At 68.5% G+C, this 55592-nt stretch carries 56 protein-coding genes and 1 tRNA gene (1 of these 57 cut by a window edge); 29 read left to right on the top strand and 28 right to left on the bottom strand.

What is annotated here, in order from left to right:
- Positions 1-79: 79 nt before the first annotated feature.
- Genes BUB57_RS08330 through BUB57_RS08315 form a run of 4 tightly spaced genes read right to left on the bottom strand, consistent with a single transcriptional unit; the run spans position 80 to position 3170 of the window.
- On the bottom strand, positions 80-970 hold the full coding sequence (locus BUB57_RS08330; RefSeq protein WP_073065142.1) for a YihY/virulence factor BrkB family protein: 891 nt from the start codon (positions 968-970) through the stop codon (positions 80-82).
- Between the two features lie 13 nt (positions 971-983).
- A complete protein-coding gene (gene dnaQ / locus BUB57_RS08325; RefSeq protein WP_073065139.1) occupies positions 984-1700 on the bottom strand; it encodes a DNA polymerase III subunit epsilon in 717 nt (238 codons plus the stop codon).
- Complete coding sequence (gene coaE, locus BUB57_RS08320) at positions 1693-2307, bottom strand: dephospho-CoA kinase (RefSeq protein WP_073065137.1); 615 nt, start codon at positions 2305-2307, stop codon at positions 1693-1695. The genes dnaQ and coaE overlap by 8 nt, the downstream gene beginning before the upstream one ends.
- The gene (locus tag BUB57_RS08315; RefSeq protein WP_073065135.1) at positions 2304-3170 is read right to left on the bottom strand and encodes a shikimate dehydrogenase; all 867 of its coding nucleotides are present in this window, start codon (positions 3168-3170) and stop codon (positions 2304-2306) included. The genes coaE and BUB57_RS08315 overlap by 4 nt, the downstream gene beginning before the upstream one ends.
- 439 nt (positions 3171-3609) lie before the next feature.
- Here BUB57_RS08315 and hemJ point away from each other — a divergent pair, with 439 nt between their 5' ends.
- From hemJ to BUB57_RS08280, 7 genes are all read left to right on the top strand, one after another.
- Positions 3610-4059 (top strand): protoporphyrinogen oxidase HemJ, encoded by a 450-nt coding sequence (gene hemJ / locus BUB57_RS08310; RefSeq protein WP_200796432.1) that lies wholly within the window; start codon positions 3610-3612, stop codon positions 4057-4059.
- A 122-nt stretch (positions 4060-4181) separates the two neighbouring features.
- The gene (gene rho, locus BUB57_RS08305; protein ID WP_073065578.1) at positions 4182-5453 is read left to right on the top strand and encodes a transcription termination factor Rho; all 1272 of its coding nucleotides are present in this window, start codon (positions 4182-4184) and stop codon (positions 5451-5453) included.
- Positions 5454-5460: 7 nt separating this feature from the next.
- Positions 5461-6711: a tRNA uridine-5-carboxymethylaminomethyl(34) synthesis GTPase MnmE gene (gene mnmE / locus BUB57_RS08300; protein ID WP_073065132.1), complete on the top strand. Its 1251-nt coding sequence runs from the start codon at positions 5461-5463 to the stop codon at positions 6709-6711.
- A 9-nt stretch (positions 6712-6720) separates the two neighbouring features.
- A complete protein-coding gene (gene mnmG / locus BUB57_RS08295) occupies positions 6721-8580 on the top strand; it encodes a tRNA uridine-5-carboxymethylaminomethyl(34) synthesis enzyme MnmG (protein ID WP_073065574.1) in 1860 nt (619 codons plus the stop codon).
- A 23-nt stretch (positions 8581-8603) separates the two neighbouring features.
- Positions 8604-9155: a 16S rRNA (guanine(527)-N(7))-methyltransferase RsmG gene (gene rsmG / locus BUB57_RS08290; protein ID WP_327082962.1), complete on the top strand. Its 552-nt coding sequence runs from the start codon at positions 8604-8606 to the stop codon at positions 9153-9155.
- The gene (locus BUB57_RS08285; RefSeq protein WP_073065126.1) at positions 9148-9939 is read left to right on the top strand and encodes a ParA family protein; all 792 of its coding nucleotides are present in this window, start codon (positions 9148-9150) and stop codon (positions 9937-9939) included. The genes rsmG and BUB57_RS08285 overlap by 8 nt, the downstream gene beginning before the upstream one ends.
- Positions 9932-10807, top strand: coding sequence for a ParB/RepB/Spo0J family partition protein (locus tag BUB57_RS08280; protein WP_073065123.1), 876 nt, complete (start codon positions 9932-9934; stop codon positions 10805-10807). Before BUB57_RS08285 ends, BUB57_RS08280 begins: the two co-directional genes overlap by 8 nt.
- Positions 10808-10810: 3 nt before the next feature.
- On the opposite strand, the gene hemW is transcribed toward BUB57_RS08280, so the two are convergent.
- Genes hemW through rph form a run of 4 tightly spaced genes read right to left on the bottom strand, consistent with a single transcriptional unit; the run spans position 10811 to position 13689 of the window.
- Positions 10811-11998 carry a radical SAM family heme chaperone HemW gene (gene hemW / locus BUB57_RS08275; RefSeq protein WP_073065120.1) on the bottom strand — a complete coding sequence of 396 codons (1188 nt, stop codon included), beginning with the start codon at positions 11996-11998 and terminating at the stop codon, positions 10811-10813.
- An 8-nt stretch (positions 11999-12006) separates the two neighbouring features.
- Complete coding sequence (locus BUB57_RS08270; RefSeq protein WP_073065117.1) at positions 12007-12381, bottom strand: RidA family protein; 375 nt, start codon at positions 12379-12381, stop codon at positions 12007-12009.
- Positions 12374-12979: an RdgB/HAM1 family non-canonical purine NTP pyrophosphatase gene (rdgB, locus tag BUB57_RS08265; RefSeq protein ID WP_073065114.1), complete on the bottom strand. Its 606-nt coding sequence runs from the start codon at positions 12977-12979 to the stop codon at positions 12374-12376. The genes BUB57_RS08270 and rdgB overlap by 8 nt, the downstream gene beginning before the upstream one ends.
- Positions 12976-13689 (bottom strand): ribonuclease PH, encoded by a 714-nt coding sequence (gene rph / locus BUB57_RS08260; RefSeq protein ID WP_073065111.1) that lies wholly within the window; start codon positions 13687-13689, stop codon positions 12976-12978. The genes rdgB and rph overlap by 4 nt, the downstream gene beginning before the upstream one ends.
- 82 nt (positions 13690-13771) lie before the next feature.
- On the opposite strand from rph, the gene hrcA reads away from it, so the two are divergent.
- The 18 genes from hrcA to BUB57_RS16545 all read left to right on the top strand — a co-directional run bounded on the left by hrcA (position 13772) and on the right by BUB57_RS16545 (position 29370).
- Positions 13772-14824, top strand: a complete 1053-nt coding sequence (gene hrcA, locus BUB57_RS08255) for a heat-inducible transcriptional repressor HrcA (protein WP_073065108.1) — start codon at positions 13772-13774, stop codon at positions 14822-14824.
- Between the two features lie 3 nt (positions 14825-14827).
- Complete coding sequence (locus tag BUB57_RS08250; RefSeq protein ID WP_073065105.1) at positions 14828-15391, top strand: nucleotide exchange factor GrpE; 564 nt, start codon at positions 14828-14830, stop codon at positions 15389-15391.
- 127 nt (positions 15392-15518) lie between these two features.
- Positions 15519-16118: an S-(hydroxymethyl)glutathione synthase gene (gfa, locus tag BUB57_RS08245; protein ID WP_073065102.1), complete on the top strand. Its 600-nt coding sequence runs from the start codon at positions 15519-15521 to the stop codon at positions 16116-16118.
- A gap of 96 nt (positions 16119-16214) precedes the next feature.
- Positions 16215-17345, top strand: coding sequence for an S-(hydroxymethyl)glutathione dehydrogenase/class III alcohol dehydrogenase (locus BUB57_RS08240; protein ID WP_073065100.1), 1131 nt, complete (start codon positions 16215-16217; stop codon positions 17343-17345).
- Positions 17346-17421: 76 nt separating this feature from the next.
- Entirely contained in the window at positions 17422-18075 is a 654-nt protein-coding gene (locus BUB57_RS08235) for an ATP-dependent Clp protease proteolytic subunit (RefSeq protein ID WP_073065097.1), read from the top strand.
- The gene (locus BUB57_RS08230; protein ID WP_073065094.1) at positions 18072-18608 is read left to right on the top strand and encodes a GNAT family N-acetyltransferase; all 537 of its coding nucleotides are present in this window, start codon (positions 18072-18074) and stop codon (positions 18606-18608) included. The genes BUB57_RS08235 and BUB57_RS08230 overlap by 4 nt, the downstream gene beginning before the upstream one ends.
- 3 nt (positions 18609-18611) lie before the next feature.
- A complete protein-coding gene (fghA, locus tag BUB57_RS08225) occupies positions 18612-19445 on the top strand; it encodes an S-formylglutathione hydrolase (RefSeq protein ID WP_073065091.1) in 834 nt (277 codons plus the stop codon).
- Positions 19446-19646: 201 nt separating this feature from the next.
- Positions 19647-21449 (top strand): methanol/ethanol family PQQ-dependent dehydrogenase, encoded by a 1803-nt coding sequence (locus BUB57_RS08220; protein ID WP_073065571.1) that lies wholly within the window; start codon positions 19647-19649, stop codon positions 21447-21449.
- Positions 21450-21560: 111 nt separating this feature from the next.
- Entirely contained in the window at positions 21561-22097 is a 537-nt protein-coding gene (locus BUB57_RS08215) for a c-type cytochrome, methanol metabolism-related (RefSeq protein WP_084732046.1), read from the top strand.
- Positions 22098-22137: 40 nt separating this feature from the next.
- Entirely contained in the window at positions 22138-22914 is a 777-nt protein-coding gene (locus BUB57_RS08210) for a substrate-binding domain-containing protein (RefSeq protein WP_143159677.1), read from the top strand.
- On the top strand, positions 22911-23459 hold the full coding sequence (locus tag BUB57_RS08205; protein ID WP_073065084.1) for a rhodanese-like domain-containing protein: 549 nt from the start codon (positions 22911-22913) through the stop codon (positions 23457-23459). Before BUB57_RS08210 ends, BUB57_RS08205 begins: the two co-directional genes overlap by 4 nt.
- A 161-nt stretch (positions 23460-23620) precedes the next feature.
- A complete protein-coding gene (locus tag BUB57_RS08200) occupies positions 23621-24829 on the top strand; it encodes an ABC transporter substrate-binding protein (protein ID WP_073065081.1) in 1209 nt (402 codons plus the stop codon).
- A 6-nt stretch (positions 24830-24835) separates the two neighbouring features.
- Positions 24836-25798, top strand: a complete 963-nt coding sequence (locus tag BUB57_RS08195; RefSeq protein WP_073065078.1) for a YVTN family beta-propeller repeat protein — start codon at positions 24836-24838, stop codon at positions 25796-25798.
- A 54-nt stretch (positions 25799-25852) separates the two neighbouring features.
- On the top strand, positions 25853-26413 hold the full coding sequence (locus BUB57_RS08190; protein ID WP_073065076.1) for a cupredoxin domain-containing protein: 561 nt from the start codon (positions 25853-25855) through the stop codon (positions 26411-26413).
- Between the two features lie 41 nt (positions 26414-26454).
- A complete protein-coding gene (locus BUB57_RS08185) occupies positions 26455-27180 on the top strand; it encodes an ABC transporter ATP-binding protein (protein ID WP_073065073.1) in 726 nt (241 codons plus the stop codon).
- Positions 27177-27989 (top strand): ABC transporter permease, encoded by an 813-nt coding sequence (locus BUB57_RS08180; RefSeq protein WP_073065070.1) that lies wholly within the window; start codon positions 27177-27179, stop codon positions 27987-27989. The genes BUB57_RS08185 and BUB57_RS08180 overlap by 4 nt, the downstream gene beginning before the upstream one ends.
- Positions 27989-28570: a hypothetical protein gene (locus tag BUB57_RS08175; RefSeq protein ID WP_084732045.1), complete on the top strand. Its 582-nt coding sequence runs from the start codon at positions 27989-27991 to the stop codon at positions 28568-28570. Before BUB57_RS08180 ends, BUB57_RS08175 begins: the two co-directional genes overlap by 1 nt.
- Before the next feature lie 89 nt (positions 28571-28659).
- Entirely contained in the window at positions 28660-29370 is a 711-nt protein-coding gene (locus BUB57_RS16545; RefSeq protein WP_143159665.1) for a hypothetical protein, read from the top strand.
- Between the two features lie 69 nt (positions 29371-29439).
- On the opposite strand, the gene BUB57_RS08165 is transcribed toward BUB57_RS16545, so the two are convergent.
- The 7 genes from BUB57_RS08165 to fdnG all read right to left on the bottom strand — a co-directional run bounded on the left by BUB57_RS08165 (position 29440) and on the right by fdnG (position 38604).
- Positions 29440-29535: transfer RNA gene (locus tag BUB57_RS08165), tRNA-Sec, on the bottom strand.
- Positions 29536-29543: 8 nt separating this feature from the next.
- On the bottom strand, positions 29544-31472 hold the full coding sequence (selB, locus tag BUB57_RS08160) for a selenocysteine-specific translation elongation factor (protein ID WP_073065063.1): 1929 nt from the start codon (positions 31470-31472) through the stop codon (positions 29544-29546).
- Positions 31469-32839, bottom strand: a complete 1371-nt coding sequence (gene selA / locus BUB57_RS08155) for an L-seryl-tRNA(Sec) selenium transferase (protein WP_073065060.1) — start codon at positions 32837-32839, stop codon at positions 31469-31471. The genes selB and selA overlap by 4 nt, the downstream gene beginning before the upstream one ends.
- A 10-nt stretch (positions 32840-32849) precedes the next feature.
- Positions 32850-33803 carry a formate dehydrogenase accessory protein FdhE gene (fdhE, locus tag BUB57_RS08150; protein ID WP_234952021.1) on the bottom strand — a complete coding sequence of 318 codons (954 nt, stop codon included), beginning with the start codon at positions 33801-33803 and terminating at the stop codon, positions 32850-32852.
- A gap of 39 nt (positions 33804-33842) precedes the next feature.
- The gene (locus BUB57_RS08145; RefSeq protein WP_073065053.1) at positions 33843-34529 is read right to left on the bottom strand and encodes a formate dehydrogenase subunit gamma; all 687 of its coding nucleotides are present in this window, start codon (positions 34527-34529) and stop codon (positions 33843-33845) included.
- Complete coding sequence (fdxH, locus tag BUB57_RS08140) at positions 34529-35530, bottom strand: formate dehydrogenase subunit beta (RefSeq protein WP_073065050.1); 1002 nt, start codon at positions 35528-35530, stop codon at positions 34529-34531. The genes BUB57_RS08145 and fdxH overlap by 1 nt, the downstream gene beginning before the upstream one ends.
- Entirely contained in the window at positions 35527-38604 is a 3078-nt protein-coding gene (gene fdnG / locus BUB57_RS08135) for a formate dehydrogenase-N subunit alpha (protein WP_143159664.1), read from the bottom strand. The genes fdxH and fdnG overlap by 4 nt, the downstream gene beginning before the upstream one ends.
- Positions 38605-38805: 201 nt before the next feature.
- On the opposite strand from fdnG, the gene selD reads away from it, so the two are divergent.
- A complete protein-coding gene (gene selD / locus BUB57_RS08125) occupies positions 38806-39849 on the top strand; it encodes a selenide, water dikinase SelD (RefSeq protein ID WP_073065041.1) in 1044 nt (347 codons plus the stop codon).
- Positions 39850-40006: 157 nt separating this feature from the next.
- Here the strand turns inward: selD and efp are convergent, their stop codons facing one another.
- Complete coding sequence (gene efp, locus BUB57_RS08120) at positions 40007-40573, bottom strand: elongation factor P (protein WP_073065038.1); 567 nt, start codon at positions 40571-40573, stop codon at positions 40007-40009.
- 77 nt (positions 40574-40650) lie between these two features.
- On the opposite strand from efp, the gene epmA reads away from it, so the two are divergent.
- Both epmA and panC read left to right on the top strand, forming a co-directional pair.
- Complete coding sequence (gene epmA / locus BUB57_RS08115; RefSeq protein WP_073065034.1) at positions 40651-41688, top strand: EF-P lysine aminoacylase EpmA; 1038 nt, start codon at positions 40651-40653, stop codon at positions 41686-41688.
- An 87-nt stretch (positions 41689-41775) separates the two neighbouring features.
- Entirely contained in the window at positions 41776-42612 is an 837-nt protein-coding gene (panC, locus tag BUB57_RS08110; RefSeq protein WP_073065031.1) for a pantoate--beta-alanine ligase, read from the top strand.
- Positions 42613-42615: 3 nt separating this feature from the next.
- On the opposite strand, the gene BUB57_RS08105 is transcribed toward panC, so the two are convergent.
- The 12 genes from BUB57_RS08105 to BUB57_RS08050 all read right to left on the bottom strand — a co-directional run bounded on the left by BUB57_RS08105 (position 42616) and on the right by BUB57_RS08050 (position 54622).
- Positions 42616-43272: a response regulator transcription factor gene (locus tag BUB57_RS08105; RefSeq protein WP_084732042.1), complete on the bottom strand. Its 657-nt coding sequence runs from the start codon at positions 43270-43272 to the stop codon at positions 42616-42618.
- Positions 43269-44579, bottom strand: coding sequence for a histidine kinase (locus BUB57_RS08100; protein ID WP_073065028.1), 1311 nt, complete (start codon positions 44577-44579; stop codon positions 43269-43271). The genes BUB57_RS08105 and BUB57_RS08100 overlap by 4 nt, the downstream gene beginning before the upstream one ends.
- 125 nt (positions 44580-44704) lie before the next feature.
- Positions 44705-45379 (bottom strand): phosphoglycolate phosphatase, encoded by a 675-nt coding sequence (gph, locus tag BUB57_RS08095; RefSeq protein ID WP_073065026.1) that lies wholly within the window; start codon positions 45377-45379, stop codon positions 44705-44707.
- On the bottom strand, positions 45376-46074 hold the full coding sequence (locus tag BUB57_RS08090; RefSeq protein ID WP_073065023.1) for an HAD-IA family hydrolase: 699 nt from the start codon (positions 46072-46074) through the stop codon (positions 45376-45378). Before BUB57_RS08090 ends, gph begins: the two co-directional genes overlap by 4 nt.
- Positions 46071-46760, bottom strand: a complete 690-nt coding sequence (gene rpe, locus BUB57_RS08085; RefSeq protein ID WP_073065020.1) for a ribulose-phosphate 3-epimerase — start codon at positions 46758-46760, stop codon at positions 46071-46073. Before rpe ends, BUB57_RS08090 begins: the two co-directional genes overlap by 4 nt.
- Positions 46750-47694, bottom strand: coding sequence for a CbbX protein (cbbX, locus tag BUB57_RS08080; protein WP_234952027.1), 945 nt, complete (start codon positions 47692-47694; stop codon positions 46750-46752). The genes rpe and cbbX overlap by 11 nt, the downstream gene beginning before the upstream one ends.
- A 57-nt stretch (positions 47695-47751) precedes the next feature.
- Complete coding sequence (locus tag BUB57_RS08075; RefSeq protein ID WP_073065017.1) at positions 47752-48141, bottom strand: ribulose bisphosphate carboxylase small subunit; 390 nt, start codon at positions 48139-48141, stop codon at positions 47752-47754.
- Between the two features lie 10 nt (positions 48142-48151).
- Positions 48152-49615 (bottom strand): form I ribulose bisphosphate carboxylase large subunit, encoded by a 1464-nt coding sequence (locus BUB57_RS08070; protein ID WP_073065014.1) that lies wholly within the window; start codon positions 49613-49615, stop codon positions 48152-48154.
- Between the two features lie 48 nt (positions 49616-49663).
- Positions 49664-50743, bottom strand: a complete 1080-nt coding sequence (gene fba / locus BUB57_RS08065) for a class II fructose-bisphosphate aldolase (RefSeq protein WP_073065010.1) — start codon at positions 50741-50743, stop codon at positions 49664-49666.
- 3 nt (positions 50744-50746) lie between these two features.
- Positions 50747-52735, bottom strand: a complete 1989-nt coding sequence (gene tkt, locus BUB57_RS08060; RefSeq protein ID WP_073065007.1) for a transketolase — start codon at positions 52733-52735, stop codon at positions 50747-50749.
- Between the two features lie 3 nt (positions 52736-52738).
- Entirely contained in the window at positions 52739-53611 is an 873-nt protein-coding gene (locus tag BUB57_RS08055) for a phosphoribulokinase (protein WP_073065004.1), read from the bottom strand.
- A 6-nt stretch (positions 53612-53617) separates the two neighbouring features.
- Positions 53618-54622: a class 1 fructose-bisphosphatase gene (locus BUB57_RS08050; RefSeq protein WP_073065001.1), complete on the bottom strand. Its 1005-nt coding sequence runs from the start codon at positions 54620-54622 to the stop codon at positions 53618-53620.
- 112 nt (positions 54623-54734) lie between these two features.
- Here BUB57_RS08050 and BUB57_RS08045 point away from each other — a divergent pair, with 112 nt between their 5' ends.
- A protein-coding gene (locus BUB57_RS08045) for a LysR family transcriptional regulator (RefSeq protein ID WP_084732040.1) crosses the window boundary here: on the top strand, positions 54735-55592 show its 5' portion. It continues 57 nt past the right edge of the window; 858 of the gene's 915 nt are visible here — the first part of the coding sequence; it begins with the start codon at positions 54735-54737; the stop codon falls past the right edge of the window.

Raw genomic sequence — 55592 nt, 5'->3', positions numbered from 1 at the left:
GAACGGGCCTGCGGGTTTCTTCCTTGCTTAAAGATCCCGGGAGCTGGGGGCAGCGCCCCCGGCCGGGCCTGCGCGGCAGTCAGGGATTGCGGCCGGGGGCCATCTTGCGGGCGAGGGCGCGGGCCTTGCGGGCCTTGACCAGGCGGCGGTGGCGATCCAGCTCGACGTTGATCAGCGCGCCCATCATCACCGAGAACCCGGCGATGTAGAACCACATCAGCAGCGCCACCACCGCCCCGATCGAGCCGTAGATGCGGTTGTAGCTGTTGAAGCTGGTCAGATAGGCCGAAAACGCCACCGAGGCCGCCGCCCAGGCCAGCGCCGCGAACAGCGCTCCCCAGGTGAAGAACGGCGTGCGCGGGGATTTCACGTTGGGGCCGTAGCGGTAAAGCACCCCGATCGCGATCAGCACGATTGCAAACATCGCCGCCCAGGGGATCGTGCTCAGCAGCCAGCTGCGCAGCGGGCCGGGGTCCAGGAAATTGAACGCCAGCGGCACCATGACGATGGTCGCGAGCCCCAGCACCACGATGCCGACGATGGCCAGCGTCAGCACATAGGCCAGCACCCAGCCGAAGATCGTCGAATGTGACCGCACCCCGTGGGCGGCGTTCAGCCCGCGCACCAGCGCATTCACCCCGGCGCGCGCCGCGATGGTGGCGATCAGGAAGGAGATCCCCGAGGTCCAGCCCAGCTGCGTGCGGCCGCCGGAAATCAGCGCATCGATCTGCGTGTGCAGGATCTGCGCGGCCTCGGGCGGGACGAACTCGTCCACAAGCTGGTCGTAATCCTGCAGCAGCACCGGGTCGAACCACAGCCCCCACAGCGCGATCAGCGCCGCCAGCCCGGGGAACACCGCGAACATGGCGTAGAACGCCACCCCGGCGGCGATCAGCCCCATGTGGATCTTGTCCATCCGCTCGAACAGCGATTGCACGAAGCCGATGGATTCGCGCAGATAGCCGAACATCACGCGCCCCTGGTCATGGCGTGGTGGTGGCGGCAAAGCGCAGCCAGAGCGATTTCTCGCCCATGCGGGCGACGAACTCGGCATGGGCGTGGCGCTCGCCCTCGGTCAGGCGCGGCGGCAGCGGGCGGGGGCGGGGCGCGCGCGGGCGGATCGGCCCCGAGGCGCCGGCGCCGGGGTCGGCCGCCGCGGTCTCGGTCACCAGCACCAGGTCGGGCTGGCGGCCGCCGATCAGCTCCAGATAGACCTCGGCCAGAAGCTCGCTGTCCAGCAGCGCGCCGTGCAGGGTCCGGCCCGAGTTGTCGATGCCCCAGCGCCGGCACAGCGCATCCAGCGACACCGGGGCGCCGGGGAATTTGTTGCGTGCCATCGTAACCGTATCCAGCGCGCGATCCATCGCGATGGGCGGATGGCCGCAGCGGCGCAGCTCGGCATTGAGGAACTTCATGTCGAAAGGGGCATTATGGATCACCAGCCGGGAATCCTCGGCGATGAACTCGATGAACTCGGCGGCGATCTCGGCGAATTTGGGCTTGGTGGACAGGAACTCGCTGGTCAGCCCGTGGACGGCCAGCGCCTCGGCCGGCATGTCGCGTTCGGGGTTGATGTAGACGTGGAAATGCCGGCCGGTGGGCAGGTGGTTTAGCAGCTCGATGGCGCCGATTTCCACGATGCGGTCGCCGGTGTCAGGGTCGAAGCCGGTGGTTTCGGTGTCGAGGACGATCTCACGCATCGGGCAGGCTTTCGGCTTTGGTTTCGGCAGCGATTTCGGCAAGGATGGCGTCGACGGTGGCCTGCGCGCGGTCCAGCGTGTCGGTCGGGATCACCCAGCGGGCGCGGGCGCGGCGGTCGGCGTCGGTCATCTGCCGCGACAGGATCAGGTCCAGCGTGGTGTCGTCCATGCCGGGGCGGGCGAGGACGCGGGCGCGCTGCACCTCGGCCGGGGCCGAGACCACGGCAACGCCGTCCATCTGCGCCTGCGCCCCGGTCTCGAACAGCAGCGGAATGTCGAGCAGCACCACCGGCGCCGCGGCATTGGCGGCGATGAAATCGGCGCGGTCGGCGGCGACCAGCGGGTGGACGATGGCTTCCAGTTCCGCCAGCCGCACGGGCGTATCGGCCAGCACGCGCTTGAGCGCGGCGCGGTCGATGCCGCCATCCTCGGCCAGCGCCTGCGGAAAACCGGCGGCAACCGGGGCCACCGCGGCGCCGCCGGGGGCGTAGAGCCGATGCACTGCGGCGTCGGCGTCCCAGACCGGCACGCCGCGGGCGGCGAACATGGCGGCGGTGGTGGATTTGCCCATGCCGATGCCGCCGGTCAGGCCCAGACGGAAGCTCATGCCAGCACCGCCCGGCGCAGGTCCTCGTCCACCTGCGGGTGGATACCGAACCAGCGTTCGAACCCCGGCGCGGCCTGATGCAGCAGCATCCCCAGCCCGTCGACGGTGGTGCAGCCGCGCGCCCGCGCATCGCGCAGGAAATGCGTGTCGAGCGGGGTGTAGACCAGATCGGTGACCAGAGCGTCGGGCGACATCGCATCCAGCGGCAGCCGCAGAGGCTGCGCGCCCTCCATCCCCATCGAGGTGCAGTTGACGATGGTGGCGGCGCCTTCCAGCATGTTGCCGACCTGCGCCCAGTCGTAGACCACGACGCGGGCGCCGAAATCGGCCTTGAGCTGGTCGGCGCGGATGCGGGTGCGGTTGGCGATGCGCAGTTCCGGCACGCCGCATTCCAGCAGCGCCGCGACCACGGCGCGGGCGGCACCGCCGGCGCCGATCACCGCCGCGGGGCCGGAGTCCGGCAGCCATTCGGGGGCCTGCTGGCGCAGGTTGGTGACGAAACCGTAGCCATCGGTGTTGTCGGCGTGGATGCGGCCATCCTCGCGGAAGATCAGCGTGTTGGCGGCACCGATCAGCGCCGCGCGGTCGGTGACGATATCGGCCAGCGCCAGCACCGATTCCTTGTGCGGGATGGTGATATTAGCACCGACGAAGCCGGCGCGGGGCAGCGCGCGCAGCACCTGCGCCAGATGCTCGGGCGCCACCGCCAGCGGCACGTAATGGCCCTTGATGCCGTAGCGGGCCAGCCAGTGGCCATGCAGCCGGGGCGAGCGCGAATGTGCGACCGGCCAGCCGATCACCCCGGAGAGCGGCACCGCCGCCGCAGGCGGGGCGTCAGCAGCGCTTTCGGGGGCCTGTGTCATCCGCATCCTCGTTCCATGTCGCCCCATCTCTAGCGCGCGGCGGATTCGAGGGGAAGCCGGCAGCACCTGTGGACAGTCTGGTGGGAAACCCTGTGACCGCCATGTGCGCGGATCGGGGTCCGCGGAACCGCGTGGATGAAGCCGCGGGACTTAACGGGAACGCCGGGGATCCATCCACAGGCGCATAACTGCACCGGAATTGTCCACAGGCTGCGGACAGGCGGGTTTTCCACAGCGGGGATGGAACCGTTTAAAACACTGATTATTATGATATTACTGGTTTGGTATACCAGTTCCTCCACCGATTTGTCCACTGCGGCAAAGCGTGGATTGAATCCCGCGGCGCATGATGGTTCAGATACCCACTGCGCCTACTGACCACATCAATCTTTCTGAATCTTTTCTTTATGAAGAAGAGAGACGGCGAAGGAGACCGCCCATGCTGACCGACTGGCTTTCGGACGCCTATCTCTGGATCAAGGCCTTCCATGTGATGTCGGTGATTTCCTGGATGGCGGGGCTGTTTTATCTGCCGCGGCTGTTCGTCTATCACGCCGAACGCGCGCAGGGCGGGGGCGAGCCCGCCGCCAGCTTCGAGATCATGGAGCACAAGCTTTTGCGCTATATCATGGGGCCGGCCTCGATCGCGACCTGGTTGGCGGGGCTGGCGCTGGTGTTCACGCCGGGGATCGTGGACTGGTCGCTGCTCTGGCCCTGGACCAAGGCGGCGGCGGTGCTGGGGATGACGGTGTTCCACCACTGGCTGATGATCCACCGCCGCAAGCTGATGCGGGGCGAGGGCGCCAGCGGCCGTACCTATCGGATCGCCAACGAGATCCCGACCCTGTTCATGGTGGTGATCGTGCTGTCGGTGATCCTCAAGTTCTGAAGTTTGACTTTGCGGGCGATCTGCATTATGTGGCGAGGCGCGCCCCGTCCGGGGTGATCTCTTCCGACACAGGATCTGTTGCCGCGCCCGTTCCGGGGCCGCTGCGCCGTATGGATGACATGATGAGCCAGGAACGTCTGAACCTCGCCGACCTCAAGGCCAAGAGCCCGGCCGATCTGCTGGCCATCGCCGAGGAATGGGAGATCGAGAACGCCTCGACCATGCGCAAGGGCGAGATGATGTTCTCGCTGCTCAAGGAACATGCCGAGGAGGGGTTCGAGATCGGCGGCGACGGCGTGCTGGAGGTGGTGCAGGACGGGTTCGGGTTCCTGCGCTCGCCCGAGGCCAACTATCTGCCCGGCCCCGACGACATCTATGTCAGCCCCGACATGATCCGGCAGTTCAGCCTGCGCACCGGCGACACGGTCGAGGGGGTGATCCGGGCACCCGGCGAAAACGAACGTTATTTCGCGCTGATCAGCGTCGAGAAGATCAATTTCGAAAGCCCCGAAAAGGCCCGGCACAAGGTCGCGTTTGACAACCTGACCCCGCTTTACCCCAATGAGCGGCTGAAGATGGAGCTGGACGATCCGACGGCGAAGGATCGCTCCGCCCGGATCATCGACCTGGTGGCGCCGATCGGCAAGGGGCAGCGGTCGCTGATCGTGGCGCCGCCGCGCACCGGCAAGACGGTGCTTTTGCAGAACATCGCGAATTCTATCGAGAAAAATCACCCGGAATGCTATCTGATCGTGCTGCTGATCGACGAGCGACCCGAGGAAGTGACCGACATGCAGCGTTCCGTCAAGGGTGAGGTGGTGTCCTCGACCTTCGACGAGCCGGCCTCGCGTCACGTCGCGGTCAGCGAGATGGTGATTGAGAAGGCCAAGCGGCTGGTCGAGCACAAGCGTGATGTTGTCATCCTGCTCGATTCGATCACCCGGCTGGGGCGTGCGTTCAACACGGTGGTGCCGTCCTCGGGGAAGGTGCTGACCGGGGGCGTGGACGCGAATGCCCTGCAGCGGCCGAAGCGGTTCTTTGGCGCGGCGCGGAACATCGAGGAAGGCGGCTCGCTGACCATCATCGCCACGGCGCTGATCGACACCGGCAGCCGCATGGACGAGGTGATCTTTGAGGAGTTCAAGGGCACCGGCAACTCGGAAATCGTGCTGGACCGCAAGGTGGCCGACAAGCGGGTGTTCCCGGCGATGGATATCCTGAAGTCCGGCACCCGCAAGGAAGAGCTGCTGGTCGACCAGAAGGATCTGCAGAAGACCTATCTGCTGCGGCGGATCCTGAACCCGATGGGCACGACGGATGCCATCGAGTTCCTGATTTCCAAGCTGAAACAGACCAAGACCAACGCCGAGTTCTTCGATTCGATGAACGCCTGAGCATGGGATGTCCACGATCTATGCCGAAGCGACGCCGGCGGGGCGGGGCGGGGTCTCGGTCGTAAGGCTGAGCGGGCCCGAGGCGCGCAGCATCGCCGAGGCGATCGCCGGGGAGCTGCCGGTGGCTCGGCGGGCGGAACTGCGGTCGCTGCATGATGGCGACCTGATCGACCGGGCGCTGGTGATCCGCTTTGACGAGGGCGCCAGCTTTACCGGCGAGGCGGTGGTGGAGTTCCAGCTGCATGGCGCGCCGGTGGTGGTGCGGCGGTTGCAGGAGGCACTGCGTGCCCGCGGGGCGAGGCTGGCTGAGGCCGGCGAGTTTACCCGCCGCGGGTTGCTGAACGGGGCGCTGGCGCTGAGCGAAGTCGAGGCGCTGTCCGACCTGCTGGCGGCCGAGAGCGAGGCCCAGCGCCAGCAGGCGCTGCGGGTGGTTTCGGGCGAGCTGGCCCGCTGGACCGAGGGGCTGCGCGAGCGGCTGGTGCGGGCGGGGGCGCTGATCGAGGTCTCGCTGGATTTTGCCGATGAGGAAGTTCCGGACGAAGTTCCGGACGAGGTGTTCGAACTGCTGGACTCGGTGCGGGTGGATATCGCCGCGGCCGTCGCCGGGCTGCCGGCGGCGGAGCGGTTGCGGGCGGGGTTCGAGGTGGCGATCGTCGGACCTCCGAATGCGGGGAAGTCGTCATTGTTGAACCGGATCGCGCGGCGCGAGATGGCTCTGGTCAGCGATGTGGCCGGTACCACCCGCGACGTGCTGGAGCTGCATACCGAGTTGGGTGGGTTGGCGGTGACATTCCTGGATACCGCGGGTTTGCGAGACGCCGAGGATTTTGTCGAAGGGCTGGGGGTGGACCGCGCGCGCGACCGGGCTCGGCAGGCGGATCTGCGGCTGCATCTGTCCGAGGACGGGCGCGCGGTGGAGGAGCTTTACCAGGACGGGGATCTGGTCCTGTGGTCGAAGGCGGATCTGGGCGGTCGGGGGATTTCCGCAGCGACGGGGGCGGGCGTCCCGGAAATGCTGGAGGAGTTGCGGCGACGTCTGGCGGAGCGGGTCGCGGGCGCCGGGCTGGTGACGCGTAAGCGGCAGGCTGATGCGTTGGAGGATGCGCTGGCGGTGCTGGCGGTTCGCAGGGGGCAGCCGGCGGAGCTGTTGGCGGAAGCGGTGCGGCAGGCCTCGCATCGGTTGAGCGAGGTGGTTGGGAAAATTGCTCCGGATGACTATCTGGATGAAATCTTCTCGCGCTTCTGCATCGGAAAATAGGTGCTTCACGTGAAACATTACGATGTGATTGTCATCGGGGCGGGCCACGCCGGCTTGGAAGCAGCCGCGGCAGCGGCGCGGATGGGCGTGCGCGTGGCGCTGGTGACGATGCGGGCCGACGACGCGGGGACCATGTCCTGCAACCCGGCCATCGGCGGGTTGGGCAAGGGGCATCTGGTGCGCGAGGTCGACGCGCTGGATGGGTTGATGGGTCGGCTGGCCGACGCAGCAGGGATCCAGTTCCGGTTGCTGAACCGGCGCAAGGGGCCGGCGGTTCAGGGGCCGCGGGCGCAGGCCGACCGGGGACTTTACCGCGCCGCGGCAGGGCGGGAGCTGCGCAAGCTGGATGGCCTGGAAGTGGTGTTGGGCGAGGTCAAGGCGCTTGCGCTGGCGGGGAACCGGGTTGCCGGGGTGGAGCTGGCTGACGGCACCGCACTGATGGCCGGTGCCGTGGTGGTGGCGGCCGGGACGTTTTTGAACGGAACCATTCATATCGGCGATGTCTTGCGTCCAGCCGGGCGCTGGGGGAATGACCAGGCCAGCGGCTTGTCGGGGTCGCTTTTGGCGCTGAACCTGCCGCTGGGGCGGTTGAAGACCGGCACCCCGCCGCGGCTGCTGCGCAGTTCGATCGACTGGGACAGTCTGGAGCAGCAACCGGGCGACGATCCCCCGACAATGCTGTCCTTTCTGAATGCCGCGCCTGTAGTGGCGCAGCTTTCCTGTGCGATCACCCATACGAACTCGGAAACCCATCGCATCATCCGGGAAAACCTGCTCCGCTCGGCCATGTACGGCGGGCGGATCGCCGGGGCGGGGCCGCGCTACTGCCCGTCGATCGAGGACAAGATCGTCCGGTTTGCGGACAAGGATTCGCATCAGATCTTCCTGGAGCCCGAGGGGCTGGACAGTCCGTTGGTCTATCCGAACGGCATCTCGACCTCGTTGCCCGAGGACGTGCAGCAGGTTTATATCCGCTCGGTCCGCGGACTGGAGTCGGCGGAAATCGTGCAGCCGGGTTATGCGGTGGAATATGACTATATCGACCCCCGCAGCCTGCAGCCGACGCTGGAAACCCGTGCGGTTGCCGGGCTGTATCTGGCCGGTCAGGTCAACGGGACGACCGGCTATGAGGAGGCCGCGGCACAGGGGCTGGTCGCGGGAATGAATGCGGCACTTGCGGCGCAAGGCCGGTCGCCGGTGATTTTCAGCCGCACCGGCAGCTATATCGGGGTGATGATCGACGATCTGATCACCCGCGGCGCCACCGAGCCTTACCGGATGTTTACCTCTCGCGCCGAATTCCGTCTGTCGCTTCGCGCCGACAATGCAGACCGGCGGCTGACCCCGTTGGGCATGGAAATCGGGCTGGTGGGTGCCGAGCGGGCAGAGCGATTCTGCGACAAGCTGCAGCGTTTCACCTCCGGGCAGGCGCGGGCCGAATCGATCAGCTTTACGCCGCAGCAACTGGCTGGCCATGGTATCGCCGTCCGGCAGGACGGGCATCGCCGCACTGCCTTTGGTCTGCTAGGTCAGGTGGATCTGCCCCAGCCTGCGGTGCTACCGCTGCTTCCGCCGGAATTGGTCGCTGACGAAGAGGTGCTGCAGATGCTGCGCAACGACGCAATCTACGCGCAGTTCACCGACCGGCAATCCCGCGATGCTGCCGATATTCGCCGCAACGAACAGATGCGCCTGCCGCAGGATCTGGATTACCAGCAGATCCGCGGCATCTCGCATGAATTGCAGGCCAAGCTGGACGCTACTCGTCCCGCCACCATCGCTCAGGCCAGCGCCATCGAGGGCATGACTCCTGCCGCGCTCACCCTGCTGATCGGTATCGCCCGGAACTGTGGGACGGCGGCGGCGTGAGTGCTTCACGTGAAGCACGGCTGGTGCAGTACGCGGCGCTGATCCGGAAATGGAATTCGGCGATCAACTTGGTTGCGCCGGCCTCTCTGGCCCAACTCGAACAGCGCCATATCGCCGACAGCGCACAGCTGGCGCGGCTGCATCCCGACCCGCAAGGCCCATGGCTCGACATCGGCAGCGGCGGCGGCCTGCCCGGCCTGGTCGTCGCGATCTTCCACCCCGAGTTGCCGGTGCAGCTGGTCGATTCGGATCGCCGCAAGGTGGCGTTCCTGCAGACCGCAATTCGGGAGTTGGGACTTGCGAATTGCACCGCCACGGCCGCCCGCATCGAAGAGCTGCCCCCCGCCGATGCCGCCAATCTCAGCGCCCGGGCGCTTGCCCCGCTGGACCGGCTTGTGCCATATCTGGACCGGCATCTGGCACAAGACGGAACGGCATGGCTCATGAAGGGACGAAACTGGCAGACCGAGCTGACCGCAGCCCGCCGGAATTGGCGCTTTGACGCCGAAATCCATCCCAGCACCACTGACCCCGCTGCCGCCATCCTTCAGATCAGCAATATCCGCCATGGCTGAACGCATGATCATCGCCGTCGCAAACCAGAAGGGCGGGGTAGGCAAGACCACCACCGCGATCAATCTCGGGGCGGCGCTGGCCGAACAGGGGCTCCAGGTCACCATCGTGGACCTCGATCCCCAGGGGAATGCCTCGACGGGGTTGGGAATCGATGCCGACGGGCGCCAGACGACCAGCTACGACCTGCTGATCGGGGATGCCGACTGGACCGAGGCAGTACAGGACACCGGCATTCCGAACCTCGCCATCGTCCCCGCCACCGCCGACCTTGCCTCGGCCGAACTGGACATCGCTGCCCGCCCGCGCCGCACTCAGCTGCTGGCGGATGCGTTGCGGCAAGCCCGCGGCATCGTGCTGATCGACTGCCCGCCCGCGCTGGGGCTGCTGACGCTGAACGCCATGGTCGCCTCCGATAGCGTCATCGTGCCGCTGCAGGCGGAGTTCTACGCGCTCGAGGGCCTCTCGCAGCTGATGCTGACCGTGCGCGAGGTGCGGTCCTCGGCCAATCCCGACCTGCGGATCGAGGGGATCCTGCTGACCATGGCCGATTCCCGCAACAACCTGTCGCAACAGGTCGAGGCTGATGCCCGCAAGACCCTGGGCCCGCTGGTGTTCCAGACCGTGGTCCCCCGCAATGTCCGCGTGTCAGAATCCCCCTCCCACGCCCTGCCGGTGATCCATTACGATCCGCAGTCGAAAGGCAGCAGCGCCTATCGCGCGCTCGCCGCCGAACTGCTGGCCAAGGGGCTGAAATCTTCAGGAAAGGCAGCAGCGCATGGCTGATCCGAAACCGCGCCGGGCCGGGCTTGGCCGTGGCCTGTCGGCGCTGATGGCCGATGTCGAACTCGTCCCTGGTGCTGCGTCCAAGGCGCCGCAGACCCTGCCTGTCGAGCAGATCATCCCGAACCCCGATCAGCCGCGGCGGCAGTTCGACCCCGAGGCGCTGAACGAACTCGCTGCGTCGCTGCGCAATCGCGGCATCCTGCAACCACTGATCGTGCGCCCACACCCGACTGAGCCCGATCTCTACCAGATCGTCGCCGGCGAACGCCGCTGGCGTGCGGCCCAGATCGCGCAGCTGCACGAGCTGCCGGTGCTGATCCGCGAGCTGGACGACACCGAGGTGCTGGAAGTCGCGCTGATCGAGAACATCCAGCGCGCCGACCTGAACCCGATCGAGGAAGCCGCCTCGTTCCGCCAGCTGATGGACCGTTTCGGCCATACCCAGGAACGCCTCGCCGAGGCGCTGGACAAGAGCCGCAGCCATATCTCCAACCTGCTGCGGCTGCTCAACCTGCCCGAACAGGTGCAAGGTTTCGTCCGCGACGGCAAGCTGACCGCCGGGCATGCGCGGGCGCTGATTACCGCCCCCGACCCGGTCGCTATGGCCCGCAAGGTGATCGAGCGCAACCTGTCCGTGCGCGAGACCGAGGCGCTGGCCCGCCAGGCCACCCAGCCGAAACCGGAAACCCCGCGCATCCGCAGCGAAAAGGATGCCGACACGCTGGCGCTGGAATCGGACCTTTCGGCGCAGCTCAAGATGCGGGTCCGTATCGAGCATGCGGGCCAGGACGGCGGCCGGATGACCATCACCTACCGCGACCTGGACCAGCTCGACCGGCTCTGCCAGGCGCTCGGCGGCGGGTTCTAGAGCTCAGGCTAGCTCGCGCAGGATCGCATTCAGCAGCGGGCGGCCGGCAGCGGTGGCGCGCAGCCGCCCGTCGCCCATCTCGACCATCCCCATCTCGACTAGCGCCGCGACTCGCGCGGGACCCAGCCCGCGCCCCGCCAGCCGCTCGAATCGGGCGATCTCCATCCCCTCGGCCAGCCGCATCGACATCAGCAGATATTCCGTCGCCTGCTCCTCCAGCGGCAGCGCGCTGCGGGGCAACTCGCCTGATCCCTCCCGCATTGCCGCCAGCCACGCCCCCGGCGCCCGATGCGCCTCGGTCGTCCAACGCTGCCCGCCCAGCGTCAGCCGCCCATGCGCCCCCGGACCGACCCCGGCCCAGTCGCCCTGCCGCCAATAGACCAGATTGTGCCGGCTTTCGGCGCCCTCGCGCGCGTGGTTGGAGATCTCATAGGCTGGCATCCCCGCCGCCCCCAGAATATCCTGCGTTTCCAGATACATGTCTGCAGACAGATCGTCGCCCGGCAGCCCCCGTAACTGCCCGGCAGCCGCGCGCGCACCGAACACCGTCCCGTCCTCGATGCTCAGCTGGTACAGCGACAGATGGTCCACCGCCATCGCCAGCGCCTCGCGCAGCTCCGCCGCCCAGGCCTCGCGGCTCTGGTCCTGCCGCGCATAGATCAGGTCAAAGCTCACCCGCGGGAAACAGCTCCGCGCCACCTCGAATGCCGCCCGCGCCTCGGCGACGCTGTGCATCCGCCCCAGCCGCCGCAGATCGGCGTCGTTCAGCGCCTGCACTCCCATCGACAGCCGGTTCACCCCGGCCTCGGCATAACCGGCAAACCGCCCGCGCTCGACGCTGCCGGGGTTGGCCTCCAGGGTGATCTCGATGTCGTTGGCAAACCCCCATCCCGCACGCGCGGCGGCGATCACCCCCGCCACCACCTCCGGCTCCATCAGCGAGGGCGTGCCGCCGCCGAAAAAGATGCTGCGCAGCACCCGGCCGGGCGTCTCGGCAGAAACCCGCGCGATTTCAAGCCGGTAGGCATCCAGCCACGAAGCCTGCTCGATCCGCGCCGACACATGGCTGTTGAAATCGCAATAGGGACATTTCGAGGCGCAGAACGGCCAGTGCACATACAGCCCGAACCCGCCCGCCTGCCAGTCCTCGCCCAAGGGCGCCGTGCCGGCGCTGACAGTGGTAGGGTACATGGGCTGGGTCATCCCCGGAACGCGGTCACTTCGATCTCGACCTTCATTTCGGGGCGGATGAGCCCGGCGACAACCATGGTGGCAGCGGGCCGGACTTCTTTCATCGCCTCGCCCAGCACCGGCGCGATCTCCTCGACCAGCGCCGGGTCGGTCACCGTGTATTGCACCCGCACGATGTCGGCGGGCGCAAATCCCGCCTCGGCCAGCGTAGCAAAGATGGTGGCAAAGGCGTTCTGCGCCTGTTCGGCGGCGCTGTCCGGCATGGTCATTGCCGCGTAATCATAGCCCGTGGTCCCTGAGACGAAGCACCACGGCCCCTTCACCACCGCCCGGCTATAGCCAAGCGCAGCCTCGAAAGGCGATCCGGTCGAGATCCTACGCAAGGACAGCCTCCAGCTTGCGGAACGCCTCGGCGCGGTGGCTGATGGCGTTCTTTTCGTCGGCGCTCATCTCGGCATAGCTGCGGTCATGCCCGTCGGGGACAAAGATCGGGTCGTAGCCATGGCCCAACTGCCCGCGCGGCGGCCAGACCAGCCGGCCCGGCGCGATCCCCTCGAACACCTCCTCGTGCAGGTCGGGCCACATCACCAGCAGCGTGGCGCGGAACTGCGCCCGCCGCGGCTCGGGCACGCCCCGCGCCTCGAGCTCGTCCCAGGTGCGCCGCATCGCCTGCATGAAGTCGCGGCCCTGCGGCGTTTCCGCCCAGTCGGCGGTATGTACCCCTGGCGCCCCGTCCAGCCCGTCCACGGTGATGCCGCTGTCGTCGGCCAGCACCGGCAGGCCGGTGGCCTCGACCGCCGCCCGCGCCTTGATGCGGGCGTTGCCGATGAAACTGTCCTCGGTCTCGGGCGGCTCGGCCAGGCCCAGCTCGGCCGCGCCTACCACCTCGATCCCGTGCGGGGCGAACAGTGCCCGCATCTCGTCCAGCTTGCCGGCGTTATGGGTGGCGACCAGCAGCCGCGGCCCGGTCAGGCGCCTCATGCCACCGCCGCCTTCTGGGCGGCGATCAGCTCGGCGGTGCCGGCCTGCGCCAGGTCCAGCAGTGCGTCCATCTCGCTGCGAGAAAACGCCGCACCCTCGGCCGACATCTGCACCTCGACCAGCCGCCCGGCGCCGGTCAGCACGAAATTGCCGTCGGTGCCGGCCTCGCTGTCCTCGGCGTAATCCAGGTCCACCACCGGCTGCCCGGCATAGATCCCGCAGCTGACCGCCGCCACATGGTCCAGGATCGGGTCGCTGGTCAGCAGCCGCGCCGACAGCAGCCGGTTCACCGCCAGGCGCAGCGCCACCCAGCCGCCGGTGATCGCGGCGCAGCGGGTGCCGCCGTCGGCCTGGATCACGTCGCAATCCACCACGATCTGCCGTTCCCCCAGCGCCAGCCGGTCCACGCCCGCCCGAAGCGACCGCCCGATCAGCCGCTGGATCTCCTGCGTGCGCCCCGACTGCTTGCCCGCCGCCGCCTCGCGTCGGTTGCGCGAATGGGTGGCGCGCGGCAGCATCCCGTATTCCGCGGTCACCCAGCCCTGGCCGGTGCCGCGCAGGAATGCCGGCGGCTTTTCCTCGACCGAGGCGGTGCACAGCACATGGGTGCCGCCCACCCGGATCAGACAGGATCCCTCGGCGTGCGTGATCACCCCGGTTTCAATTGAAATCGGGCGCAGTTCGACTAATTTCCGGCCAGAGGGTCGCATCGGTGATCCTTTCCCGGCCCCAACCGGGCCAAATGCAAGAGTTACGTCAATTACAGGCCCCAACCAGCCCGCCGCAACCCGAATGCCCCAGCCGCAGCAGTTTTCCGACCTGAACGACCGTTCCCGCGAGGTTTTCCGCCGCGTGGTCGAGGCCTATCTGGAAACCGGAGAGCCGGTGGGATCGCGCAGCCTGACAAGAGGCATGACGGTTTCCGCCGCAACGATCCGCAACATCATGCAGGATCTTGAATTCATGGGGCTTCTCGACAGCCCGCATGTCTCGGCCGGGCGCTTCCCGACCGAGCTCGGCCTGCGGCTGTTCGTCGACGGTCTGATGGAGGTCGGCCCCGTCGGCCCCGAGGACCGCGCCCGCATCGCCGAGATCATGGGCGAGGTCCCGGCCGATACCAGCGTGCTGCTCGACCGGGTGTCCACCGCGCTGTCCACCATCACCCGCGGCGCCTCGGTGGTGCTGATGCCGCGCCAGGACGAGGCCCCGCTGCGCCATATCGAGTTCGTCAGCCTTGCCCCCGACCGGGCGCTGGTGATCCTGGTCTTTGCCGACGGGCGGGTGGAAAACCGCCTGTTCACGCCGCCGCCCGGCCAGACCCCCAGCTCGCTGCGCGAGGCCGGCAATTTCCTGTCCGCGCGGGGCGAGGGCCAGACGCTTTCCCAGCTGCGCCGCGACATCGCCGAGCATCTGGCCCGTGCCCGGCAGGATCTCGACAGCCTCGCCGCGCAGCTGGTGGAAACCGGGCTGGCTTCGTGGGACGCCGATGCCCCCGACCCGCAGCTGATCGTGCGCGGCCGCGCCAACCTGCTGGAACACGAACTCGCCGATCTCGACCGCATCCGCAGCCTGTTCGACGACCTGGAACGCAAGCGTGACATCGCCCGCTTTCTCGAGCTGGCGGAAGAGGCCGAGGGCGTGCGCATCTTCATCGGATCTGAGAACCAGCTTTTCTCACTTTCGGGTTCCTCTCTGGTGGTTTCGTCCTATATGAACGCTGACCGCAAAATCGTGGGCGCGGTCGGGGTGATCGGACCGACGCGCCTGAATTATGGAAGAATCGTCCCGATCGTGGACTACACCGCACAGCTGGTCGGCCGGGTTCTCTCCGACCGCAAAGGATGAAAGATGAACGACACTCAGACCCCCAACGGACAGTCCGACCAGATGAACGACGATCTCGACCTCGCCGACCCGCTGGCGCTCGACCCGCTGGATGAAGAGGGCGAGGACCCGCGCATCGCCACGCTGCGGGCCGAACGCGACGATTACCGTGACCGTTTCATGCGCGCGCTGGCCGATGCCGAAAACGCCCGCAAGCGCGCCGAAAAGGACCGGCGCGAGGCCGAGAATTACGGCGGCAGCAAGCTCGCCCGCGACCTGCTGCCGGTCTATGACGCGCTGAACCGCGCCATCGAGGCCGCCGACCGCAGCGTCGCCCCGCAGCTGGTCGAGGGGGTCGAGCTGACCCTGCGCGAGCTGGCCAACGTCTTCGGCCGCCACGGGATCGAGGTGATCGCCCCCGCCGTCGGCGACCGTTTCGACCCGCTGCTGCACGAGGCGATGTTCGAGGCCCCGGTCCCCGGCACCAAGGCCGGCGACATCATCCAGGTGATGGTGGACGGGTTCCGCATCCACGACCGGCTGCTGCGCGCGGCGCAGGTCGGCGTCTCCTCGACCCCCGCCAGCTAAGCCCACAGCGGCGGCCCGGGCCCCCGCGCGGGGCCCGGCCCCCGGGCCCGGGATACAACCTTCATCCGACTTGATCCCCGCCGGCCCCGGTCTAACCTTCCTCCATCGTGCAAGCGGAGGACGGACCATGCCAGCAGACACCGCAGTCCCCAGAATACACCCCGCCGTCGACCAGGGGGTGACGGCGCAGGCCAGTCCCGGCTTCGCCGGCGGCACCCTGCGCTGCCTGTGTTCCAGCGATCCGGTCGAGGTCCGCATCAGCGCCCAGACCGCGCATAACCACGTCTGCGGCTGCACCAAGTGCTGGAAGCCGCAGGGGGTGGCGTTCAGCCAGGTCGCCGTCGTCAGCCGCGATGCGGTCGAGGTCACCAGCAACGGCCACAAGCTGGCGGTGGTGAACCGCGACGCCCCGATCCAGCGCCACGCCTGCAACGGCTGCGGCGCCCATATGTACGGGCGCATCGAGAATACCGAGCATCCGTTCTACGGGCTGGATTTCGTCCACACCGAGCTGTCGGACGAAACCGGCTGGTCGCCGCCCGAGTTCGCGGCCTTCGTGTCCTCGGTGATCGAGGCCGGGGTGAATCCCGACCGCATGGACGCCATCCGCGGCCGGCTGCGCGAACTGGGGCTGGAACCCTATGACGCGCTGTCGCCGCCGCTAATGGACGCCATCGCGACCCATGTCGCCAAGAAATCCGGCAAGTTCAACACGCTTGACGTGTAAGCCTGCCCACGCAAGACCGCCTTCGGGGGCCGGCCACCGTCCGGCCCTTTTCGGCATCCATGACGGGCCAGACGGCCGCAATCCAAGGAGAAGACCATGAGAACCCGTGCCGCCGTCGCGCTGGAAGCCGGCAAACCGCTCGAGATCATGGAGGTCAACCTCGAAGGCCCCAAGGCCGGCGAGGTGATGGTCGAGATCAAGGCCACCGGCATCTGCCACACCGACGAATTCACCCTCTCCGGCGCCGACCCCGAGGGGATCTTCCCCTCGATCCTGGGCCATGAAGGCGCGGGCGTGGTGGTCGAGGTCGGCCCCGGCGTCACCAGCGTCAAGCCGGGCGACCACGTGATCCCGCTTTACACCCCCGAATGCCGGCAGTGCGCCTCCTGCCTGTCGGGCAAGACCAACCTCTGCACCGCGATCCGCGCCACCCAAGGCCAGGGGCTGATGCCCGACGGCACCACCCGGTTCACGATGCTCGACGGCACCCCGATCCACCACTACATGGGTTGCTCGACCTTCTCGAACTACACCGTGCTGCCGGAAATCGCGGTCGCCAAGGTGCGCGAGGACGCGCCCTTCGACAAGATCTGCTACATCGGCTGCGGCGTCACCACCGGCATCGGCGCGGTGATCAACACCGCCAAGGTGGAAATCGGTGCCAAGGCGGTGGTGTTCGGGCTGGGCGGGATCGGGCTGAACGTGATCCAGGGGCTGCGGCTGGCCGGCGCCGACATGATCATCGGCGTCGACCTGAACAACGATAAAAAGGAAATGGCCGAGCGCTTCGGCATGACCCATTTCATCAACCCCAAGGAAATCGAGCGCCCGGTCGTGCAGGAAATCGTCGAGATGACGAAGACCCCCTTCGACCAGATCGGCGGCGCCGACTACAGCTTCGACGCCACCGGCAACGTCAAGGTGATGCGCGACGCGCTGGAATGCACCCATCGCGGCTGGGGCCAGTCGATCATCATCGGCGTGGCGCCGGCGGGGGCGGAAATCAGCACCCGCCCGTTCCAGCTGGTCACCGGTCGGGTGTGGAAGGGCACGGCCTTCGGCGGCGCCCGCGGCCGCACCGATGTGCCGAAGATCGTCGACTGGTACATGGACGGCAAGATCGAGATCGACCCGATGATTACCCACACCATGCCGCTGGATGACATCAACAAGGGCTTCGATCTGATGAACGCGGGCGAATCCATCCGCTCGGTCGTCATTTACTGATCCTCAACGGTTGCTTAGGTAAGACTGCGGCGGGGCCCGTTCCGGGTGTCCCGCCGCAACGCTGAAAGGATGACCCATGCTGCGCCCGTTTCCGCCCCACAGCCTGAATGACGACGATGACGACGACGACGACGAGGATGAGCGGCGCGAGGACCGGCAGCAGGGCGAGGATCTGGGCCTGCCGCAAAGCCCCTCGATCGACCGGCTGTATTTCCGTTCGCGCACGGTGATCGTCGCCGGCACCATCAACGACAAGCTGGCGCAGCGCACCGTCTCGCATCTGCTGGCGCTGGCCGAGGACAGCGACAAGCCGATCAACATGCTGATCTCGTCCCCCGGCGGCCATGTCGAATCGGGCGACATGATCCACGACGTGATCAAGTTCATCCGCCCCGCGGTGCGCACCATCGGCTCGGGCTGGGTGGCCTCGGCCGGGGCGCTGATCTTCGTCGGGGCCGAGCGGGAAAACCGCTTCTGCCTGCCCAACACCCGCTTCCTGATCCACCAGCCCTCGGGCGGGATCGGCGGCACCTCGTCCGACATGATGATCCAGGCGGAGCAGGTGCGGCTGATGCGCGACCGGCTGAACCAGATCTTCGCCGACGCCACCGGCCAAAGCGTCGAGCGGATCGAGAAGGACACCCAGCGCGATTTCTGGCTGAACACGCAAGAGGCGCTGGACTACGGCCTGCTGGGCAAGGTCATCCGCAGCGTCGACGAGCTGAAATGACCCTCGCAGCGGCCGGGGCCAAGCCGCGGCCGGCGGCGGTGGCGGTCCGCCCCGCCACGGCCGCCGACCACGAGGCGATCTGGGCGATCCTCGAACCCGTCTACCGGGCCGGGGAGACCTATTGCATCCCCCGCGACATCTCGCGCGACGATGCGCTGGCGGACTGGTTCGCCGTCCCGTTTTCGGTGTTCGTGGCCGAGCTGGACGGGCGGGTGCTCGGCAGCAGCCATATCGGCCGCAACCGCCCCGGCGGCGGCGCCCATGTGGCGAATGCGGGCTTCGTGACCCACCCCGACGCCCGCGGCCGCGGCATCGCCGCCGCAATGGTGGCCCACGCCAAGGCCTGGGCGCGCGCGCAGGGGTTCCGGGCCATGCAGTTCAACTTTGTCGTCGCTACGAACGAAGATGCCGTCCATTCGTGGCAGAAGGCCGGGTTCGAGGTTGTCGGCCGCCTGCCCGGTGCCTTTGATCACCCGCGGCTCGGCCATGTGGACGCGCTGGTGATGTATCACGATCTGACGAAAGGGGATTAGGCGATGACGCTGGAAACCGTCTCGGAAAACCGCAGCTTCGGGGGCATTCAGGGCGTCTATCGCCACAAGTCGCAGGCCACCGGCACCGACATGACCTTTGCCGTGTATCTGCCGCCGGATGCGCAGGCGGGTAAGGTGCCGGTGCTGTGGTATCTGTCGGGGCTGACCTGCACCCATGAAAACGCCATGACCAAGGCCGGCGCCCAGCAATTCGCGGCCGAGGCCGGGATCGCGCTGGTGTTCCCCGACACCTCGCCCCGCGGCGAAGGGGTGGCGAATGACGACGCCTATGACCTGGGACAGGGCGCCGGGTTCTATGTCAACGCCACCCGGAACCCCTGGGCGCCGCATTTCCGCATGTGGGATTATGTAGTCGAGGAACTTCCGGCACTGGTCTGCGACAACTTCCCGCTGGATGCGCAGGCGCAGGGCATCACCGGCCATTCCATGGGCGGCCACGGGGCGCTGACCATCGCCATGACCCACCCCGACCGCTACCGCAGCGTCTCGGCCTTTGCCCCGATCGCCAATCCCAGCGATTCGGACTGGGGCCGCAAGCAGCTGACAGCCTATCTGGGCGAGGATCGCGCCACCTGGGCCCCCCATGATTCCACCCTGCTGATGGTCGAGCGCGGCTACCCCGGCGAGGTGCTGATCGACCAGGGCGCCAGCGACCAGTTCCTCGACCTGCTCAAGCCGGAAACCCTGGCACAGGCGATGATGGCGCGCCGCCAGCCGGGCTGGTTCCGCATGCAGCCGGGCTACGACCACAGCTATTTCTTCGTCAACAGCTTCATCGGCAACCATGTGTTCTGGCACGCCGAGCGGCTGGCCTGACCACCGCCGCCCCTGACCGGGGCGGCCTGCCCGGCGGGATGCGTTTGGGGCATTGCCGAAATTTCCCGCCGGGTTGCAGGAATTGCTAAGACTTTCCGGCTAGGTTCGGCATACCAACGTTGACGAAAGCTCCGGCCCGGCGAAACCTGTCCTCCGATGCCCGCACCATCATCCGTGCCGGGCGAAATGGGGGAGGATATGATGAAGTTGACGCTGACCGGCGCCACCGTGGCGCTCTTGCTGTCCAGCTCGGCCCTTCTGGCCAATGACAGCGTGCACGAGGCGATCGCCAATCCGGCGCAGATGGCGCTGCCCACGATGGACTACGCCAACACCCGCTATTCCCAGCTGGACCAGATCAATCGCGACAACGTCGGCGACCTGCGCGTCGCCTGGACCTTCTCGACCGGGGTGCTGCGCGGGCACGAAGGCGCGCCGCTGGTGATCGGCGACGTGATGTATGTCCACACGCCCTTCCCCAACAACGTCTTCGCCCTCGACCTCAACGACAATGGCCGCATCATCTGGCGGTATGAGCCGGTGCAGGATCCCAGCGTGATCGCGGTGATGTGCTGCGATACCGTCAATCGCGGCCTGGCCTATGCCGACGGCATGATCCTCCTGTCGCAGGCCGACACCACCGTCGTGGCGCTGGATGCGAAAAGCGGCGAGGTGAAATGGTCGACCAAGATCGGCGACCCCGCGATCGGCGAAACCCTGACCATGGCCACCATGCCGGTCAAGGACAAGCTGATGGTCGGGATCTCGGGCGGCGAATACGGGGTGCGCGGCCGGGTGACGGCGCTGAACCTGGCCGACGGCTCGGTCGCGTGGAAGGCCTGGTCCACCGGCCCGGACGAGGAACTGCTGGTCGACCCGGAAACCACCACCCATCTGGGCAAGCCGATCGGCGCCGACAGCTCGCTCAACAGCTGGGAAGGCGACCAGTGGAAGATCGGCGGCGGCCCGATCTGGGGCTGGTTCTCGTATGATCCGGACCTGAACCTGTTCTACTATGGCACCGGCAACCCCTCGACCTGGAACGCGGCGCAGCGCCCGGGCGACAACAAGTGGTCGATGACCATCATGGCCCGCGATGTCGACACCGGCATGGCCAAGTGGTTCTATCAGATGACGCCGCACGACGAATGGGACTATGACGGCGTCAACGAGAACATCCTGACCGACCAGGAAGTCGACGGCCAGATGCGCAAGCTGCTGACCCATTTCGACCGCAACGGCTTTGCCTATACGCTCGACCGCGAAACCGGCGAGCTGCTGGTGGCCGAAAAGTTCGACCCGGCGGTGAACTGGGCCACCGAGGTCGTCATGGACCCCGAAAGCGACCAGTACGGCCGTCCGCAGGTCGTCGCCCAGTACTCGACCGAGCAGAACGGCGAGGACGAGAACACCACCGGCGTCTGCCCGGCGGCGCTGGGCACCAAGGACATGCAGCCGGCGGCCTATTCGCCCAAGACCAACGTGTTCTATGTGCCGACCAACCACGTCTGCATGGACTATGAACCGTTCCGCGTCGCCTATACCGCCGGCCAGCCCTATGTCGGTGCCACGCTGTCGATGTTCCCGGCCCCGGACAGCCACGGCGGCATGGGCAACTTCATCGCCTGGGACAACATCAAGGGCGAGATCCTGTGGTCGAACCCCGAACAGTTCTCGGTGTGGTCCGGTGCGCTGGCCACGGCGGGCGACGTGGTGTTCTATGGCACGCTCGAGGGCTATCTCAAGGCCGTCGACGCCGAAAGCGGCAAGGAGCTCTATCGCTTCAAGACCCCCTCGGGGATCATCGGCAACGTCATGACCTACATGCACAACGACAAGCAGTATATCGGCGTGCTGTCCGGGGTCGGCGGCTGGGCCGGGATCGGGCTTGCCGCCGGGCTGACCGGCTCGACCGAAGGTCTGGGCGCGGTCGGCGGCTATGCGGCGCTGGCCGACTATACGGCGCTGGGCGGGCAGCTGACGGTGTTCGAACTGCCGGGCTGAGGCCGGACCGGCCGAAACACGACCAAGGTGTGACTATACGACAGCCGCCCCGGGGGTAACCTCGGGGCGAAGCTGTCCTGCAGACCAGCCTTATGGGGAGAGAGAGGCAAGATGATCGGAATAAACACCATGCGGACCGTCGGCGGCGTCCTGGCGCTGGGCCTGACGGTCGCAGCGGCGACCGGAGTCGCGGCGCAGGGGATCGAACTGGACCTGGAGCCCGACCACATGGAAAACGGCCGCTGGTACAACGCCGAGGGGCTGCCGACCTTCAAGGTCGAGAACGGCGTGGTGGATTACGCGACGTTCTCGGGGTACCGTCGCTATCATTCGGAATGCCACGTCTGCCACGGGCCTGACGGCGAGGGCTCGACCTACGCCCCCGCGCTCAAGGACAGCGTGACCAAGAAGATGGATTACTGGGAGTTCATGGAGATCGCGGCCTCGGGCAAGCAGGACGTCAACACCGCGGCGAATCTGGTGATGCCGGCCTTCGGCACCAACCGCAACGCCTGGTGCTATATCGACGACATCTACGTGTATCTGCTGGCCCGCGGCACCGGCGCCATCCCGCGCGGCCGCCCGGCCGAGAAAGAGGCCAAGTCCGATGAATTCGCCGCGCAGGAAGCCTCCTGCATGGAGGGCTGAGTTGCGCCCGCTGGCAGCCCTGCTGGCCGCCGCGGCCACGATGATCGCCACCGGGGCGGGGGCGCAGGTCGCCGACCTGCGCTCGACCTCGGCGCTGCGGGTGTGTTCGGACCCCGCGGCGCTGCCGCTGTCGGCGCAGGACGGCTCGGGGTTCGAGAACCGCATCGCCGAGCTGCTGGCCCAGCGGCTGGAGCTGCCCCTGCAGTATTTCTGGTTCCCGCAGGGCATGGGCTTCGTGCGCAAGACGCTGCTCGACGGCAATTGCGACGTGATGATCGGCTATGCCCAGGGCGACGAGCTGGTGCAGAACACCAACCATTACTACACCTCGGTCTATGGGATCGTGACCCGCAGGGACGGGGATCTGGCGGCGGTGGATCACCTGACCGACCCCGCGCTGAGGGGCCGCAACCTCGGCGTGGTGGCGGGGACGCCGCCGGCGACGCATATGGCGCGGGCGGGGCTGGCCAAGGACATGCGCGGCTGGGACCTGTTCGTGGACCGCCGGGTGGAAAACCCGGTCGGCGACATGCTGCAGGGCATCCGCGACGGCACGCTGGACGCGGCGGTGCTGTGGGGTCCGCTGGCCGGGCCGCTGATCAAGGACGACCCCCAGCTGCAATTCACCCCGCTGCTCAAGGAAGAGGGCGGGCCGCGGCTTTACTATCGCATCACCATGGGGGTGCGGCCCAGCGACCAGGAATGGAAGCGGCAGTTGAACAGCTTCATCCGCCGCAACCAGGACGATATCGACGCCATCCTGCGCGATGCCGGCGTGCCGCTGGTCGACGATTACGGCAAGGCGCTGAAGGAATGATCCGGCGGGCGGCGACGCTGGCCCTGCTGCTGGTCGCCGCCCCCACCCATGCCGACGCGCCGGCCGAGCCGCCGGGGTTCCGCGGCGCGCCTTATAACGCCCCGGTCCCGGACCGGCTGACCGGCGGCAGCGTGCTGGACGCCGCGGCCACCGCGCGCTGGCAGGCCGAGGGCGCGGTGCTGATCGACGTGCTGCCGCAGATCCGCCGCCCCGAGGGGCTGCCCGCGGGCACGCTGTGGCGCGTCCCCGGGCACGAAACCATACCCGGCGCGGTGTGGCTGCCCGACACCGGCTATGACTGGCTGGCGCCGCCGCTCGAATCGGCCTTCTACGCCGCGCTGGACCGGCTGACCGGCGGGGATCGCAGCGCGCCGCTGGTGTTCTTCTGCAAGGCCGACTGCTGGATGAGCTGGAACGCCGCGCGCCGCGCCATCCTGCGCGGCCATTCCCGCGTCGGCTGGTTCCCCGGCGGCACCGACGCCTGGCAGCAGGCCGGACGTCCGCTGCAATCGACCACCCCTGAACTGAATGCGACCGCCGATTGACACTGGCGCGGCGCCGATCGTCTTTCATCTTGCTTCAAATATCCCAGCCCCACCGCCTCATAGCCCAAAGGTGGCAGGCAAAACCGGCATTCCGCGGGGAAGTTTTCGCGGCTTGCACAAAGGGTTGCGGCCCCCGACACTGGTCGGCGGAGGAGGACCCGATGCGCTCGATCGTCACAGTTTCGCTGGTGTCGTGCCTGACTGCCGGGGCGCTGCCCGCCGCCGCCCAGGCCCCCGCCGCCCCGGGCGCCGAGGCGCCGCAGCTGGTCCGCGCCGCGGTGCTGCGGGTGGACAAGCCGGCGCTGCCGCCGATCTCTCGGCTCGAGGTCGCGCCCGAGGATCTGGGCTTTGCCGGGGCGCGGCTGGCGATCGAGGACAACGACACCACCGGCCGCTTCATGGGCCAGGATTTCGAGGCGGTCGAGGTCACCGCCACCCCGGAAACCGCCTCGGCCGAGCTGGACGCCATCCTCGGGCAGGACATCCGTTTTGTCGTGCTGCTGGCGGACGAGGCGACGACGCTGGCGCTGGCCGACCAGGCCGGCGACCGGGCGCTGATCTTCAACGCCGCCGCGCGGGGCGATGCGCTGCGCGGGGCGGATTGCCGCGCCAATCTCATCCACACCGCTCCCAGCCACGCCATGCTGGCCGACGGGCTGGCGCAGTTCCTGATGTGGAAACGCTGGCCGCGCTGGCTTCTGGTCCACGGCAGCCACCCCGAGGATATCGCCCTGGCCGACGCCTATCGCCGCGCCGCCGCCAAGTTCGGCGCCCAGATCGTCGAGGAACGGGTGTTCGAGGATACCGGCGGCGCCCGCCGCACCGATTCGGGTCATGTCCAGGTCCAGCAGCAGCTGCCGGTGTTCACCCAGCGCGCCCCCGATTACGACATCATGGTCACCGCCGACGAACACGGGGTGTTTGCCGACTGGATGCCCTATCACACCTGGGATGCGCGGCTGGTGGCCGGCTCGGCCGGGCTGGTGCCGCGCAGCTGGCACCCGGCGCTCGAGGCCTGGGGCGCCACCCAGTTCCAGAACCGCTTTGAAAAGCTGAACGTGCGCCCGATCCGCGAAGAGGATTACCAGGCCTGGGTCGCGCTGCGGATGGTGGGCGAGGCCGCCACCCAGACCAGATCCGCCGACCCCGACACGCTGAAGCAATTCATGCTGTCCGAGGATTTCCAGGTGGCGGGCTTCAAGGGACAAAAGCTGACGCTGCGCGACTGGGACCACCAGCTGCGCCAGCCGATCCTGCTGACCACCGGGCTGGTGACCACCAGCGTCAGCCCGCAGGACCAGTATCTGCACCAAGTCACCGCGCTGGATACGCTGGGCATCGACCGCCCCGAAAGCGCCTGCAAGTTCTGAGGAACGATGAAACACGCACTCGCCATCCTGCTGCTGACCACCGCCGCCACCCCCGCGCTGGCCGCCAAGGTCTATGTGTCCAACGAAAAGGGCAACGACGTCACGGTGATCGACGGCGACACCTTCGAGGTGCTGGGGACCTATCCGGTCGGCAACCGCCCGCGCGGCATCACCATCAGCCCCGACGGCAAGGAACTGTATGTCTGCGCCTCGGACGACGATCTGGTCCGGGTCTTCGACCCCGAGACCATGCAGGAACTGCACACCCTGCCGTCCGGCCCCGACCCCGAGCTGTTCGTGCTGCACCCCTCGGGCAATCCCCTCTACATCGCCAACGAGGACGACAACCTGGTCACCGTGGTCGACACCCAGACCCACAAGATGCTGGCCGAGATCCCGGTCGGGGTGGAACCCGAGGGGATGGGGGTCAGCCCCGACGGCAAGGTGGTGATCAACACCTCGGAAACCACCAACATGGCGCATTTCATCGACGCCGAGACCTTCCAGATCACCGCCAACGTGCTGGTGGACAGCCGCCCGCGCTTTGCCCAGTTCAGCGACGACGGCAGCAAGCTGTTCGTCAGCGCCGAGATCGGCGGCACCGTCACCGTTATCGACCCGGCCACGCAGGAGATCACCAAGGTGATCGACTTCGACATCCCCGGCGTCCTGCCCGAGGCGATCCAGCCAGTGGGGGTGCGGGTGACCGCCGACGGCAAAAAGGTGTTCGTGGCGCTGGGCCCGGCGAACCGCGTAGCGGTGATCGACGGCGAAACGCTCGAGGTGACGGATTACATCCTGGTCGGGCAGCGGGTCTGGCAGCTGGCCTTCACCCCCGACCAGAAGCATCTCTACACCACCAACGGCAACTCGAACGACGTCACCGTGATCGACGTGGCCACCAATACCGCGCTGAAGTCGATCCCCGTCGGGCAGCAGCCCTGGGGCGTCGTCGTCGCCCCCCAATAAGGCCCGGCCACCGCCGGACCGACCCGGAACACGCAAGAGAAAAGGGAGAGAGACATGACCAGGCTGTTGATCGCTGCGATGCTGGCGGCGCTGATCGGGGCGCCGGCGCAGGCCCAGACCGCGACGGACGCCCCCGCGGATGATGCCGCCGCCCAGGCCGCCCCCGCCGCGGATGCGGCCGGCGAGGATGATGACGACGACGACGACGATGCCCCGGCGGCCGCGGCCAGCACGGTCCAGCACCACGACTTCGGCCCCTCGGGGATCATGGCCCGCTCGAACCGCGAGGATCTGGCGCCGATGACGCTGTCCTCGGGCAAGCCGGTGGCCGAGGCCGAATATTCCCTGCAATCTGGCGGGTTCTACCGGGTCAAGATCGTCTCGGACGGCACGCAGGAGCTGGCGCTGTCGGGCGGCGACTTCTTCCGCGCGGTCTGGATCAACGAGGTGGTCATCAACGACATCGAGATCCGGCCGCTGGGCGTGCACTCGATCGAGTTCGACGACGCGGGCGAGGCCGAGATCAGCTTCATCGCCATCATGCCGGGCCGCTACACGCTGTCGATCCCGGGATCGAGCGGCGAATCCCAGCAGGCGGTGTTCAACATCCGCTGAGGCTTGACGGGGGCGGGGTTCCGCCCCCTCACTGCCCCCCCATGACCACGCCCGCGCTTTCCGTCCAGAATGTCAGCCACAGTTTCGGCGCCTTTCGCGCGCTGGACGACGTGTCGCTGACCGTGCCCCGCGGCAGCTTCACCGCGCTTTTGGGCGTGAACGGGGCGGGCAAGACCACGCTGTTCAACCTGATCACGCGGCTTTACGCCAACCGCTCGGGCGTGATCGAGGTCGCGGGCCATGACCTGCGCCGCGACCCCGGCCCGGCGCTGCGGCGGCTGGGGGTGGTGTTCCAGTCCCGGGCGCTGGATGCCGACCTGACTGTGCAGCAGAACCTGATGTATCACGCCGCCCTGCATGGCATTCCCCGCAGCAAAGCCCGCGCCCGGGTGGCCGAGGTGCTGGCCCAGGTCGATCTGGCCGACAAGGCGGGCGCCAAGGTCTCGGCGCTGTCGGGCGGGCAGGTGCGCCGGGCCGAGATTTCCCGCGCCCTGATCCACCGCCCCGAGCTGCTGCTGCTGGACGAGGCCACCGTGGGGCTGGACGTGAAATCCCGGGCCGAGGTGCTGGCCCTGACCCGGCGGCTGATCGCGGAACAGGGGGTCTCGGCGCTGTGGGCCACCCATATCCTGGACGAGATCGCGCCCTCGGACCGGCTGGTGATCCTGCACCGCGGCCGGGTGCTGTTCGCCGGGCTTGCGCAGGACGCGGCAGGGGATGGCGACCTGACCCGCGCCTTTCTCGACCTGACCGGAGTGCCGGCATGAGCGCCGGGGGCATGACCGGCTGGTGGGTCGCCTTCGCCGGCATCTCGAGGCGCGAGACGCTGCGCTTCGTCAACCAGCGCGGCCGCTTTCTGGCGGCGCTGGTGCGGCCGCTGGTGTGGCTGTTCATCTTTGCCGCGGGTTTCCGCGCCGTGCTGGGGCTGTCGATCACCGCGCCCTATCAGACCTATGTGCTGTACGAGGTCTACGTCACCCCCGGGCTGTGCGCGATGATCCAGCTGTTCAACGGGATGCAGTCGTCGCTGTCGATGGTCTATGACCGCGAGACCGGGGCGATGCGGACCCTGCTGGTCAGCCCCTATCCGCGCTGGTTCCTGCTGGCGTCCAAGCTGGTGGCGGGGGTGATCGTCTCGATCATCCAGGTCTATACCTTCCTGCTGATCGCGTGGTTCTGGGGCATCCATCCGCCGCTTGCCGGCTTTCTGGCGGTGCTGCCGGCGCTGCTGCTGTCGGGGCTGATGCTGGGGGCGATGGGGCTGTTCCTGTCCTCGGCGATCCGGCAGCTGGAAAACTTTGCGGGGGTGATGAACTTCGTGATCTTCCCGATGTTCTTCGCCTCGTCGGCGCTTTATCCGCTGTGGCGGATGCGGGAATCCTCGGTGCTGCTGCACGACATCTGCGCGCTGAACCCCTTCACCCATTCGGTCGAGTTGATCCGCTTTGCCCTTTACCTTCAGGTGAACTGGCTGTCCCTTGGGGTGGTGCTGGGCTGCCTGGTGCTGTTCTTCGGGGGTGCGGTGCTGATGTACGACCCGGGCCGAGGGCTGGGGATCCGGCGAAAGGGGGGATGATGCGCTATCTTGTTCTGGCAGCGGCGCTGCTGGTGCCGGTCGCGGCACAGGCGGCCACGCCCACGGCGGACTGGCCCTGCATCCAGCGCCTGCAGCCGCGGCTGTCGCTGGGGCAGGCCTGGACCGGCCCGACCCCGCCGGACGGCGCGGCGATCCCCGCGGAAACCGCCGCGCTGGCCGAGCGGCTGGTCCAGCGCCGCATGACCCTGGACGAGGCCGAGGCCGAGATTGCGGCTTTCGCCGCCACCACCGACGCCGAGGGGCTGGCGCTGCTGATGCAGGCGGTGTTCCACCGCATCGACACGCAGCGCGCCACCATCATCCAGGGGATCTCGCGCTATGGCCACGCGCAGGTGGCGCTGGCCGAGCAGGTCGAGACCCGCCGCCGCCGCATGGCCGAGCTCGAGGCCGCCGATTCCCCCGATTTCGACGCCATCGACGCCGAGGAACGCGCGCTCGACATCGACATGCGGGTGTTTACCGACCGTCAGCACAGCCTGACCTATGTCTGCGAATCGCCCGTGCTTCTGGAACAGCGGCTGTTCGCGCTGGGCCGCGCCATCGCCGCACAGCTGCCCTGACGGGCGCGCACCCGGAAAAGGGGGGAACCGCTGCCGCCGGCGGCGGGTTGGTTGCCTGACGCAACCCCCGCCAGATGGAAGCCGGAAAGATGACCCAGCGACACGCCCCGATCCTTCTGCTGACCGCCCTGCTTGCCGCCGGCCCGGCGCTGGCGCAGACTGCGGCACCCCTGCCTGACGCGCAGGCGACAACGCCCCCGGCCGCCGGCGATGCCACCGTTCCGGTCGTCCCGGCCCCCGCCGCGGCCACAACACCGGCCGCCACGCCCGAAACCCCGGCACCGCAGCCCCCAAGCTTCACCCCGGTGCCGGTCGACGATCCGCTGATCCCGGCGCCCATCGCGGCCCGCGCCGTGCCCCCCGACTACAGCGCCCCCGCTCCGACCCCGGCCGCGGCCCCGGTGGCCGAGCCGGAACCCCAGCCGACCCCCACCGTCGACGGGGTGCCGACCGAACCAGAACAGGCCACCATCTCGCCCGAGGCAGCGCGCGCCAGCGCCGCCCCCGCCCCTGCGGCCACCACCGGCGACGCGCCCGAGCCTCCCTCGTCGCAGTCGCTGGAAACCGGCGGCGCGGCGGATGCGGCCGACCCCGACAGCGTCGCCACCGCCGCGACCCCGCCCGACCAGCAGGCCGGGCAAGAGGGCGCGGGCGACGGCACCTCGCCGGGCAGCGCCGGGTCTTCGGGCTGGACCGGCGGCGTCGGCGGCTCGACCATCGGCACCAACCCCTCGGGCGCGGTGCCGGAATCGCGCACCTGGCAGCCCCCGACCTCGCGCGGGCTGGATCTCGAGGGCTAGGCGCTGGCTGCTTCTTTTTGGTGAAAATACCCCGGGGGCGCGGGGGCAGCGCCCCCGCCTCGCCCGAACTGGCGGAGGAGAATGGGAGTCGAACCCACCCGGGACAGGCGCGCTGCCCCAACCGGATTTGAAGTCCGGCCGCCCCACCGGGGACGATTCTCCTCCGTAACCCGTCAGCTGCCGTAAAGATCGGCCCGATGCGGATTGATGCGCCGCAGATCGCCGCGGCGCAAGGTCACTCCCTGCCTATCATAGAAATCGAGGATCTCGATGGCCAGCTTGCGCCCGGTCTCTATCCGGTCGCGAAAGGCGGCGGCGGTCACCCAGCCGTCGGGCGCGTCCTGCTGGACCGCGGCGATGATCCCCACCATCTCGGCGGTGGTGGTGCGCAGGTAGAAATGATCGCGGCGGATCTGGTCCACGCGCCCCTGCCGCGCCGCCATGCGCAGCACCCGGCGCACGTCCTCTTCGGGGATGTCCCAGGCGGTGGCCATGTCGCGCACCCGCGGCGGGCGGAACCGCAGCTCGCCCGACAGTTCCGGCAGGATGCGGGCATAAAGCGCCTCGTCATCCTCGGACAGGCGCACGATATGGCTGGGCAGACGCAGAAAGGCGCCCTCGGCCACGATCTCGCCCGCCGCGATGCGTTCGGCCAGCAGCGCGGCAAACGCCTCTTTCGGCAGGCGCGGGGTCAGCCCCAGCCGCAGCTTTTCGCGGCCCGGCCCCTGCATCTCGGGCGCGTCCTCGTGGAACCGCGCCAGCGCATCCAGCATTCCCGCGACCAGCCCGCGATGGGTCGCCGCCGACAGCGCCACCTGGGTGGCACCGGATTGAAGCACCACCGCCGCAGCCGCCAGCCGCGCCGCGGCCTCGGGCCCCAGCGCGCGGTCGCGGATGAAGGCATCCAGATCGGCCAGAAACGGCGGCGCTGCCAGCATTCCCCGCAGCGCCTGTTCGGGCTCTGGCTGCGTTGCGGCGTCGAGTTGCAGCATCCGTTCCGGCGTGCGGCGGCGGCGGGCGGGTGCGCGCAGGTCAAGGAACACCCCCCCGCCGATGGTGCGCCGGGCCGAGACGTCCCGCAGGATATAGCGGTCCCCGACCGAGGCGGCGAGCGGCGCGTCCAGCACCAGCTGCACCAGACCCTCGGCCCCCGGCATCAGCGCCTCGGCCAGCGGCACGATGCGGGCGCCGACCTCGGCCGCGCCGCTGTGCAGGCGGGCGGGAAACCAGGTGCCGATCGGGTGCGGCTCGGACCCCAGCACCCGCAGCGTGGCATCGATGCGGTCGCTGGGCGCGTGCAGCGCCGGGTCCAGCACCATGTCGCCGCGGTGGATGGCGTCGCGCGCCACCCCGTCGCCGGCAAGGTTCAGGGCGCAGCGCTGGCCGGCGATGCCGGTCTGCACCGGCCGGTTCTGCGCATGGATCGCGCGCACCCGCGCCGCCAGCCCGCGGGGCGAAACGGTGATGGTATCGCCGACCGAGACCTGCCCCGACAGCACCGTCCCGGTCACCACCGTGCCGCTGCCCTTCAGCGCAAAGCTGCGGTCCACGCTGAGCCGGAAGCGGCGGTCGAGCGCCCTTGCCGCGGTGGCCGCCGCTGCCTGCGCCAGCGCCCGGCGCAGCGCCTCGATCCCTTCGCCGGTGACCGAGGATACCGGCAGCACCGGCGCCCCCGCCAGCCCGGTGCCGTCCAGCGTGGCGGCAATCTGCGCCGTTACGTCCGCGCGCCGTTCGTCGTCGGCCAGATCTGCCTTGCTCAACGCCACGATGCCGCGATGCACGCCCAGCAGGTCGAGGATTGCCAGATGCTCGCGCGTTTGCGGCATCACCCCGTCGTCGGCCGCCACCACCAGCAGCGCCAGGTCGATGCCGCCCGCGCCCGCCAGCATGGTGTGGACGAAGCGTTCATGCCCCGGCACATCCACAAAGCCGGTGACGTCCCCCCCGTCCGTGCCGTCCCCCAGATCGGCATAGGCGAAACCCAGCTCGATGGTGATGCCGCGGGATTTTTCCTCGGCCAGCCGGTCGGCGTCGGTGCCGGTCAGCGCCCGCACCAGCGCGGTCTTGCCGTGGTCGATATGCCCCGCGGTGCCGACGATCATCGGGCAGCCAGTGCCCCCAGCAGCGCGCCGTCGTCGGGCAGGCAGCGCAGGTCCAGCAGCAGCGCGCCGTCGCTGATCCGCCCGATCACCGGCAGGGGCAGGGCGCGCAGCCGTGCCGCCAGCAGCTCCGGGGCGTCGCCGGTATCACCGCTGAAGGCCAGCGCGGCCGAGGGCAGCGCCTCGACCGGCAGCGCGCCTGAGCCGATCTGGCTGCTGCACTCGACCACCTGCACGCGGTAGTCCGGCAGCATTGCCGCCACCGGCGCCAGCAGCCGCTGCGCCTGTGCGGCGATGTCGTCGCGCGGGCGGGTCAGCATCCGCAGCGTCGGCAGGCGCTCGGCCAGCCGGTCGGGGTCGCGGTACAGCCGCAGCGTCGCCTCGATCGCGGCCAGCCGGACCTTGTCCAGCCGCAGCGCCCGTTTCAGCGGGTTGCGGTTGATCCGCGCGATCAGATCGGCGCGGCCGACGATGAACCCCGCCTGCGGCCCGCCCAGCAGCTTGTCGCCGGAAAACGTCACGATATCCGCGCCCTCGGCCACCGCCTGCCGCACGGTGGGTTCCGCCGGCAGCCCCCAGCGGGTCAGGTCGACCAGCGTCCCCGAGCCGAGGTCGTTCAGCATCGCCACCCCCGCGTCCCGCGCCATCGCCGCGACTGCGGGCGCAGGAACCGAGGCAGTGAAGCCGTCGATGCGGTAGTTCGAGGGATGCACCTTCATCAGCAGCCCGGTGTCCGGGGTGATCGCATCGCGATAGTCGCGGGGGTGGGTGCGGTTGGTGGTGCCGACCTCGACCAGCCGCACGCCGGCGCGGCGCATCACGTCGGGGATGCGGAAGGCGCCGCCGATCTCGACCAGCTCGCCGCGCGAGACGATGGCCTCGCGCCCCTCGGCCAGCGTGTTCAGCACCAGCAGCACCGCGGCGGCGTTGTTGTTGACGACGGTGGCGGCCTCGGCCCCGGTCAGCTCGCAGATCAGGGGTGCGACCAGCGCGTCGCGTTCGCCGCGCCGGCCGCTGGCGAGGTCGTATTCCAGCGCCGCGGGGGCGCGCATGGCGGCGGCTGCCGCCTCGACAGCGGCCTCGGCCAACAGGGCGCGGCCCAGGTTGGTGTGCAGGACGGTGCCGGTCAGGTTCAGCACCGGGCGCAGCGCGCTTTGGGCGGCGGCGTCCAGCGCGGCGGCGGCGCGGGACGCAATCGCGGCGCCGTCAGGTGCCGCGCCCCCCGCGGCGCGCAGTTCCGCCCGCGCATCGTCCAGCGCCGCGCGCATTGCGTCGGTGGCGGCGCGGCGGCCGTGGCGGTCGATCAGCCCGGCGGCCTGCGGCAGCGACAGCAGCCGGTCGACCGAGGGCAGGGCGCGCAACCCGTCCATCGGATAACCGTCAGTAGCCGATCAGGAACGGGTCGAACCCGGCCCGGCGCCACTTGCCGCCCTGCATCAGCGCGTCCAGCCCCAGGCTCGCCACGTCGTCGGCGATGGAGTCCAGCGCCGGGTTGCGGCTTTGGGCCAGCTGCTTGACCCAGGCGCCGCATTCGTCGCAGCACTCGGCCTTGACCTGTGTGCCCTTGTCCTGCGCGTCCTTGTCCGCGTCGCCGGCGGCCAGGCCGTCCTCGACCGACTGGAAGGAAATCCCCTTGGTCGAGCCGCAGGAGAGGCACTTCACCCGCACCTCGTTCCACAGGGTCTGGCAGCAGCCGCAGGCGGCATAGCGCGTGCCCTCGGCCCCCATCACCCCGGTAATGAGCGAGCTGGCCGGTTTGCCGCCGCAGGCGGGGCAGACCCCGGTGCGGATCGCGACCAGCTGTTCGGCGTCCAGCGTGGCGGCAAGCTGCGCCATGTGGACCTGAACCGCCGCGGCCACGAACAGATGCGGCGCGGCGCTGTCCGAGGGGATCACGTCGTCCATGATGTTCGACAGCAGCCAGCGCCGGTCCTCGGGCGTCGCGGCGCGCAGGGCGTCCAGCGCCAGCCGCGCCTGTGCCGGCATCTCGATCGCGCCCGCGCCTGCGATCAGCGCATCCAGCGCCGCGAGGGTGGCGGGATCGTCCACCAGCGCCTGCCGGTCCAGCGGCGGCATCCGGCTGGCGCGCGCCAGCGCCACGCGGTCCGCATCGGGCGCTTCGGGGGCGGGCAGTTCGTCCGCCAGCCGCGCCTGCACCCGGGACAGCGCGGCCAGAAACTCCAGATAGGGGGCAAGATTGGCCGAGGCCGCAGCCAGATGGGCGAAGCGCTCGGCGCGCCGGGAAAACAGCCGCGAGGGCCTGGGCAAAATGGCGAGCGGCGGCGTGGGGACGCCGCCGATCATGTCGGGCTGGGGTTGGCTCGTATTGGGCATCATCGCTCCTATCTGGGCCGGACCGGCCACGGGACAGGGTTACTCTGCCGGCTTCGTCCGCTGCCGTCTAGCCAGTTCCCGCAGCCATTTCCGGTGGTGGCGCCAGGACCAGCCGCCGGTCACGGTGCCGCGGGTCATGGCGCTGATGGTGCCCTGCGTCCAGAAGGCGGCGAAGATGTGCAGGATGAACACCAGCACGATCAGCACCGCCGCGATCGAGTGCACCAGGATCGCGATGCGCCGGGTTTCGATCGACACCAGTTCCGGGAAATACTGGATCCACATCGCCACCCCGGAAATCAGCAGCACCAGGATCAGCCAGAACATCCCCCAGAACACCAGCTTCTGGCCAAAGTTGTACTTGCCCAGTTCCGGCAGACGTTCCTCGTTCCCCGACACCACGTCGCCGATGTGCCGGGTCCAGACCAGATCCTCGCGCCGCAGGATGTTCAGATGCGCCAGTTGCAGGAACATCCCCAGAAAGCTGATCGAAAGCGCGACGCCGACGAAGGGATGCAGCCAGCGCGCATTCTGCCCGCCGCCGAACAGGGCGGTCAGCCCGAACAGCGCCGGGTGGAACAGTGCGAACCCCGACAGCATCAGCACGATGAAGCACAGCGCGGTGAACCAGTGGTTGACCCGGGTGAAGGTGATGTAGCGCTTCACCACCACCGGCTGGGTCTGGACGATGCGGTCGGTGCTTTCCGAATATTCACGCTGCGTCATCACACGGTCCCCCTGTCGTCAGGCTGGCCGGAACCGCGCATCTCTTCCTGCACCAGCTCGGTGGCCTCGGCCTCGTCCTGCGGGGTTACGCGGCTGCGGGTGAACAGCGCCATCGCGGCGGCGCCGACGGCGGCCAACCCCACGGCGGCGATACCGACCGGCTTGGTCGGGCCCTTCCACCCCTCGACCACGTCCGAGATCTTGGGGTCGTCGGGCAGGCCGCTGTAAAGCGAGGGCTTGTCCGCGTGATGCAGCACATACATCACATGGGTGCCGCCGACGCCCTGCGGGTCGTAAAGCCCGGCGTTGTCGTAGCCGCGCGACTTCAGGTCCTCGATCCGCTCGGCGGCAAGGGCGGTCATGTCGTCCTTGGTGCCGAAGGTGATCGCCTGGGTCGGGCAGGCCTTGGCGCAGGCCGGACCCTGCCCCACCGCCACCCGGTCCGAACACAGCGTGCATTTCTTGACGACATGCTGGGTCGGGCTCAGCCGCGGGATGTCGAAGGGACAGCCCGAGATGCAGTAGCCGCAGCCGATGCAGTTCTCGCTGATGAAATCAACGATGCCGTTGGAATACTGCACGATGGCGCCGGGCGCCGGGCAGGCCTTGAGACAGCCCGGATCGACGCAATGCATGCAGCCGTCCTTGCGAATCAGCCACTCGAAATCGCCGGTGTCCGGGTTGTCGTATTCGGTGAACCGCATCAGCGTGTACATTTCCGGGGTCAGGTCGAGGGGGTTTTCATAGATCCCCACGTTGATCCCGATTTCCGGATGCGTGTCGTTCCATTCCACGCAGGCGGTCTGGCACGCCTTGCAGCCGATGCATTTACTGACGTCGATCAGCTTGGCCACGTCGGTCAGGTCGCGGGGATTTTCCGCGACCGGCCCCCCGGCCGAGGAACGCACCACGTCCCCCTGGCCGAGGTTGCTTTCCATCGGCTGCACCGGCGGGTTCGCCACCGCGGTGCGGGGGCTGTCGAGATCGGGAGCCATCGTCATGCCAAAGCCTCCCCTGTTGCGGGTTCGATGTTGACCAGGAACGCCTTGAACTCCGGCGTCTCGATATTGGCGTCACCGACGGCGGGCGTCAGGCTGTTCGGCCCCCAGCCCTTTTTCGCCGCCCCGACAAAGCCCCAGTGCAGCGGGATGCCGACGACATGGACGGTCTTGCCGTCGCAGGTCAGCGGCTTGATCCGCTTGGTGACCAGAGCCTTGGCCCAGACCTCGCCCCGCTTGGACCAGACCCGCACCTTGCCGCCGCGCTGGATGCCCTTTTCGGCGGCCAGCTCTTCGCTGATCTCGACGAAGAACTCGGGCTGCATCGCCGCGTTCACCTTGTTGTGCTTGGTCCAGTAGTGGAAATGCTCGGTCAGGCGATAGCTGGTGGCGACAAAGGGGAACTCGTCCGAGGTGCCCAGCGTCGCCGCATCGCTTTCGAACATCCGCGCCACCGGGTTCCCGCGCATCCGGTCGTTGAAGACGTTCTGCACCGGGGATTCGAACGGCTCCATATGCGTGGGGAACGGGCCGTCGCGCATCATGCCCCGACTGAACAGGCGCGACACGCCTTCGGGGTTCATGATGAACGGCATCACCTCGCCCGGCTTGGCGGTGGGCGCGATGTCGGGGACATCGAAGCCTTCCCAGCGTTCGCCGTTCCAGCTGAGCAGCGCCCGTTCGGGATCCCACGGCTTGCCGTCGAGATCGGCCGAGGCGCGGTTGTAGAGCGTCCGCCGGTTCAGCGGCCAGCTCCACGCCCAGTTGGAATGGACGCCCAGCCCCGAGGGGTCGGAGTTGTCCCGCCGCGCCATGTTGTTGCCGTCCTCGTTGAAGCAGCCGGAATAGATCCAGCAGCCGCAGGCGGTCGAGCCGTCGTCGCGCAGCTCGGCAAAGGACTTCACCTGCTTGCCGGCCGCGGTCAGCACCTTGGTCGGGTCGGCAGGGTCGGTCACGTCCGCCAGCGCGGTGCCATTCATCTCGCGCGCCAGCTCGTCGGGCATCGGCGTCGAGGGATCGGCATAGGGCCAGGTCAGGTTCAGGATCGGGTCGGGGAAGGCGCCCCCCTCGGCCGCGTAAAGCTCGCGCACCCGCAGGAAGATCTGCGCCATGATCCAGGTGTCGTGCTTCGCCTGACCCGGCGGCTCGGCTGCCGCCCAGTGCCACTGCAGCCAGCGGCCCGAGTTGACCAGCGCGCCCTCGTCCTCGGCAAAGCACGAGGTCGGCAGCTCGATCACCTCGGTCTGGATCGCGGAAGGGTCCACGTCGTTGAAGGCGCCGTGGTTTTCCCAGAACCGCGCGGTCTCGGTCTGCAGCGGGTCCATGACCACCAGCAGCTTGAGCTTGGACAGCGCCGAGGTGTTCTTGCCGCGGTTGGACAGCGCCAGCAGCGGGTTGAAGCCCTGACAGAAATACAGGTTCACCTTGCCCTGATCCATCAGCTCGAACATGCGCAGCATGTCATAGGCGGGCACGTCCAGCTTGGGCAGATAGTGGTAGGCCCAGTCGTTTTCCGCCGTGGCCGCGTCACCCCACATGGATTTCTGGAACGAAACCATGAACTTGGAGTAGTTCTGCCAATAGCTGGTCTGGCCGGGAAGCAGCGGCTTGAACTGCCGCGACTTCATGTAGGTTTCCCAGTCGGGTTCCTTTTCCGTCGGGATGTTCAGATAGCCCGGGATCAGGTTCGACATCAGCCCGATGTCGGTCAGGCCCTGGATGTTGGAATGCCCGCGCAGCGCGTTCATGCCCCCACCGGGAACCCCGATATTGCCCAGGATCAGCTGCAGCATCGCCATGCCGCGGATGTTCTGCGACCCCTTGGAGTGCTGCGTCCACCCCAGCGCATACATCGAGGTCATGGTCTTGGTCGGCGACGAACATTCCCCGATCATCTCGGCGATCTTCAGGAAACGTTCCTTCGGCGTGCCGCAGACCCGCTCGACCATCTCGGGCGTATAGGCGTCGACATGCGCTTTCAGCAGGTTCCAGACGCAGCGCGGATGCTGAAGCGTCGGGTCGGTCAGCGCAAAACCATCCTCGCCCAGCTGGTATTCCCAGCTCGACCGGTCGTAGTCGCGCTTTTCCTCGTCATAGCCGGTGAACAGCCCGTCGGACCAGCCGAACTCTTCCTTGACCAGGAACGAGGCGTTGGTGAAGGCCTTGACGTAGGACCATTGCACCTTGTCGTTCTCGATCATCCACCGGATCATCCCCATCAGGAAGGTGATGTCCGTGCCGGGGCGGATCGGGGCATAGTAATCGGACACGCTGGCCGTGCGCGTGAACCTGGGGTCCACGACGATCAGCTTGGCGCCGCGATGGTGTTTCGCCTCGGTCACCCATTTGAAGCCGCACGGGTGCGCTTCGGCAGCATTGCCGCCCATGACGATCACGAGGTCGGTATTCTTGATGTCGGTCCAGGAGTTGGTCATCGCTCCACGGCCAAATGTCGGGCCCAAACTGGACACCGTGGGGCCGTGTCAGACGCGCGCCTGGTTGTCGAAACCTACAATACCCATCGACCGGACCACCTTGTAGGTCAGCCAAGCCGTTTCATTGGTGGTGGCCGACGCGGCCAGGAAACCGGCGGTGGACCAGCGGTTGACCGGCACCCCGGCCTCGTTCGCGGCCAGCAGGTTGGCGTCGCGGTCGTCCTTGAGCGCGCGGGCGATCTTGTCCAGCGCCTCGTCCCAGGAAATCGGCTCGAAACGGTCGGAACCGGCGCGGCGGATCATCGGCTCGGTCAGCCGCGTCTCGGCGTTGACGAAATCCTTCAGCGCCGAGCCCTTGGGGCACAACGTGCCGCGGTTCACCGGATGGTCGGCGTCGCCCTCGATATGGACCACGCGACGCTTGCCTGCCTCGTCGGCGCGGCCATAGATGATGACGCCGCAGGCGACGGAGCAATAGGGGCAGGTGTTGCGGGTCTCGGTCGTCTGGGTCAGCTTGAAGGCGCGCACATGCGCCAGTTCCGCTGCCTCTGCACCGCCGAAGCCCATGGCCCCCAGCGATGTCGCCGCGACTCCCGCACCCGCAAGCTTCAGGAAGCCGCGGCGTGAGAGGTCGATGTTCATTCGATCCTCCTGTGCCTGTCAAACGAAGATAGGTGGGATCAGTGTCAGGCGGAATCGCCTACAAGTCAACGATAGCGCGATATTGCAACGGGGACATATCGCTTTACGGGAGTTGCGCGGCCCGGACACCGCCCGGGCGGGCTTCTTGACTCTGCGCCGCTGCCGCCGCGATATCCGGGAGACCGCAACGGAGAACCTGCCATGACCGCCCCCCGGATCCGACTGTCCCAGCTGTCCCACGGCGGCGGCTGCGGCTGCAAGCTGGCCCCGGCGGTGCTGCGCGAGCTGCTGGCCGGGCAGCCGGTCGGGCAGATGTTCCCGCAGCTGCTGGTCGGGACCGAGACCTCGGACGACGCCGCGGTCTGGCAGGTGGACGACAAGACCGCGGTGATCGCGACCACCGATTTCTTCATGCCGATGGTGGACGACCCCCACGCCTTCGGCCGCATCGCCGCCACCAACGCGATTTCCGACATCTACGCAATGGGCGGGCGCCCGATCATGGCGCTGGCGATCCTGGGGATGCCGATCGACAAGCTGCCCGCCGAGATGATCCGCGAGATCCTCGAAGGCGGCCGCGCCATCTGCGCCGAGGCCGGGATCCCGGTCGCGGGCGGCCATTCCATCGATTCCCCGGAACCGATCTACGGGCTGGCGGTAATCGGGCTGGTCGATCCCGCGAAACTGCGCCGCAACGCCGATGCGCAGCCGGGCGACGTGCTGATCCTGACCAAGGGACTGGGGGTCGGCATCTATTCGGCGGCGATCAAGAAATCCGCGCTGGATGATGCCGGGATCGCGGAAATGATCGCCTCGACCACGCTTTTGAACCGCATCGGCCCCGAACTGGCCGAGGATCCGGCGGTCCACGCCATCACCGACGTCACCGGCTTCGGCATCCTCGGGCACGGGCTGGAAATGGCCCGCGGCTCGGACGTGCGGGTGGTGATCGAGCGCGCGGCCCTGCCGCTGCTGGCGCGCGCCGAGGAACTGGCGCAGGCCGGGCACGTTACCGGCGCCTCGACCCGCAACTGGGCCGCCTATGGCGCCGAGGTGACGCTGCCCGAGACCTGCCCCGACTGGCAGCGCGCGCTGCTCTGCGATCCGCAGACCTCGGGCGGGCTGCTGGTCGCCGTCGCCCCCGACGCCGCCGAGGGCTGGCTGCGCCGCCTGCACGACGCCGGCTATCCGCTGTCCGCCGTTGTCGGCCGGGTGGAGGAAGGGCAGGGGATCGCTGTCATCTGAACCGTCCCGCCCGACGGCGCGGCCGCATGGGTATTTGAACCAGAAAGAAGCCCCGAGGCCGGAATCACGGCCTCGGGGCTTTTTCGCCAATGTCTTCTTTCTGGTCCAAATACCCAAGCCACGGCGCAGCGAAGGCGGCGCCGCCAGGGTGGACGCGTCAGTCCTTGGCGCGTTCCACGTAGGAATTGTCCTCGGTGTTGATCACGATGCGGGTACCCGCGCCGATATGGGGCGGCACCATCACCCGCAGCCCGTTGTCCACCACCGCCGGCTTGTAGGACGACGAGGCGGTCTGGCCCTTGACCACCGGCTCGGTCTCGACCACCTCGACGGTGATCTTCTGCGGCAGTTCCATGGCGATCGGTGCGCCCTCGAACACCTGCAGGAACACCCGCATCCCTTCCTGCAGATAGGCTTTCTGGTCGCCGATCATCTCGGCCGGCGCGACGACCTGTTCGTAGGTTTCCGGCTCCATGAAGTGGAAGCCCTCGCCGTCCTCGTACAGATAGTCATAGGCGCGTTCGTCGACATGGGCGCGCTCGACCTGCTCGGTGGTGCGCCAGCGTTCGCTGACCTTGGTGCCGTCGGAAATGCGGCGCATGTCGACCTGGGTCACCGGGGTGCCCTTGCCGGGGTGGAAGTTCTGGGCGGTCAGCACGACATACAGTTTGCCGTCCAGCTCGACGACGTTGCCCTTGCGCAGGCTCGATGCGATGACTTTCACTGGCGTCTTTCTTGCGATCTGAGAATGTGGGAATTATTGCCGCGTTCCTTAGCGCAGTTCAGCGGAAATCTCCAGAGATGACGGAAACACCCTGGTGGGACCCGGCCCGCCACGCAGATCGGCGTCCGCTGCTGGCGGCGCGCGGGCGCATCCAGCGCGCCTTCCGCGGCTGGCTGGAGGCCGAGGGCTTCACCGAAGTCGATCCCGCCGCCTTGGCCGCCAGCCCGGGGAACGAGGCGCATCTGCACGGCTTCGCCACCGACGCCATCGGCAACGACGGGCAGGCGCGGCGGCTGTATCTGCATACCAGCCCCGAATTCGCGATGAAAAAGCTGCTGGCCGCGGGCGAGACCCGCATTGCCGCCTTTGCCCATGTCTGGCGCAACCGCGAGCGCGGCCCCCTGCACAGCCCCGAGTTCACCATGCTGGAATGGTATCGGGTGGGCGAGGGGTATGAGGTGCTGATGGAGGACTGCGCCGCGCTGCTGGCGCTGGCGGCGACGGCCTCCGGCGCGTCGGAGCTGCGGTTTCGCGACCACGTCTGCGATCCGTTCGCCGCCCCGGAACGGCTGTCGGTGGCCGAGGCGTTCCAGCGCCATGCCGGGGTCGACCTGCTGGCCACGGTGGGCGCGGATGGCGCGACCGACCGCGACGCTCTGGCCCGGCAGGCGCGCGCCGCGGGTTTGCGGGTGGCGGCGGATGACGGCTGGTCCGACATTCTGTCGCGCATCCTCGTCACCCATGTCGAGCCGCATCTGGGCCACGGCCGCGCCACCATCCTCGACCGCTATCCCGCCCCCGAGGCCGCGCTGGCCCGCCGCGCCCCCGACGACCCGCGCGTGGCCGAGCGGTTCGAGCTTTACGCCTGCGGGGTCGAGCTCGCCAACGGCTTCGGCGAGCTGACCGACCCTGCCGAGCAGCGCCGCCGGTTTCAGGCCGAGATGGCGGAGAAATCGCGGGTCTACGGCGAGACCTATCCGCTGGACGAGGATCTGCTGGCGGCGCTGGCGATCATGCCGCCCTCCAGCGGCATCGCGCTGGGCTTCGACCGGCTGGTGATGCTTTCCACCGCCGCGCCGCGGATCGACGACGTGATGTGGACCCCGGTCCCCTGACCGGCCGCGGGATTTTCCGTTGCGTTTTCCGCGCCGCTGTGGCCTGTCACCCGCGTCTGCGGGACAAAGGGGGCGATCATGGGTGAAATGCAGGTGGCGCGCAGCGTCGCGGATTTGCGCGGCCATGTCGCCGACTGGCGGGGTCGGGGTGAAACCGTGGCGGTGGTGCCGACGATGGGCGCGCTGCACGCGGGGCATCTGTCGCTGGTCGAGGCGGCGCGCGCTGCCTGCGACCGGGTGATCGTCACCCTGTTCGTGAACCCGCGGCAGTTCGACAATGCCGAGGATCTGGCCAACTACCCCCGCCACGAGGACAGCGACCGCGCCGTCCTTGGCCCGCGCGGCGTCGATCTGCTGTTCATGCCGCCGGTGGACGAGGTCTATCCCCAAGGTTTCGCCACCTCGGTCCGGGTCGAGGGGCTTTCCCGCGGCATGTGCGGCGATTTCCGGCCCGGGCATTTCGACGGGGTGGCGACGGTGGTAGCCAAGCTGCTGCTGATGACCGGCGCCGACCGGGCGTTCTTTGGCGAAAAGGACTGGCAGCAGTTGCAGATCGTGCGCCGCATGGTCGCCGACCTGAACATTCCCACAACAATCAGCGGCTGCCCGACCCTGCGCGAGGATGACGGGCTGGCGCTGTCCTCGCGCAATGCCCGGCTGTCGGCCGAGGACCGCGCCATCGCGCCGGCGCTGCATCGCGCCATGGCGGCGGCGGCGCTGCGGTTGCGGGCGGGCGAGGATGCGGCGCAGGTGCTGGCGCAGGCGCGGGACCAGATCACCGCCGCCGGGTTCCGGCAGGTCGAATATCTGGACCTGCGCGATCCAGAAACGCTGGTGCCGCTGGACCGGCTGAACCGCCCCGCGCGGCTGCTGGCCGCGGCCTGGCTGGGGCCGGTGCGGCTGATCGACAATATCGCGGTCTAGGCGTTACCGCTCGCGTTCCACCGCGTGGCGGATCAGCCCGGTCATGTTCGACACTCCCAGCTTGCGCTTCAGCGTTGAGGCGGCGTTGGCGACGGTCTTGTAGCTGACCCCCAGCCGGTCGGCGACCTGCTGCAGCGCCAGACCCTTGCCGATCAGGGTCAGCACCTCGTCCTCGCGCGCGGTCAGCGCGGCGGAACGGTCGGACCCTGCCTGCCGCGTCGCCAGGGCCAGTGCCATGCGGGGGGGCAGGTAGAACTCTCCCGACTCGAGCGCGCGGATGGCGGTGCCGAACTCTTCGGGCGGGGCGTTCTTGGACAGGAAGCCATGCGCGCCCTCGGCCAGCGCACGGGCGGCGAAACCGGGCTGGTCGTTCATGGAAAACATCAGGATCGCGCTGTCGGGCGAGCGTTCCAGGATCGGCGCGATCAGCGCCAGACCGCCGGTGCCGGGCAGCGAGATGTCCAGCACCACCACCTGCGGCTGATGCTGGCCCAGCAGCGCCAGCGCCTCGTCCCCCGACATGGCCTTGAGCACGCGCCCATATCCCAGATCGGCCAGCAGCCGCCCGCAGCCCAGATGGGTGATCGGGTGGTCGTCCACCACCATGGCGGTGCGGGCGGGTTGGGGGGCGGGTTCGGGATCGGGGGCGGTGTTGGTCATGGGTCGGTCTGGTCCGGCAATCTCGCGCAGAGTGTGACACCTCGCGCCCCGTCCTGCACGTCGAAACTGCCGCCCAGCAGGCCCACGCGTTCACGCATCCCCGACAGGCCGTTGCCCTCGGCCGCGCCGCGCAGGCCAAGGCCGTCGTCGGACAGGCGCACGGTCCAGCCTTGGGGAGTGTGGTCCACGGCGGCGCTGATGCGCGTGGCGCCGGCATGGCGCAGGGCATTGGTCGTGCCCTCTTGCAGGATGCGGTAGATCGTCAGGGCGGTGGCCTCGTCCGGCTCGGGCAGCTCGGGGGGCAGGGTTAGCGTCCAGCGGATGCTTTCGTGCCGCTGGGCGAGGTCGTCGAACAGGTCCGCCAGCACCGTGGCCAGCGGCAGCTGCCCCAGCGCCATCGGCCGCAGCCCTGACAGCAACGCGCTGTTCACCTGCCGGATCTGGTCGGCGATGGTCAGGATGTTTTCGGCATGGTCGCGGATGGCAGCGTCGGGGGCGGCATCGCGGATCGCCCCGGCCTCAACCCGCAGCGCGAACAGGCAGGGGCCGTATTCGTCATGCAGGTCGCGGGCGATGGCGGCGCGTTCCTGGTCGCCGCGCCCCACCACCTGCCGCGACAGCCGCGCGCGGTCGGCCTGCGCATCCGCCAGCGCCTGCGCCAGCCGGTCCACATCGGCGGCCAGCGGCGCCAGATCGGGGGTGCGCACCCGTCCCGCACGCGCCGACAGATCGCCCCCCGCCAGCCGGTCCAGCACCGTTGAGACCCGCGACAGCGGCCGCAGCCCGGCTCGCAGGATCGCCCAGATCAGCGCCAGCTGCGCCAGCCCGGCCAGCGCCAGCAGCCCGGAAAGCGTGCGCGCATCGTCCCAGACCTTGGCGATTTCCGCCGCCGGATCGCCCGAGATCATCGCCAGCCCGCGGATCGTGTGGTTTTCCACCACCTGCAGCTGCGTGGACTGGACCCGCGGCGCCAGCAGGCGGGTGAACCACTCGGGCGCCGGCTCGGGCCGCGGCGTGGCGTTGCGGGGCGAAGCCATGCGCCCGCTGGCGGCGTCATAGACCAGGATGCGGGCGTGGCGCGGCTCGATCACCCGCTCGGCCAGCGTCGCGGGCAGTTGCTCGCCCGGGACGGTGTCGATCAGCGCCGCGACCGTGGTCAGCACCAACTCGCGCGCCGAGCGCATCGAGGCCGCGACCTCGGCCGCCACCGCCTCGCGCGCATTGGCGGCCAAGAGCAGCCCCAGCGCCGCGACCAGCGCCAGCTGCACGGCCAGAACCAGCACCACGATGCGAGCGGTCAGCGACATGGCGGGACTGTGCCACGCAGGGGGCGGCGGCGGCAACAGGTGGGGCGGCCACAGGGCGGACGAGGAGGGCGCGGCGAACGCGCCGCAAGCCATGGGCGACAGCCGCGCGGCAGCGGGGGCGAGCGTCAGGCCAGCGCCTTCTGCCCCGCGTGGTCGGCCGCAAGCTCGGCCACGATCCCCGGCAGTTCCGCGAAATCGGCAAACAGCGCCACATGCGGCAGCGCCTCGGGGGCGGTCTTGCGATAGCCTTGGGTGTGCAGGATCAGCGCCACCCCGGCGGCGGCGGCGCAGGTGGCGTCGACCTCGCTGTCGCCGATGTAAAGTGCGGGCCCGCCGCCGCAGGCTGCGATCGCCAGATGCAGGGGTTCCGGGTCGGGCTTGCGCTGGGGGGCGCTGTCACCGCCGATGATCGCGGCGAAATGGTCCAGCAACCCCAGATGCCGCAGCACCGCCCGCGCCGGCGCCACCGGCTTGTTGGTGCAGATGCCCAGCACATGCCCCTGCGCCGCCAGCGCCGTCAGCGCCGCGGCCACGCCGTCATAGGGGCGGGTCAGCGCCACCGCATCTTCGTAACGCGCGCCAAAGGCGGCGATCAGCCGCGCCGTGCGCACGGGGTCCGCGATGCCATGCGCGCCCAGCAGCCGCTCGACCAGATGCGGCACGCCGCGGCCGATGAAGCTGCGCACCGTGGGCAGGTCCAGTGGCGCCAGCCCCTCGGCCGCCAGCACCTCGTTCGAGGTCTGGTGGATGTCGGGGGCGCTGTCGATCAGCGTGCCGTCCAGGTCGAAAATCAGGATCATGCCGGCTCCCTCAGCAGCATTTCCAGCGCCGCGGGCGTGGAGATATCGGTGAAATCCGCCACCAGCGGGCAGTCGTCCGGGAAGGCATCGCCCCGCGTATAGGTGGCGGGCGAGACCACGCAGCGCAGCCCCGCCGCCCGGGCCGACAGCAGCCCGTTCAGCGAATCCTCCAGCGCCACGGCGTGGGCGGCGGGCAGGCCCAGCCGCCGCAGCGCCAGCAGATACACGTCGGGGGCGGGTTTCTTTGCCGCCACCTCGTCGCCCGCGGCGATCACGTCGAACACCTCGGAGGCGTCGCGCCCCATGGTGGCGCGGATCAGCGCGTCGATATTCGGGCGGCTGGTGGTGGTGGCGATGGCTAGACGCAGGCCGCCCGCCCGGGCCGAGGCGATCAGCGCCGCGATCCCCGGGCGAAGCGCGATCTCGCCCCCCGCCATCAGCGCGGTATAGCGCTCGGTCTTGGCGCGGTGCAGCGCGGGGATGTCATGGGCGGCGGGGTCGATTCCGCGGTCGGCCAGGTCGTGGGCGATGCGTTCCTTGCCGCCGGTGACGCGCAGCAGCTCGCGATAGCGGTGCTGGTCCCAGTGCCAGCCCAGCCCCTGCGCGGCAAAGCAGTCGTTGAAGGCGCGGCGATGCAGCTCCTCGGTCTCGGCCAGGGTGCCGTCCACGTCGAAGATGATCGCCCGCAGCGTCATCCCAGCGCGCCTTCGGCCGCCGCCCTGATCGCGGCGATGTTCTCGCCATAGGGCGCGCTGTTCGACACCGATCCGCCCCGGAACACCGCCGAGCCCGCGACCAGCACATCCGCCCCGGCCCGCGCCAGAGCCGGCGCGGTGGTCGGATCGACGCCGCCGTCGATCTCGATATGCACGGGGCGGTCGCCGATCATCGCGCGCAGGCGGCGCACCTTGTCGGTCATGTCGATGAATTTTTGCCCGCCGAACCCCGGGTTCACCGTCATCACGCAGACCAGATCGGCCAGGTCCAGCAGATGTTCGACCGATTCCGCCGGAGTGCCCGGGTTCAGCGCCACGCCCGCGCGGGCGCCCGCGCCGCGGATCGCCTGCAGGGTGCGGTGGATATGCGGCCCGGCCTCGACATGGGCGGTGATGATGTCGGCGCCGGCCCTGGCAAAGGCGTCGATATAGGGATCGACCGGGGCGATCATCAGATGCACGTCCATCACCGTGCGCACATGCTTGCGGAACGCCGCCACCGCGGGCGGGCCAAAGGTAATGTTGGGGACGAAATGCCCGTCCATCACGTCCACATGCACCCAGTCGGCGCCCTGATCCTCGACCGCGCGGATCTCGCGGCCGAAATCGGCGAAATCGGCCGAGAGGATCGAGGGGGCGATCTTGATCGAGCGGTCAAAGTCCATGGGCATCGTCCTTGCTGCGGCCAGAGTCGGGGTCGAGCCCGCCGGAAAACACCCGGCTCGCCCTGAGGTCGGGGGCAGTGATAATGCACAGATCGTCCGCCGTCACGGGCCGATCCTGCGTGAACAGCCGGTTCGCCTGCCGCAGCCGCGCCCGGTCCAGCGCATTGCGGATCGACCGCGCATTGGCGAAATGCGGCTGCGCCCGGCGCAGGGTGACATATTCCGCCATCGCCGCCTGCGCGCCCGGATCCAGCCGATAGCCCTGCGCGTCCAGCATGGCGCCGGCGATGCGGCCCAGTTCGTCGTCGGTATAGTCGGGAAAGTCGATGTGATGGGCGATGCGCGAGCGGAACCCCGGGTTGGCGGAAAAGAACCGGTCCATGCGGTCGGCATAGCCGGCCATGATCACCACCAGGTCGTCGCGGTTATTTTCCATCACCTGCAGCAGGATCTCGATCGCCTCTTGCCCGTAATCGCGTTCGTTGTCGGGCTTGTAGAGATAATAGGCCTCGTCGATGAACAGCACGCCCCCCATGGCCTTTTTCAGCACCTCCTTGGTCTTGGGGGCGGTGTGGCCGATGTACTGGCCGACCAGATCGTCGCGGGTGACGCTGACCAGATGGCCCTTGCGCACATAGCCCAGCCGGTGCAGCAGCCCGGCCATCTTCTGCGCGACGGTGGTCTTGCCGGTGCCGGGGTTGCCGGTGAAGCTCATGTGCAGGGTGGGGGTGTCGTGGCTCAGCCCCAGCCGGGCGCGGGCGCGGTCCACCAGCAGCAGCGCCGCGGTCTCGCGGATGCGGCTCTTGACCGGGGCCAGCCCGATCAGCTCGCGGTCCAGCTCGTCCAGGACCTCGCGCACGCCGGATTCTTCATACTCGGCCCGCAGGTCGATGCTTACAGGCGCTACCTCGTCCATCGCTGGCTCCATCTTCATCATGAAAATATCCCGCGGGGGCCCGGGGGCGCGAAGCCCCCGGTGCGACCGCGCCGCCTAGCGCGCCACCTCATGGGTGTAGCGGATCGAGCGCCCGTCCACCTCGGTCCGGCGCATGATGATCCGCGGCTCGACCGCCGGGCGGTGGACGATGAAGCTCATCGTCACCGTTTCCAGCCCGCGGGCGTTGTCGAAGGCGTTCATGCGGATATAGCTGTCGGGGTTGGCCTTGCGGCAGTCCTCCAGCTCCATCATCACGCCCTTGGCGTCCTTCAGGTCGAACATGGGGTTGCCCCACATCTCCCAGAAGGTGTTCCGCGGGTGCGGCTCGTCGGTGTATTCGATGCCGATGGCCCAGTCGCGGGCAAGGCAGTATTCGACCTGGGCGCTGATCTCCTCATCGGTCAGGTCGGGCAGGAAGCTGAAGCAGCCCTGGGTGATGCGCATCTGATCCTCCTCACGAAACGCTGGCGGTGGGAACAAAGTCCGAGGTGTCGGTCGAGCTGTAGTTGAAGGTGATGTTGCCCCACACATCCAGCGCGGCCTCCAGCGGCTTGCACCATTTGGCGGCGCGGCGCAGGACTTCGGGGCCTTCGTTGGCGATGTCCACGCCCTCGTTGCGGGCCTTGACCATGGCTTCCAGCGCGACGCGGTTGGCGGTGGCGCCGGCCTGGATGCCCATCGGGTGGCCGATGGTGCCGCCGCCGAACTGCAGCACCACGTCGTCGCCGAACAGGTCCAGCAGCTGGTGCATCTGCCCGGCGTGGATCCCGCCCGAGGCGACCGGCATCACCTTTCTGATGTCGCCCCAGTCCTGGTCAAAGAACAGCCCGCGCGGCAGATCGACGGCGTTATGGGTCTCGCGGCAGACGTTGTAGAACCCCTGCACGGTCATCGGGTCGCCTTCCAGCTTGCCGACCGCGGTGCCGGCGTGGATATGGTCCACCCCCGCCAGCCGCATCCACTTGGCGATCACGCGGAAGCTGATGCCGTGGTTCTTCTGCCGCGTGTAGGTGCCGTGGCCGGCGCGGTGCAGGTGCAGGATCATGTCGTTCTGCCGGCACCATTCGGAAATCGACTGGATCGCGGTATAGCCGATGATCAGGTCCACCATCACGATCACGCTGCCCAGCGACTTGGCGAACTCGGCACGGCGATACATCTCCTCCATCGTGCCGGCGGTGATGTTCAGGTAATGGCCCTTGACCTCGCCGGTCTGGGCGGTGGCCAGGTTCACCGCCTCCATCACGTAAAGGAAGCGGTCGCGCCAGTGCATGAAGGGCTGCGAGTTGATGTTCTCGTCGTCCTTCATGAAGTCGAGCCCGCCCTTGAGCCCCTCATAGACGACGCGGCCGTAGTTCTTGCCCGACAGCCCCAGCTTGGGCTTGGTGGTGGCGCCCAAGAGCGGGCGGCCGAACTTGTCCAGCCGCTCGCGTTCCACCACGATGCCGGTGGGCGGGCCCTTGAAGGTCTTGCAGTAGGCCACCGGCAGCCGCATGTCTTCCAGCCGCGCCGCCAGCAGCGGCTTGAACGAAAACACGTTGCCGATGATGGATGCGGTCAGGTTGGCGATGGACCCTTCCTCGAACAGGATCAGGTCATAGGCGACATAGCAGAAATACTGCCCCGGCTGGCCCGGCACCGGTTCGACCTTGTAGGCTTTCGCCCGATACTGGTCGCAGGCGGTCAGCCGGTCGGTCCAGACCACGGTCCAGGTCGCGGTCGAGCTTTCGCCCGCCACCGCCGCCGCCGCCTCGATCGGGTCGACGCCATCCTGCGGGGTGATGCGGAACAGCGCCAGCAGGTCGGTGTCCTTGGGCTGGTAATCGCCGTCCCAATAGCCCATCTGCGCGTATTTCAGCACGCCGGCCTGATAGCGTTTCTTCTTGTCGGTGATTTCGGTGGTGCTCATCTCGTTCATGGGTGTTTCCTCCCCTGATGCGGCCTTGGCCGCGGTGATTGCTGGCCCTCAGGCGGCTTTCGCCGCCGCGTTGGCGGGGTTCAGCGTCCCCGCGGCATAGCGTTTCGCCATTTCGTCCATCGGGATGACCTTGATGCGGCTGGCGTGGCCGGCGGTGCCGAAGCGCTCGAAGCGGTCGCGGCACAGGGCGGTCAGCTCGTCCATCGCCGGGATCAGGAACTTGCGCGGGTCGAACTCGGCCGGGTTCTCGCGGGCGATGCGGCGGAACTGGCCGGTCATCGCCATGCGGCAGTCGGTGTCGATGTTGACCTTGCGCACGCCCATGCGGATGCCGCGCTCGATCTCTTCGACCGGGACGCCCCAGGTCTGGGGCATCTCGCCGCCGTTCTGGTTGATCAGATCCTGCAGATACTGCGGGACCGAGGATGAGCCGTGCATCACCAGATGCGTGCCGGGCAGGCGCTGGTGGATCGCCTCGATCACATGCATCGCCAGGATCTCGCCGTCAGGCTGGCGAGTGAACTTGTAGGCGCCGTGCGAGGTGCCGCAGGCAATCGCCAGCGCGTCGCATTTCGTCCGCATGACGAAATCCACCGCCTGATCGGGGTCGGTCAGCAGCTGGCTTTCGTCCAGCTTGCCCTCGGCGCCCGAGCCGTCCTCGGCCGCGGCTTCGCCGGTTTCGAGGCTGCCCAGCACCCCCAGCTCGCCCTCGACCGAGGCGCCGACGGCGTGGGCGGCCTCGGCCACCCGGGCGGTCACCGCGACGTTATAGTCATAGTCGGCGGGGGTCTTCATGTCCTCGTGCAGCGATCCGTCCATCATCACGCTGGTAAAGCCGTGGCGGATCGCGGACATGCAGGTGGCCAGGTTGTTGCCGTGGTCCTGATGCAGGCAGATCGGGACGGTCGGGTTCATCTCGGCCAGCGCCTGCACCATGTGGCGCAGCATGATGTCGCCGGCGTAGCTGCGCGCGCCGCGGCTGGCCTGCAGGATCACCGGCGCGTCGGTCTGGGCCGCCGCCTTCACGATGGCGAGCCCCTGTTCCATGTTGTTGATGTTGAAGGCGGGGACGCCGTAGCCATGTTCGGCGGCGTGGTCCAGCAGCTGTCGCAGCGTGATAAGGGCCATGGGTCACTCCGTGATGAGGTTGCGGGCGGCATCTGCCACGGCCTCGACCGTGATCCCGAAATGCCGGTAAAGATCGGGGGCGGGGGCCGAGGCGCCAAAGCCGGTCATGCCGACAAAGCCGTCGGTGGTGCGCAGGATCGCCCCGTCCCAGCCCTGCCGGATCGCGGCCTCAACGCCCACGCGCGGGGCATCGCCCAGCACCGCGGCGCGGTAATCCGCGGGCTGGGCCGCGAACAGCTCGAAGCTGGGGGCGCTGACCACGGCGGCGATGATGCCCTGTTCGGCCAGCAGATCGGCGGCGGCCAGCGCGATTTCCACCTCGGACCCGGTGGCGATCAGCGTGGCCTGACGGTCGCCGGGGTCGCGGAGACAATAGGCCCCAAGCGCCGTCAGGTTGCGGTCGGCCCGGTCGCGCAGCGTGGGCAGGTTCTGCCGCGACAGCGCCAGCAGCACCGGGCCATCGGTGGCTTCCATGGCGATTTCCCAGCTTTCCGCGGTTTCCACCGCATCGGCGGGGCGGATTACCGTCAGGTTCGGGATTGCCCGCAGCGAGGCGAGATGCTCGACCGGCTGGTGGGTCGGGCCATCCTCGCCCAGCCCGATGGAGTCGTGGGTCATCACATGGGTGACCGGCACCCCCATCAGCGCCGCCAGCCGGATCGCCGGACGCGAATAATCGGCAAAGGCCAGGAAGGTCCCGCCATAGGGGCGGAAGCCGCCATGCAGCGCGATGCCGTTCATCGCAGCGGCCATCCCGTGTTCGCGGATGCCGTAATGGATATAACGCCCACCGTAATCCGCCCGCGTCACTAGTCGCATCCCCGCGCTGCGCGTCAGGTTCGAGCCGGTCAGGTCGGCCGAGCCGCCCACCGTGTCGGGCAGCGCCGCGTTGACCACCGCCAGCGCCAGCTCCGACGCCTTGCGGGTGGCGATGCTGGGGCGGTCGGCCAGCAGCCGCGCCTTGTGCCGGGCCATGGCGGCGTCCAGCACCTCAAGCCCGCCGCGGGACTGCGCCTCGTCGAAGCCCTCCCGGTCGGGGTGGGCGGCGTGGCGCGCCTGCCATGCCGCGCGGGCCTGCGCACCGCGGCGCGCGATCGCCTGCCAGGCGTCGCGCACGGCGGGGTCGATCTCGAACGGCGCGTGCGGCCATTCAAGATGCGCGCGGGCGGCGGCGATTTCCTCGGCTCCCAGCGGCGCGCCGTGGCAATCGGGGCTGCCCTGCTTGTTCGGCGCCCCCCAGCCGATGACCGAGCGGCAGGCGACCAGCGACGGGCGCGGGTCCTCCTGCGCCGCCTGGATCGCCGCGGCGATGCCGCCCGGGTCGTGGGCGTCGCAGGCCACCGTATGCCAGCCCGCGGCCGCGAACCGCGCCATCTGGTCGGTCGAGGTGGACAGCTCGGTGCCGCCGTCGATGGTGATGCGGTTGTCGTCCCACAGCACCACCAGCCGGCCCAGCCCCAGATGCCCGGCCAGGTCGATGGCCTCGTGGCTGATCCCCTCCATCAGGCAGCCGTCGCCGGCGATGACCCAGGTCCGGTGATCGACCAGCGCGTCGCCCCAGCGGGCATTCGCCATGCGTTCCGCCAGCGCCATGCCGACGGCCGTGGCCAGCCCCTGGCCCAGCGGCCCGGTGGTGACCTCGACCCCCGCGGCATGGCCGTATTCGGGATGCCCGGCGGTGCGCGCGCCCAGCTGGCGGAAGCGCTTGAGCTCCTCGGCCGGCATGTCGGCATAGCCCAGCAGGTGGTTGACCGCGTAAAGCAGCATCGAGCCATGCCCCGCCGACAGCACGAAACGGTCGCGGTCGGGCCATTGCGGATCGGCGGGGTCCAGCGTCACGAAGCGCCGGAACAGCACTGCCGCCACATCCGCCATGCCCATCGGCATCCCCGGATGCCCCGAGTTCGCAGCCTGCACCGCGTCCATGGTCAGCGCCCGGATCGCGTTCGCCATCGCGCGGGTGGTGGCTTCGAAACTGGTGGGTGCGTTCATGGCTCAGGCCCTCCGCGCGGTTTCGACAAGGCGCTGGACCATCGGCGTCAGGATCAGCTGCATTGCCAGGTCCATCTTGGGCCCCGGAATGACGATCGAGTTCGCCCGGCTCATCCACGAGCCCTGGATCATCTGGGTCAGATAGGCGAAGTCGATCCCCCGCGGGTTTTTGAAGCGGATCACCACCAGGCTTTCGTCCGGGGTCGGGATCCAGCGCGCGATGAACGGGTTCGAGGTGTCGACCACCGGCACCCGCTGGAAATTGATGTCGGTCTGGGTGAACTGGGGTGTGATCACATGCACATAATCGTGCATCCGCCGCAGGATCACATCGGTCACCGCCTCGGTCGAATAGCCGCGGCTGGCCTTGTCGCGGTGGATCTTCTGGATCCATTCCAGGTTAATGACCGGCACCACCCCGATCTTCAGATCCGCGTGCCGGGCGATGTCGATGGCGGGGGTTTTCACCGCGCCGTGCAGCCCTTCGTAGAACAGCAGGTCGCTGCCGTCCTCGAAATCGGCCCAGGGCGTGAAGCTGCCGGGCGCCGCGCCCCAGCGTTCCGATTCGCGGTCGTCGTGGACATAGTGGCGGGTCTGGCCGCGGCCGGTTTCGCCGTAGATGCGGAAGATGTCCTCCAGCCTTTCCAGCTCGTTGGCGTCGATGGAAAAATGGCTGAAGGTGTTGTCCCCGGCGGCGGTGCGCCGCGCCAGCTCGTCCTTCATCGCGGCGCGGTCGTAGCGGTGGAAGGCGTCGCCCTCGATCGAGACGGCGCGGATGCCCTCGCGCCGGAAGATCTGGTCGAAGGTGGCCTTGACGGTGCTGGTGCCCGCGCCGGAACTGCCGGTGACCGAGATGATGGGATGCTTCTTGCTCATGGGATCCTACTGCCGGAAGAGGCCGCGTTGGCCGAAAAGGGCGGCGACTTCCTCGTGCGGAAGGTCGTGATAGGCGGCGACGCGATGCACCTTGACGGGGGTGCCGAAAACCAGCGGCGTGCGTTCGTGCAGCGCCTGCGGCACAAGGTCGAGGATCGGGTCGCAGCCGTCGGTGGCCGCACCCCCCGCCTGTTCCACCAGCAGCGCGATGGGCGCGCATTCATAGACATGGCGCAGCCGGCCGTGGTCGTAGCCGCGCCGCGCGTCGGCCGGATACAGGAAGATGCCGCCGCGGGTGATGATGCGATGGGTTTCCGCCACCAGCGAGGCCACCCAGCGCATGTTGAAGTTCTTGTCGCGCGGCCCGGTTTCTCCTGCCAGGCAGTCGTCGATATAGGCCCGCACCGGCGGCGCCCAGTGCCGATAGTTCGAGACGTTGATCGCGAATTCGTTCGACCGTTGCGGGATCGCCAGCGGCCCCGCCGGCTCGAACCGCCCGGTTTCCGGGTCCAGCACCCACAGCGCGGTGCCCCGGCCCAGCGTCAGCACCAGCGCGGTCTGCGGCCCGTAGATCACATAGCCCGCCGCCAGCTGCTCGCGCCCCGGGCGCAGGAACGAGGCCAGCGGATCGTCCTGCGCCGGCAGGATGGAAAAGATGGTGCCGATCGACATGTTGACGTCGATGTTCGAGGACCCGTCCAGCGGGTCGATCGCCAGCGCCAGCGGCGCGCCCGGGGTCAGGGGCACCACCTCGTCGCGTTCCTCGGAGGCATACCAGCGCACCGGCGCGCCCTGCAGCGCCGCGAACACCGCGCGGTCGGCGATCAGGTCCAGCGCCTTCTGGCTGTCGCCGTCGCTGTTTTCGCCGACGGTGGCGCCGTGGCGTTCCAGCGGGCCGCGGGCGATGCGGCGCGACAGCTCGCGGGCCACGCGGGCCAGGGTGCGGATCACCTCGGCCACCTCGGGCTGCGTGGCCAGATCGGCCAGACCGATATCCTCGGCTGCTGTCATCGTCCGCTCTCCTCCCCAGACCGACGTGATTTCTGGATTGATCATGCGGGCGGTGTAAGCATAGTTAAATTTAATAATGTAAAAGAATGGTTCCGAAAAATTGAATCCACGGTTGGAAGCCATCACCCTGCGGCAGCTGCGTGCGCTGGATGCGGTGGCGCAGGCGCGCTCGATCACCGGGGCGGCGCAGGCGCTGGGGCTGACCGCGCCGGCGGTGCACAGCCAGCTGCGGGTGCTCGAGGATGCGGTCGGGGCGGCGCTGGTGTTTCGCGACGGCGCCCACGCCTTCCAGCCCACCCCGGCGGGCGAGGCGCTGCTGCTGGGCGCGCGCCGCGCCGATGCGGCGCTGCGGGCGGCGCTGGGCGACATCGAGGCGCTGCAGCAGGGGCGCGCCGGGCGGGTGGTGCTGGCGGTGGTCTCGACCGCCAAGTATTTCGTTCCCGCGCTGGTGGCCGAGCTGGGCCGCAGCCTGCCGGGGATCGAGATCATCCTGCGGGTCGGCAACCGCGACTGGGTGGTGGCGGCGCTGCGCGACGGCACCGTGGACATGGCGATCACCGGCCGCCCCCCGCGCGAACCCCGCGTGACCGCCGCCGACATCGGCCCGCACCCGCATGTGCTGATCGCGCCCCCCGCGCATCCGCTGGCCGTCCTGCCCGAGGTGCCGGCGCAGGCGATTCTGGCCGAGCCGCTGATCCTGCGCGAGCCGGGGTCGGGCACGCGGCTGCTGGCGCAGCGCTTCCTCGACCGGCTGGGCGAGGGGCAGAGCTACGCCGCCATCGAGATGGATTCAAACGAAACGATCAAGCAGGCGGTCATGGCCGGGCTGGGAATCGCGCTGATTTCTGCCCACACCGTCGCCGACGAACTGAAGTCGCGGCGGCTGGTGGCGCTGCGCCGGCCCGACCTGCCGATCATCCGCCGCTGGTTCCTGCTGCACCGCGAGGACACACCGCCCACCGGCGCCGCG

The organism is Paracoccus solventivorans (genome assembly GCF_900142875.1).
Taxonomy (GTDB): domain Bacteria; phylum Pseudomonadota; class Alphaproteobacteria; order Rhodobacterales; family Rhodobacteraceae; genus Paracoccus; species Paracoccus solventivorans.
Note: the sequence above shows the minus strand (reverse complement) of the source record. Positions and strands in the feature narration are given on the sequence as shown.

Bases quoted from the DNA above. Each gene is read 5' to 3' on its own strand.
- BUB57_RS08330 (WP_073065142.1), bottom strand. From the start codon at position 970: ATGTTCGGCTATCTGCGCGAATCCATCGGCTTCGTGCAATCGCTGTTC.
- dnaQ (WP_073065139.1), bottom strand. From the start codon at position 1,700: ATGCGTGAGATCGTCCTCGACACCGAAACCACCGGCTTCGACCCTGAC.
- coaE (WP_073065137.1), bottom strand. From the start codon at position 2,307: ATGAGCTTCCGTCTGGGCCTGACCGGCGGCATCGGCATGGGCAAATCC.
- BUB57_RS08315 (WP_073065135.1), bottom strand. From the start codon at position 3,170: ATGACACAGGCCCCCGAAAGCGCTGCTGACGCCCCGCCTGCGGCGGCG.
- hemJ (WP_200796432.1), top strand. From the start codon at position 3,610: ATGCTGACCGACTGGCTTTCGGACGCCTATCTCTGGATCAAGGCCTTC.
- rho (WP_073065578.1), top strand. From the start codon at position 4,182: ATGAGCCAGGAACGTCTGAACCTCGCCGACCTCAAGGCCAAGAGCCCG.
- mnmE (WP_073065132.1), top strand. From the start codon at position 5,461: ATGTCCACGATCTATGCCGAAGCGACGCCGGCGGGGCGGGGCGGGGTC.
- BUB57_RS08285 (WP_073065126.1), top strand. From the start codon at position 9,148: ATGGCTGAACGCATGATCATCGCCGTCGCAAACCAGAAGGGCGGGGTA.
- BUB57_RS08280 (WP_073065123.1), top strand. From the start codon at position 9,932: ATGGCTGATCCGAAACCGCGCCGGGCCGGGCTTGGCCGTGGCCTGTCG.
- hemW (WP_073065120.1), bottom strand. From the start codon at position 11,998: ATGTACCCTACCACTGTCAGCGCCGGCACGGCGCCCTTGGGCGAGGAC.
- rdgB (WP_073065114.1), bottom strand. From the start codon at position 12,979: ATGAGGCGCCTGACCGGGCCGCGGCTGCTGGTCGCCACCCATAACGCC.
- rph (WP_073065111.1), bottom strand. From the start codon at position 13,689: ATGCGACCCTCTGGCCGGAAATTAGTCGAACTGCGCCCGATTTCAATT.
- hrcA (WP_073065108.1), top strand. From the start codon at position 13,772: ATGCCCCAGCCGCAGCAGTTTTCCGACCTGAACGACCGTTCCCGCGAG.
- BUB57_RS08250 (WP_073065105.1), top strand. From the start codon at position 14,828: ATGAACGACACTCAGACCCCCAACGGACAGTCCGACCAGATGAACGAC.
- gfa (WP_073065102.1), top strand. From the start codon at position 15,519: ATGCCAGCAGACACCGCAGTCCCCAGAATACACCCCGCCGTCGACCAG.
- BUB57_RS08240 (WP_073065100.1), top strand. From the start codon at position 16,215: ATGAGAACCCGTGCCGCCGTCGCGCTGGAAGCCGGCAAACCGCTCGAG.
- BUB57_RS08235 (WP_073065097.1), top strand. From the start codon at position 17,422: ATGCTGCGCCCGTTTCCGCCCCACAGCCTGAATGACGACGATGACGAC.
- BUB57_RS08230 (WP_073065094.1), top strand. From the start codon at position 18,072: ATGACCCTCGCAGCGGCCGGGGCCAAGCCGCGGCCGGCGGCGGTGGCG.
- fghA (WP_073065091.1), top strand. From the start codon at position 18,612: ATGACGCTGGAAACCGTCTCGGAAAACCGCAGCTTCGGGGGCATTCAG.
- BUB57_RS08220 (WP_073065571.1), top strand. From the start codon at position 19,647: ATGAAGTTGACGCTGACCGGCGCCACCGTGGCGCTCTTGCTGTCCAGC.
- BUB57_RS08215 (WP_084732046.1), top strand. From the start codon at position 21,561: ATGATCGGAATAAACACCATGCGGACCGTCGGCGGCGTCCTGGCGCTG.
- BUB57_RS08210 (WP_143159677.1), top strand. From the start codon at position 22,138: ATGATCGCCACCGGGGCGGGGGCGCAGGTCGCCGACCTGCGCTCGACC.
- BUB57_RS08205 (WP_073065084.1), top strand. From the start codon at position 22,911: ATGATCCGGCGGGCGGCGACGCTGGCCCTGCTGCTGGTCGCCGCCCCC.
- BUB57_RS08200 (WP_073065081.1), top strand. From the start codon at position 23,621: ATGCGCTCGATCGTCACAGTTTCGCTGGTGTCGTGCCTGACTGCCGGG.
- BUB57_RS08195 (WP_073065078.1), top strand. From the start codon at position 24,836: ATGAAACACGCACTCGCCATCCTGCTGCTGACCACCGCCGCCACCCCC.
- BUB57_RS08190 (WP_073065076.1), top strand. From the start codon at position 25,853: ATGACCAGGCTGTTGATCGCTGCGATGCTGGCGGCGCTGATCGGGGCG.
- BUB57_RS08185 (WP_073065073.1), top strand. From the start codon at position 26,455: ATGACCACGCCCGCGCTTTCCGTCCAGAATGTCAGCCACAGTTTCGGC.
- BUB57_RS08180 (WP_073065070.1), top strand. From the start codon at position 27,177: ATGAGCGCCGGGGGCATGACCGGCTGGTGGGTCGCCTTCGCCGGCATC.
- BUB57_RS08175 (WP_084732045.1), top strand. From the start codon at position 27,989: ATGCGCTATCTTGTTCTGGCAGCGGCGCTGCTGGTGCCGGTCGCGGCA.
- BUB57_RS16545 (WP_143159665.1), top strand. From the start codon at position 28,660: ATGACCCAGCGACACGCCCCGATCCTTCTGCTGACCGCCCTGCTTGCC.
- selB (WP_073065063.1), bottom strand. From the start codon at position 31,472: ATGATCGTCGGCACCGCGGGGCATATCGACCACGGCAAGACCGCGCTG.
- selA (WP_073065060.1), bottom strand. From the start codon at position 32,839: ATGGACGGGTTGCGCGCCCTGCCCTCGGTCGACCGGCTGCTGTCGCTG.
- fdhE (WP_234952021.1), bottom strand. From the start codon at position 33,803: ATGCCCAATACGAGCCAACCCCAGCCCGACATGATCGGCGGCGTCCCC.
- BUB57_RS08145 (WP_073065053.1), bottom strand. From the start codon at position 34,529: ATGACGCAGCGTGAATATTCGGAAAGCACCGACCGCATCGTCCAGACC.
- fdxH (WP_073065050.1), bottom strand. From the start codon at position 35,530: ATGACGATGGCTCCCGATCTCGACAGCCCCCGCACCGCGGTGGCGAAC.
- selD (WP_073065041.1), top strand. From the start codon at position 38,806: ATGACCGCCCCCCGGATCCGACTGTCCCAGCTGTCCCACGGCGGCGGC.
- epmA (WP_073065034.1), top strand. From the start codon at position 40,651: ATGACGGAAACACCCTGGTGGGACCCGGCCCGCCACGCAGATCGGCGT.
- panC (WP_073065031.1), top strand. From the start codon at position 41,776: ATGCAGGTGGCGCGCAGCGTCGCGGATTTGCGCGGCCATGTCGCCGAC.
- BUB57_RS08105 (WP_084732042.1), bottom strand. From the start codon at position 43,272: ATGACCAACACCGCCCCCGATCCCGAACCCGCCCCCCAACCCGCCCGC.
- BUB57_RS08100 (WP_073065028.1), bottom strand. From the start codon at position 44,579: ATGTCGCTGACCGCTCGCATCGTGGTGCTGGTTCTGGCCGTGCAGCTG.
- gph (WP_073065026.1), bottom strand. From the start codon at position 45,379: ATGATCCTGATTTTCGACCTGGACGGCACGCTGATCGACAGCGCCCCC.
- BUB57_RS08090 (WP_073065023.1), bottom strand. From the start codon at position 46,074: ATGACGCTGCGGGCGATCATCTTCGACGTGGACGGCACCCTGGCCGAG.
- rpe (WP_073065020.1), bottom strand. From the start codon at position 46,760: ATGGACTTTGACCGCTCGATCAAGATCGCCCCCTCGATCCTCTCGGCC.
- cbbX (WP_234952027.1), bottom strand. From the start codon at position 47,694: ATGAAGATGGAGCCAGCGATGGACGAGGTAGCGCCTGTAAGCATCGAC.
- BUB57_RS08075 (WP_073065017.1), bottom strand. From the start codon at position 48,141: ATGCGCATCACCCAGGGCTGCTTCAGCTTCCTGCCCGACCTGACCGAT.
- BUB57_RS08070 (WP_073065014.1), bottom strand. From the start codon at position 49,615: ATGAACGAGATGAGCACCACCGAAATCACCGACAAGAAGAAACGCTAT.
- fba (WP_073065010.1), bottom strand. From the start codon at position 50,743: ATGGCCCTTATCACGCTGCGACAGCTGCTGGACCACGCCGCCGAACAT.
- tkt (WP_073065007.1), bottom strand. From the start codon at position 52,735: ATGAACGCACCCACCAGTTTCGAAGCCACCACCCGCGCGATGGCGAAC.
- BUB57_RS08055 (WP_073065004.1), bottom strand. From the start codon at position 53,611: ATGAGCAAGAAGCATCCCATCATCTCGGTCACCGGCAGTTCCGGCGCG.
- BUB57_RS08050 (WP_073065001.1), bottom strand. From the start codon at position 54,622: ATGACAGCAGCCGAGGATATCGGTCTGGCCGATCTGGCCACGCAGCCC.